The organism is Stenotrophomonas sp. GSD10, assembly GCF_056172695.1.
Window position 1 is genome coordinate 1,313,390 of sequence record NZ_JAOCMC010000002.1, and the last position, 57,010, is coordinate 1,370,399.

The following is a 57,010-nucleotide window of genomic DNA, read 5'->3' on the forward strand; positions in this document are numbered from 1 at the left end:
TCTGCAGGCCGATGGCCTGACCGTGCTGGCCCTGCTCAAGGACGGTCGTCCGGTGCAGTCGGCCGATGCCGGTGACGCGGTGATCGTGATTACCGACAAGACTCCGTTCTACGCCGAGTCGGGCGGCCAGGTCGGCGATACCGGCGTGCTGACCGGCAACGGCGTCCGCCTGGCGGTGGACGATACCCAGAAGTTCGCTGGTCAGTTCCATGGCCATGTCGGCACCCTGTCCGAAGGTGGCCTGAAGGTCGGCGACGTGCTGGCTGGCCAGGTCGATGGCGAGCGCCGTGGCGCCACCATCCTCAACCACTCGGCCACCCACCTGCTGCACGCGGCCCTGCGCGAAGTGCTGGGCACCCATGTGCAGCAGAAGGGCTCGCTGGTGGCGCCGGACCGCCTGCGCTTCGACTTCTCGCACTTCCAGCCGATCAGCGCCGAAGAACTGGCGGTGATCGAGCGCAAGGTCAACCAGCAGGTGCGTGCCAACAACGCTGCCGAAGTGCACACCATGGCCATGCAGGAGGCCCTGGACTTCGGTGCCATGGCCCTGTTCGGTGAAAAGTACGGCGAGCACGTGCGCGTGCTGAAGATGGGCGACTACTCCACCGAGCTGTGCGGTGGCACCCACGTCAACCGTACCGGCGACATCGGCCTGTTCAAGATCACCTCCGAGGGCGGTGTGTCCGCCGGCGTGCGCCGCATCGAGGCGGTCACCGGCCAGGGCGCCCTGGACTACGTGGACGCTGAAGAGGCCCGACTGGCCGAGGCCGCTGACCTGCTCGGCGGCAGCGCCGCCGACGTGGTCGAGAAGATCCGTGCCCTCGGCCAGCGCCAGAAGCAGCTGGAACGCGAACTGGAAGCCGTGAAGGCCAAGGTTGCCGCCGGCGCCACGGCCGACCTGTCCGGCCAGGCCGTCGAGGTTGCCGGTGTGAAGGTGCTGGCGGCCCGCCTGGAAGGCTTCGACGCCAAGGCCCTGCGCGACGCCGTGGACCGCCTCAAGCAGCAGCTGGGCAACGCGGTGATCGTGCTGGCCGGCGCGCAGGACGGCAAGGCCGCCCTGGTCGCCGGTGTGAACGGCAGCGCAATGGGCAAGGTCAAGGCCGGGGAACTGTTGTCCCATATCGCCGGTCAGATCGGGGGCAAGGGCGGCGGACGCCCGGACCTCGCCCAGGGTGGTGGCGAGGACGGGCCCGCCCTTGCCACTGCGCTGGCTGCAGTCGTCGAATGGGTCAGCCCCCGCCTGTGATGAACCCTGCCGTCCCCCTCCTTGTAGGAGCGGGACGGCTGACGGTACCATTGCGAATCTTTTCCCTTTGTCGTGGTAGCGCTTCTTGACGGAGCGTCAAGCCGGTGGGGGATACCCTTCCACACGGTTCCATGGAGACTTACAAAAATGTTGATCCTGACTCGCCGCGTCGGCGAAACCCTGATGATCGGTGACTCGGTGAGCGTCACCGTGCTTGGCGTCAAGGGTAACCAGGTGCGTATCGGCATCACCGCGCCGAAGGACGTCGCTGTGCATCGCGAAGAGATCTACCAGCGCATCCAGCGCGGTGACGAAGCCGGTGGCACCGGTAGCGAAAATTCTGCCGAATAACGCTTTACCTTCGCACTCGATTAACGTTATGATTCACGCCCCGCTGAGGTGCAACGCACCAGACGCGGAGAACACCCCGGAGTGATGCCCGAGTGGCCGAAGGGGCTCCCCTGCTAAGGGAGTATAGGGTCAAAAGCTCTATCGAGGGTTCGAATCCCTCTCACTCCGCCAGATACAAGAAGCGCCTGCAGATCGTCGATCTGCAGGCGTTTTTCTTGCGCGGATGCAGGAACCCGGCGTGCCATCCAACGGTCATTGATCACTGGATGGCGGCCGGATCAGGCTCTCCTCAGAGCTTCACCGTCACACCCACCTGGAAGCCGCGCCCCGGCAGCGGCGCGATGTACTTCAACGGCGAGTTGTGCGGGCGCGCTTCCTCGTTGAGCAGGTTGCTGCCGTTGACGAACACTTCCATGCCGGCGATGTAGGCGTTGCGTACCGGCAGTTCGCGGCTGACCTGCAGATCGACCAGGTTGAACGCATCCAGCGGAATCTCCTCGCTGACGTTGCGGCCGAGGTACTTCTGGGTGTCGTAGTAGGTGCTGGACAGCTGCGCCTTCCAGCCCTGCCGCTGCCATTGCAGGTTGGCGCCGTAACGGTTGGTCGGCATGTTTGGCAGGTACTGGCCATCATTGTGGGCGCGCAGCGAGTCGGGATGATCGGCCTTGTTCTTCACCAGGTCGGCGAAGGCGGACACGTTCAACGTGCCATAGCGTCCGAGGTCCAGCGCCTGCGAGGCATCGATCTCGAAGCCCTTCACCGTGGTGTCGGTCTGCTTCCAGTACTTCAGCGGCAGGCGGTTGGCCATCTGCGCGCCGGAATGGCCGAGGTAGAGGTAGTTCTCGTAGCGCATCCGGTAGGCGGTCGCCGACAGTTCGAATCCACCCAGGTGGAACAGGCCGGTCAGCTCCAGATTCTTCGCACGCTCCGGTTCGAGATTCTGGTTGCCTTCTTCCTGGGTCATCACCGAGTAGTGCGCGTTGCTGGCATACAGCTCGTTGATCTCAGGGGCGCGTTGCGATGATGAGTAGCGCAGCTTGGCCGCGAACAGGGGACCCAGCTCGACATACGAACCGAGGCTGTAGCTGTTGAGCCGGTAGGAACGGTCCTGCAGTTTCGTGTTGGCGGCATTGCGCGAGGTCTTGAAGCGGCTGGGCTGCAGTGCGTGGTCGACGCGCTCATGGCGCGCGCCGGCATCGAAGGTGGCCCAGCCGAGATCCAGCGTTTCCTTCAGGAATACCGCATTGCTGCGGCTGTCGACGTCGGGCAGGTAGCGCAGCGCGCCACTGCCGGTGACGTCGCGTGCCTGACGGCCCACACCCAGCAGGCCACTGAGCGGCCCGATCCGCTGATGGCTGAGCAGCAGTTCGGCCTGGGTACTCTGGAAGTCGTAGTCGTTGGCCCTGGAAGCACCGAGCCGTTCGCCCGAGGTGTTGTCCAGTCTTGAAACGCGCAGTTCGGCGCGTTCGAAGCCCGGCAGTGGATCGCGCAGCAGCGCCTCCAGTGCGTAGCGCTGCTGCTTGATCACCACGCCCACCGGCAGGCCGTCGGCGTAGTTGGAACCAAACGAGAGATTCTGCATCGAGAAGCCGGGCACGCCGTACTCGCTGTCCTTGGCATCGATGCTGACACCGACGTAGCCACGGTCGAAGAACAGGGTCGATCCGAGCGCCACCTGCGAGTTGCGCGCGTAGCTGTTGCCCAGCCGGTGGTGATAGTTGGGCGTCACGTCATTGTTGATCTGCTTCTGCACGTAGGACGGCGTGCCGGCGACGTAGGCAGGATTGACCGGATTGATATAGGTGCGGCGCTGCCACACCGAGGTCGGGCTGTTGGTGTAGAACGAGAAATCGCCGTCGGCCCAGTCCGGGTTCTCGGTCATGAACTGGTCGATATACGGCTGCGAGGCCTTGTTGTAGATCTGCTGCACACGCGCCTCCTTCTGGCAGCTGTCAGCCAGGGCGGAGTTGACGCCACCGGTGGCCGGGAACAGGCGGGTGTTGCAGACGCCGGCCTTGCTGTCACCGGGGATGTCGTAGTGCGAGATGCGCTGGCGCGAGACCTGCAGGTTGGTGGAGAAATTGCGCTGGTTGTTGAAGTTCATGCGGAAGCCCTGCGCATCGGCCGCGTTGAAGCCTTTGCGCAGGACCAGCTCCATCGACTGGTCCTTGTCTTCCATCGTGCGCGAGATCAGGCCGGAGTCGATCTCGACGCTGCCGCCGATCGCGTTGCCGCCATGGCGCACCGTATCGGAGGACTTGTTGACGGTGACACTGCGCACGAACAGCGGATCGAAGGGAATGTTGATGTCACCACTGATCGCATTCATGCCCAGGATGGACTGGCCGTCCTGCAGGATCTGCACGCGGTTGCCGCTGAGGCTGCGGATGACCGGCGCACCTGCATTGGGCCCGAAGGCGCTGCTCTGCACCCCGGAGACATGTTCGAGCAGGTTGCCCAGGGTACGGTTCTGCGCCTGTGGGTTGTCGACGGTGACCCGGTTGTCGATGCGCGAAGGCTGGGTGGCCTCGACGCGCAGGGTAGGGAGGGTAGGTTCGTCCGCCGCATGGGCGCTGTGGACGGCGAACAGGATGGCTGCAGCAAGCAGGTGGCGACGCATGACACGCTCCGTGAAAATGGCGTGAAATGTTATAACGTAACTATTTGCAGCGACAAGTGACAAAGCGGCCGCTGCAGGCGCCCGGGCCGGGTGCCCCCGTTCATCTGGACGGCTTGCCTGGCGCCCCGGCAGCGCGCACGATCCGGGTCACTGCGCAGCGCCACGCACGCGCAGGCCCTTCTTCACTCGAACGGAGCATCGTATGAAGCTGTTGTCTGTGCTGTTGCTGTCCGCGCTTTCGCTGCCTGCCGCGTCGCTGCAGGCGGTGGAGGCTGCGCCTTCGCCGCTGTTGGGCCGCTGGTCGCTGGATGTCTCCACCTCGGCGCTGCCCGTCGCGCAGCGCCCGAAGCAGGTGCTGCTGGAGTTCCGGGACGCCGGCGCCGGCCGCTGGAGTTCGCACGTGGATATCGTGCTGCACGACGGCAAGACGATGAAGTCCGATGGCACGCTGGCGCTGGATGGCACGCCGGGGGCCTTGTCCGGCACCTATGGCGCAGACAAGGCGAACCTGAAACTGCCGGCACCGAACACGCTGGTGATGCAGCTGGTGGACCATGGCACGCCGGCCTCCACACGCATCTATACGGTGGCGGCCGACCAGGCGACGATGACCGAGACCAAGGCATTCTACGGCCACGACGGCACGCCGATCCTGCAGACCAATCTGTTCAAGCGCATGCCGTAGGGCCGTAGCTACCTCGCCTGTGCAGCGTCGATGCGCAGGCGTGATGCGCCGAGTCAGGGCGCCGCAGGATCGGGCTTGCCGACATCGATGCCGTAGCGGTCGATCGCTTCCTGCATGCGCGCGCCTTCGATGCGGCCTTCGTCGGCCAACGCCTTCAGCGCGGCCAGCACGATGAAATGCCGGTCCACTTCGAAGAAGGTACGCAGCGATTCACGCGTATCGGAGCGACCGAAGCCATCGGTGCCGAGCGCGATGAAGCGGCGATCGTTGATGAAGGGACGGATCTGGTCGCCGACGAGCTTCATGTAGTCGGTGGCCACCACCACGGGGCCGTCATGGTCCTGCAGGCAGCGCTGCACGTAGGGCACGCGTGGGACTTCGGCCGGATGCAGCAGGTTCCAGCGCTCGGTGGCCAGGCCATCGCGGCGCAGTTCGGTCAGGCTGGTCGCGCTCCACACCTCGCTGGCAACGCCGAAATCCTGCCGTAGCAGCTCGGCCGCCGCTTCCACTTCGCGCAGGATCGCACCGCTGCCCATCAGCTGCACGCGTGGCTGCGAGGCGGTCCCGGCCGCGGCGGCGTGCAGCAGGTACAGGCCCTTGAGGATGCCGGTCTCGGCGCCCTCGGGCAATGCCGGTTGCGGGTAATTCTCGTTGAGCACGGTGATGTAGTAGTAGATGTCTTCCTGCTCGACATACATCCGGCGCAGGCCGTCGTGGATGATCACTGCCAGCTCGTAGTTGTAGGTCGGGTCGTAGGACACACAGCTCGGAATCACCGACGACAGCACGTGGCTGTGGCCATCGTCGTGCTGCAGGCCTTCGCCCATCAGCGTGGTGCGGCCGGAGGTGGCACCGAGCAGGAAACCGCGGGTGCGCGCATCGGCGGCGGCCCAGGCCAGGTCGCCGACCCGCTGCAGGCCGAACATCGAGTAGAAGATGTAGAACGGAATCGTGGCCAGGCCGTGGTTGCTGTACGCGGTGCCGGCAGCGATCCACGAACAGATCGCGCCGGATTCGTTGATGCCTTCCTGCAGGATCTGGCCGTCCTTGGCTTCCCTGTAGTAGCTCAACTGGCCCGCATCCTGCGGGGTGTACAGCTGGCCCAGGTAGGAATGGATACCGATCTGGCGGAACAGGCCTTCCATGCCGAAGGTGCGTGATTCATCGGGCACGATCGGAATCACCAGCCTGCCCAGTGCCGGTTCCTTCAACAGGCGGGTGAGGATGCGCACGAAGCCCATGGTGGTGGACTGGCCGCGATCGCCGCTGCCCTGCAGTTGGCTGTTGAAGATCGACAACGGCGGCAGCGGCAACGGGTCGACCTTGGCCAGGCGGGCCGGCAGCTGGCCACCCTGGAGGCGGCGGCGCTCGGCGAAGTAGATCGCTTCGGCACTGCCGGGTTCGGGGCGCAGGTAGGGCATTTCTTCCAGCTGGTCATCGCTGACCGGCAGGTCGAAGCGATCGCGGAACGCGCGTACCGCATCGGCGCTCATCTTTTTCAGCTGGTGGTTGATGTTCTGGCCTTCGCCGGCTTCGCCCATGCCGAAGCCCTTGACCGTCTTGGCCAGGATCACGCTTGGCCGGCCGCAGGTGTTCACCGCCTGTTGGTAGGCGGCAAATACCTTCTGCGGATCATGGCCGCCGCGGGTGAGCGCCCAGATCTGGTCGTCGCTCATGTGCGCGACCAGTTCCAGCAGTTGCGGGTAGCGGCCGAAGAAATGCTCGCGCACGTAGGCACCGCTCTGCGACTTGAACGTCTGGTAGTCGCCGTCCACGCATTCCATCATGCGCTTGCGCAGCAGGCCGCTGTGATCGCGTGCCAGAAGTTCGTCCCAGCCACTGCCCCAGATCACCTTGATCACGTTCCAGCCAGCGGCGCGGAAGGTGCCCTCCAGTTCCTGGATCACCTTGGCGTTGCCCCGTACCGGACCGTCCAGGCGCTGCAGATTGCAGTTGACCACGAACACCAGATTGTCCAGCCGCTCGCGGCCGGCCAGCGAGATCGCCGCCAGTGATTCGGGCTGGTCCATTTCGCCATCGCCAAGGAAGGCCCAGACCTTGCGGCCCTGGTGTTCCTTCAGGCCGCGGTATTCCAGGTAGCGCATGTAGCGCGCCTGGTAAGCGGCGGTCAGCGGGCCAAGGCCCATCGACACGGTGGGGAACTGCCAGAACCCCGGCATCAGGCGCGGGTGTGGGTAGGAGGATAGGCCCTCGCGACCGGCTTCGCGGCGGAAGTTGTCCATGCGCGCTGGATCGATGCGGCCTTCAACGTAGGCGCGGCCATAGATGCCGGGCGCGGAATGGCCCTGGATGTAGATCATGTCGCCGTCGAAGGTGTCGGTACGACCACGGAAGAAATGGTCGAAGCCCACGTCGTACAGCACCGCCGCCGACTGGTAGGTGGCGATGTGGCCGCCGACGTTGGAATGCTTGCCGGCACGCAGCACCATCACCATCGCGTTCCAGCGGATCATCGCGTTCAGGCGGCGCTCGATGGCCAGATCACCGGGGTAGGCCGGCTGCCGTTCGGGCGGAATGGTGTTGACGTAGGCGGTCCAGGCACGGGTATGCAGGTCGCCGTGCTGTTGTGCGTCGAGCTCGCTCAGCTGATCGATCAGGTAGTGCGCACGCGGCCGGCCACCGGACTGCAGCACCGCCTCCAGCGATTCACGCCACTCGCGCGTTTCCAGCGGATCGGTATCGAAGGGAGTGTGGGTTTGGTTCATGACGGTCTCCAGAGGGCGCCGGTGGGACCGCTGCCTGGGTGACCACCGAGGAGACAAGCGTAGGTGCGCGCCTGGATTGCAGGTAGACGGGCGCGGCTTGGGTCTGCGCCAATCCAGGGTTGCTGCGCTTCTGTAGAGTCGAGCGTTGCTCGACTGCTTTTCGATCATTGACCGGAACAAGCAGTCGAGCAACGCTCGACTCTACAAGGGCGCGATTGCCTAATCGTGCTCGAAGCGTAGCGGCTCGCTGCCCATCGCCGGGTCGCTGGTGCCGGGGCGTCCGTCCTCGGCGCGCCCGGCCAGGCGCAGCTGGCTCTCGCCCGCGCCGATGTTCAGGTCATACCACCCCGCCGTGGGCGCTGCATCCCATGCCAGCGTGGTTTCCGCACGGGCCGGCAATGTCAGCGTCTGCTCGGGCATATGCCCGGTGTAGGCGCCGGCCTGTACGCGCAGCGGCTGCGCAGCGTCCCCAGGTTGTGCAGGTGCAGGCGCAACTGGCCATCGGCGCGGTCGAGCACCGCCTGTACGGTCGGGCCCTTGGCCGCACCTTGGAAATGCCGGTGGAATCCGTTCGGGCCCAGCAGCCACAGATCGTAGCGACCCTGCGCATCAAGCGGCCAGCGCTCCCGCAGTGGGGTGCCCGGCACAAGTGTGTAGCGGCGGGGTATCGCATCGGGGCGCAGCCGGTCGTAGACATGCAGCACCGCCGCTGCGCCTTCGCAGGACAAGGACAGATCCAGGCCTGAGGCGTCGAGCGACGCAATCGATGCCTGCGGCCGGTAGGGCAGCGCCCGCGCCGGTCGCACGCCGCTTTCCTGCTTCGCCGGTTCCAGTCCTTCCGGCAACGTTGGCACGGTGCGCCCGGGCAGGGCGGCGGCACGGGCAGCCACCGCGCTCACATCGGGCAAGCCGCGTACGAACGGGCGGGTATCGCGTTGAGCGAAGTCGAAGGCGCCGGTCAGATCACCACAGACTGCGCGGCGCCACGGCGAAATGTCCGGGGCAGCCACACCGAAGCGGCGTTCGATCAGTCGTATCACCGAGGTGTGGTCGTACACCTGGGAATCGACCCAGCCACCCCGGCTCCACGGCGAGATCACATACAGCGGCACGCGCGGGCCCAGTCCGTAGGGGCGTCCGCGCAGCTCGGCGGCATCGTATTTTTCGTCGCCCGGTGCCGGGTGGCGGTGGTACTCGCCCTCAGTGCTGACCGACGAGGCACCGGCCCAGCCACCGTCCACCGCTGAGGGCGGGGCCGGTGGCGGCATATGGTCGAAGAAGCCGTCGTTCTCGTCGAACATCAGCAGCAGGGCAGTGCGGCTCCACACCTCCGGATCGGCGGTCAGTGCATCCAGCACACGCGCGGTATAGGCCGCGCCCTGGGCCGGGCTGGACGGGCCAGGATGCTCGCTGCCGGCGGCATCGGCGATGATGAAACTGACCTGCGGCAGGCGCCCGTCGAGCACGTCCTGGCGCAGTTGCGTCAGCCCGCGGGTGCTGACCCGCGCGCGCGCAGCTGCGGGTCATGCCCGGGTGCAGCGCTGTAGGCTCGACGGAACGCCTCGAAGCCGGCCAGCGGGTTGTCGGTGAAGTTGTCGGCCATGTCCTGGTAGATCTGCCAGGACACACCGGCCTTCTGCAGGCGCTCGACATGGCTGGTCCAGCGGTACGACGCCGGATGCCCGCCGTGTTCAGGGAAGTTGTCATGCGAGTTGGCGATCACCGGGCCACCGGCGCGGGCCTGTGCATCGTTGTGGCCGGTCCACAGGAACACCCGGTTCGGGTTGGTGCCGGCCTGCATCGCGCAGTGGTAGGCGTCGCAGATCGTGAACGCATCGGCCAGCGCGAACTGGAACGGCAGGTCACTGCGCTGGAAGTAGCCCATCGAGTGGTTCTGCTTGGCCTTCGGCCATTGCCCCATGCGGCCGTGGTCCCACGCGCGCTGTGCATCAGGCCAGGTATGCGGCGTGCCTTCCACGCGCATGTAGCCGAAGTGCGCGGCGGTATCCAGCGGGAAGGGCGCGATGGCCCGCTTGCCACTGGCGTCGGGCTGCAGCCACAGGCTGCGCATGCGCCCACCGGCTTCCAGTGCGGCGGCCGGGGCGACGAAACGGTCGCCGAAACCGCGCACCCCCGGCAGCGTGCCGAAGTAGTGGTCGAACGAACGGTTCTCCTGCATGAACACCACAATGTGCTGCAGGTCTTCCAGGCTGCGCGTCTGCGCGGCGGGGGCGATCGCTGCGGCCCGGGCGATGCTGGGCAGCAGCGGGGAAAGGCCGGCGGCAACGCCGGCCTGCAACAACCGGCGTCGGCCGATATCGGTCACGGGCTCACTCACAGGTCCACGCGGAAGGAGATGCCGACGGTGCGCGGGGCGCCGATGAAGGCGTTGTCGCGGCCGTCCACCCCTGCAAGATACCGCTTATCGGTGAGGTTGCTCACCACCAGGTTGGCACCCATGCCCTTCAGGCGCGGCGACAGGCCCTGCAGGTCGAAGCCGATGTTGGCGTTGAACACCGTGGCCGACGGCAGCTTGTTGACGTTGGCGGCATCGAGGTAGCGCGTGCCCAGGTAGCGGCCGGAGAGGCCGAAGTTCCAGTTGGCGCCCTGCCAGTCGGCCGACAGCACCAGGGTGTTCTCCGGCTGGCCGATCACCTTGGCGCCGTCGACGATGCCCAGCTGGGTATCGCGGGCGGCGTTGCCGCTGCCCAGGTACTTGGAGCGGTTGTAGGTGTAGGCGGCATTGATCCGCCAGCCGTTGTCCCAACCATAGCCGAACGCTGCTTCCAGGCCGTTGCTTTCCACGCCACCGAAGTTCTCGTAGACGCCGTCGGTTTCGCCCAGGTAATCGATGCCGCTGACGAAGCCGGCCGGCAGGTACACGATGCGGTTGTCGAACTTGATGTTGTACAGCGTGACCGAGGCGGTCAGCGGCCAGCGGCTGATGCGCATGCCCACTTCGATGTTGTCGGCGGTTTCGGGCTCTACGTTGCGGAAGCGCTGTGGGTCGGTTTCGCCAAGCACGCCGGACGGAATCGCGGCGAAGTTCTGCGAGAAGCCGGCGAACAGCTCCATGCCCTCCACGCCAGGCGCCCAGGTAAAGCCGGTCGACAGCAGCGGATCGGACTTGGAATCGGAGGTGACGTGCTCGCTGGCGCCGATCACGCGGCGGCGCGACTGGTCGACGAAGAACTGCTTCACGCCCAGTCGCGCACTGAACGGACCGAAGCGGGCCACGTCCTCGACGTAGTACATCTGCTCGTCGACCTTGTACTTGTCCTCGAACTGCACCCAGTACGGCTGGTGGTCGAAGTCGATGCTCTGGCCGACAGCGAGCAGGCGGTGCCAGTCGCGGCGCGCCGAACGGTCCAGCTTCTCCACCCACAGGCCACCACGGAGGGTGTTGTCGACCGCGCCGAAGGTCTGCCGCCACTCGACGTCGGCGGTCACGCCCATGCGGTCGTTGTCGTAGTGCGTGTGGCGATACGACTGCGCGCCCAGCACGTTGCCGGCGTAGCAGTTCGGGTCGTACTCGGCAGTGAAGCCCAGCCGCGGCGTGCAGCTGGCCAGGCGCTGCGCGGCGCTGCCATCGGGATTGACGAAGAAGATCTGGCCGCGGTTGCTGCCGCCGTACACCGTCTTGCCACCGATGTACTCCGCTTCGGGGCGGCCCGCGCCGTCGTCGCTGACCTGCGCCAGGTATGGTGGCAGCCAGTCGCCCCGGCCCTGCATGCGATGCCCATAGGCGGCCATCGAGGCCTTGAATCCATTGCCGCCATCGAACGCTGCGCGCAGGTAGCCGAAGGTATTCTCGCGCAGGGCGCGCGAACCGGAACGATAGTTCTGGTCCAGGTACGGGATGCCGGTCAGGGTGCCGACCAGGTTGTCGCGCTCAGGGTTGGTGGCAAACCCCTTTGGCGAAACGCTGGTGTATTCCGGCTCGTCGGCATCGTTGTAGGAGAGGTAGCCGGTCAGTGTCCAGCGGTCGAGTTCGGTGATGAACTTGCCGGCGATATGGTCGTTGCTGGCGTGGCCGGTGCCGTCGATCCAGTCATGCACCTTCGACGAAGACGCGCTGACCCACGCGCGGGTATGGCCGCCGAGCAGGCCGGTGTCGTAGCGCACGTAGTACTTGCGCGCATCGTTGTCACCGGCGCCCACCACGAAGCGCAGGCGGCTGTCCTGCAATGGATCGCTGGTGAGGAAGTTCAGCGTGCCGCCCAGCGCCTCGTTCGAACGCGAGGAAATATCGGCCGTCCCCTGGCTGACTTCCACCGTTTCCAGGTCCAGGGTGTCGATGTAACGGTTGGCCAGCGAGCCGCCGCCGTAGCCCGAACCGCCGTTGGGCAGGCCATCGATGGTGGTGCCGATCTGCTGCGTATCGCGGTTGGTGACGAAGCCGCGCATGCTGATCTGGGTGCCCCATACCGACGAACCGGTGGCATCGGCCTCGCTGACCACTACGCCTGGCACCTCGTTGAGCGCGTCGTTGACGCTGCTCATCACCGTCTGCCGGTTCAGCGTTTCCGCGCGCACCGAGGTCTTGGCGTAGCTGGTGGCCTGGCCGATCACCTGCACCTGGTCCAGGGTACGGGCATCAGGGCTGCGTGCCTCGGCCGCGTCGCCCTGCGGTGCTTCGGCCAGGGCGTCCAGTGCGGGGGCCATCAGCAGGGCAAGCAGCGAAATACGGGGAAAGCGCGCAATCGTTCGCATCGAAACCGGACCTGCAAGGGAGGGAAGCCCTGGAGTGTCGGCAGCGCCAATGACATCGGCATGACGTCGCCGCGCAACGACGATGGCACTGCGAGGCCGGTCACGGCCTTCGGGTATGCTCGGCACTTCAATGGACCTGAGGTGGTGGCGATGCAGAAGCGATCGAAGATCTGGCTGGGTGGTGCGGCGCTGGTGCTGCTGGCAGGGTGCAATCGCACGCCGCCCAACGAACAGGCGGCACCGGTTGCACCACCGACGGCGGGCGAGACTGTGGCACCGGCCGCCGCTCCCACCGCATCAACGGCACCTGCCGAGGGCGCGAGCCTGACCGATCGCGATGGCAAGCCGGTACCGCAGGTGCCGTTCGATAGCGCCAGCGTGCCGTTGAGCGATGCCACGCTGGGCGAGCTGCCGTTCTTCAGCCTGCCACAGGGCTACGCGCCACAGAACGCCCCACACCCACGCGCCTGGGCGCGTTTCCCGTTCCGCATGGGCGACGGCGTGCACTGGGTGGAGGGGCCGAGCTGGTCGGCACGCATCGTTGCCGACTCCCAGGGCGCTCCCGAAAAAACGTTCTCCGCACTGGAAGTGCAGCGCAACTTCGACGGCGTGATCATCGCCGCCGGTGGCCACAAGGTGTTCGAGGGCAGACTGCTGCGCGACATCTACTACGGTCCGCAGCTGGAAGGCGAGATCGGTGGTGGATTCATCGATGCGGTGAACGGTGAACAGGATGCGCCGACCACGGTCTATGTGCTGCGCCAGGCCAATCGCACTGTCTGGGTGCAGCTGGAAGTGGACAGCAACGGTGCCGGCCTGGTGGTGGTGGATGAAGTGCCATTCAAGGCCACCGCACAGTGGCTGGAGACCTTCCCGCACCTGTCCCTGCCTGCCGGTTATCGCGACCGCAACAAGGCCAAACAGCGTGACTTCGATGCCTTCCCGTTCTGGACCGGCGATCACTTCGAGCAGGTCGAGGGCCGTATCTTCGCTGCCGACTTCGACAAGGGCGAGCGTGAGTACTCGATGCACGAAGTACGTCGCAACCTCGAAGCGATGATGGAGCAGGCGAAGGGCACCAAGGTGTTCGAGGGCCGCATCCCGCGCGAGGCTGCCGAGGGCGTGCCGAAGCAGGTGCAGTCGGCCTACAGCGAATCCGCCAGCGACAGCTGGAACAACTACGACAGCGTGATCTATCGCGTGGACCTGGCCGATGGCCGCCAGGTGTGGGTGCACGCGCGGCTGGAATATCTCAGTGCCGGCTGGGTGGTGGCCGAGCGCAAGGGATTCACCCAGACGGCAGCATTGCTGCCGGCCGATGCGCTGAAGAAGAAGCTCGACAGTGATGGCCGGGTGGCGATCCAGGTCAACTTTGCAACCGACAAGGCACAGATCCTGCCAACCTCGGAACCGCAGCTGGCGCAGGTGCTGGACCTTCTGCGTGACGATCCTTCGTTGAAGCTGTCGATTGAAGGCCACACCGACAACAGCGGTGCAGCGGCACACAACCGCACTCTATCGGAGGATCGTGCGACGTCGGTGGTGGCTGCGCTCACCGCCAGGGGCATCGCCGCCGATCGCCTGCGCGCGGCGGGCTACGGCGCCGACAAACCGGTGGCCGACAACGGCAGCGAGGAAGGCAAGGCCCGCAACCGCCGGGTCGAGCTGGTCAAGCGCTGACCCGTGACGTTCCTCAGTACCGCGCGTCCCTGGGTTTCGGATCGCGCGGCCAGTCCTTGTCCTTGTTGGCGAAGTCCGGACGCGGTTGGTTGATGAAGTAGCTGGCGATGTCCACCGCGTCCTGGTCGGGCATCACCTGTTGTCCCAGCGGTGGCTCGCGGGTCACTGCCGGCGGCATGTTGTGCTTGATGAAGCCGGCGGCCTTGTACAGGCGCGCCATGCCAGCGCCGATGTTGAAGCTGTGGTCGCCCCACAGCGGTGGGAAGGCGACGTCGCCGCTGGCGTCGCGCCGGCCTTCGCCGTTGTCGCCATGGCAGGCCGCGCACTGAACCGCGTACAGCGCCTGGCCACGGATCGGATCCGGGGTCAGCGTGTTGTCGATCGGTCCTTCGCTGGGGGCGGCCACCTTCGCACCGTCTGGCACAGGGCTGCTCAACCACGCCATGTAGTCGAGCATCGCGCGCATCTGCGGCGAATCCTTCGGCAGCGGCTTGCCGTTCATCGAACGCTGCAGGCAGCCGTTGATGCGCTCGGCCAGTCCGATCACCTTGCCCGGACGCGGCATGTAGCGCGGATAGGCACCGCCACCGGTGTTGAAGTAGTGGTTGCCGAAGGGCCGTTTGCCCTCGGCCATGTGGCACGAGTTGCAGTTCAGATCGTTGCCGACGTTGTCCGGCAGCAGACGTGCGGTTTCATTGAGCAGGCGGCGGCCGAGCATCACCGGTTCGGCATTGCCCAGTGCGCTGATTTCCTCGGCGCTGGGCGGTTGGTAGTGCCCGATCACCTTGCCGCGTGCATCGAGGATGTCGAGCGTACTGGCCGCAGCGGCATCCAGATCCGGGTACAGATGGCGATGGGCGAGGGTGCCGGCAATGGCCAACAGCGCGGCGGCGATTGCAGCGCCGAGCAATCTGCGGGTACGTCTGCGCGAACGCTTCATCGTGCGGCCTCCTGCGGAACGTAGTGCACCGGTTTGTCGCGCACCACCCGGCGCATCCGTGCCACGTCGACCTCGCTTACCGCGCTGGCCTGGTTGCCCCAGCTGCTGCGGATGAAGGTCAGGATCTGCGCCAGCTGCGCGTTCGGCAGCTGCTCGAAGCCAGGCATGCTGAAGGCCATGCGGTCGTGTGCGGTATGCGGCGTGCGGCCGCCGATCAGGGTCACCTGTACCAGCGAACTGGGATCATCGGCGAACACGATCGAGTTGCCGGCCAATGCCGGATAGACGCGCGGCATGCCGCGGCCATCGGCACGATGGCAGGCCTGGCAGTGCTCGGCATAGGCCAGCGCACCGGCCACGCGGTAGTCGCCGCTGCGCAGTGCGGCGGTGGTCGTATCGCTGCCGGGCGACCACTGCGCGCTGCGTCCTTCGCGCGCGGGCAGCTGTTTCAGGTAGCGCGCCATCGCCAGCAGGTCGGCGTCGGACAGGTACTGCGTGCTGTGCTCGACCACATCGGCCATGCCGCCGAAGGCCGCCGAGCGATCGGTGCGGCCGGTGCGCAGGAAGTCGACGATCTCGCGTTCGCTCCAGCTGGCCAGCCCGGTCGATTCATTGCGCAGGTTCTTCGCATACCAGCCTTCCAGTACCGAACCGGACAGGAACCGGCGGCTGCCATCGTCGGCCATCGCCTTTTCCTGGAAGGCCAGGCCGCGCGGTGTGTGGCAGGCACCGCAGTGGGCCAGGCCTTCCACCAGTTCGGCACCGCGCTGCTGGCCGGCGTCCAGCGAGGGATCCGGGCTGAAGCTGCGCGGGCGTGCGAACAGCAGCTGCCACCATGCCAGCGGCCAGCGCATGTTGGCCGGCCAGGGAATCGTGCTGTCGGCGTTGCTCTGTTTCACCGGCTGCACCGAACCCATGAAGTAGGCGTACAGCGCCTTGATCTCGGCATCGCTGGCGATTACGTAGGAGGCATACGGCATCGCCGGGTACAGCGGTTGGCCGTCATGGCGGATGCCGCGGCGCACGGCGCGCTCGAAGTCGGCGTAGTCGTAACCGCCGATGCCGGTTTCGGGATCGGGCGTGATGTTGGTCGAGTAGAGCGTGCCCATCGGCGTCTGCATGCCGAGGCCACCGGCGAACGGCTTGCCGCCCGGTGCGGTATGGCAGGCCGCACAGTCGGCGGCGCGCGACAGGTACTGGCCCTGCGCGATCAGTGCCGGATCGTGGATGTCGACCTGTGCCGCCTGTCGCGGCGCGAACCAGTAGGGCGTGGTGCGGGCGATGCCGTAGGCCGCGGCCACGGTGGCGGCCAGGGCAAGGGCGAGCTTGAGCGAGGTGCGCATGGCGGCACTGTGGGCATTCCTGCGCGCACGTTCATTGATCCGGATCATTGCCTGAACGGAGACAGCCTGTGCACCAAGCTGAATCGTTCCTGCGCTGTCATCAAGCCGTCATCCGGCTGCGATAGATGGCCCGCGCCCGCGTCGCTAACCTGCCACGCTGTCGCACCTTTCCCCTGATTGCCCATGAAGCGCTTGCTGCTGTTGCTGCTGGCGTGCGCCGGCCTGTGGCTGGCCGCATGCTCCTCATCGATCAATGCCTCGTCCACCTCGCTCGCCGACCGGTTGATCGCGCCGGGTGGCGTGTCGACGCTGCTTGATCGCCCGCGCATCGCCGCGGCCATCGCTGAACTGCCCAACCGCCACGGCTTCGCACCGGGCCGCGACGGCGTGCAGATCTTCTGGCGCGTGTTCGATCCGGGCGACTACGGTGCGCGCTATCGCTATCTGCCGCAACGTCACGAGAACGGCCTGCCGCTGGACACCGGGCTGAGCCTGGCCGTGCCGCAGCCGTTCCGGGCGCAGGCGCCGCGCGGCACCGTGGTGCTGCTGCACGGCTGGATGATGAACGGTGATTCGATGCTGCCGTGGTCGCTGCAGCTGGCCGAATCCGGCTACCGCGTGGTGACTCTGGACCTGCGCAACCATGGCCAGTCCGGCGCCGGTCCCTCTGGCTATGGCACCTATGAATCGGATGACGTGGTCGATGTGATCGGCGAGCTGCGCGTGCGTGGTGAAGTGACCGGCCCGCTGTACCTGTTCGGCGTGTCCTATGGCGCCGCCACGGCGGTGTTCACCGCCGACAAGCTGGGCGACCAGGTGGCCGGCGTGGTGGCGATGGAATCGTTCGCCAATGCCGGCGTGGCCATCCGCACGATGATCCCGCACCTGATGGGCTTGCAGCCGGAAGGATTGAAGGCGCAGGCGGTGGCCTCCTACGCGCGCTGGCGCTATGGCGGCCAGGACATCAACCAGGTGATCGCCGCCGCCAGCCGCCGCATCGACGTCGATCTGGACCGCGTGGACGTGGCGCGCGCGCTGGCCGATACCCGCGCCTGCGTGCTGCTGCTGCATGGGCAGGGCGACCAGCACATCCCGGTCAGCCAGGGCCGCGAGCTGGCGCAGGCCAATCCGCGCGCGCACTACATCGAGATGCGCGGCGAGGACCACATCACCCTGCCGCTGCGGCTGGACCTGCTGGCTGGCGTGGTCGACGACTGGATGGCGCGCGACGAACACCACCCGAAGAGCGCCTGCCCGGCACCACAGCTGCCGGCCCAGGCCGAATGGCTGGCCCACCGCTGAAAAAGGGGACGGAGGGGATCAAGTCGTTTCTGCCGCGTGTGCGGGAAACGACTTGATCCCTTCCGTCCCCTTTTTCTGTCAGGGCAGGCGGCGTGCCAGTGACCGGGCGGACGCGGCCACGCCGAGCAGCAGCGCGGCCACGCACAGGAAGGCGAAGCCGAGGCTGGTGGCATGTGCCAGCGCGCCAATCGCGGCCGGGCCGGCGAGGATGCCGGCGTAGCCCAGGGTGGTGACCGCGGTGATCGCGATGCTCTCGGGCATCACCCGCTGCTGGCCGGCCATCGAGAACAGCGCCGGCACGATATTGGCGCAGCCCAGCCCGACCAGCACGTAGCCGGCCAAGGCCACCGGGAACGATGGCACCAGCGTGGCCAGGCCAAAACCGGCCGCCGCGGTGATGCCGCCGATGACGATCGTGCGGGTGCGGCCGAGGCGCTCGACGATGCCATCGCCGAACAGACGCATCGCGGTCATCGCCAGGGTGAACACCGCGAAGCCTGCGCCGGCCTGGTCGCGCGGCACCTGCCGTACCTCGGCAAGGAACACCGCGCTCCAGTCCAGCATCGAGCCTTCGCCGAGGAACACCACGAAGGCCAGCACGCCGATGAACAGCACCACGCCGTGCGGCAGCGCCAGCAGCGGGCCTTCATGCAGGATCCGTTGCGGGCGCCAGTGTGGCGCCGCGAGCACCGCCACCAGCAGCAGTGCCGTTACCGAGGCCAAGGCGGCCATCCACAGCGGCGTTCCCAGCACCAGCAGGCCGGTCATGCAGCCCGCACCGACGAAGCCGCCGATGCTGTAGAACGCATGGAAGCCGGACATCATCGGCCGCCCAGCATCGCGCTCGACCGCCACCGCCTGCATGTTCATCGCGCAGTCCAGTGCGCCCACACCGGCGCCGAACACGAACAGGGCCGCACCCAGCGCCAGTGGTGACGGTGCCAGCACCAGCAAGGGCAGGGCGCACAGCATCATCGCGCAGGTGATCACCATCACCCGGCGGCATCCCAGCCGACCGGTCAGTGCACCCGCCAGCGGCATCGCCAGCAGCGAGCCCAGGCCGAGGCACAGCAGCACGGCGCCGAGGCTGGCATCGGACAGCCCGGCCTTGGCCTTGGCGTAGGGCACCATCGGCGCCCAGGCGGCGGTGGCAAATCCGGGGATGAAGAAGGCGGCCCGGGTGGCGTGCTGCTGGGCGCGGGGGGATGAGGGCGTCATGCGTGATGCGAAGCTCCGGGAGACTTCATGAAATCGTTTTCAGGGCGGATCGGCAAGTGCCATGCATGACATTGAACGACGCATACGATTGCAGTGACCCGATCGCGTCACTGGCGATTAACGTCGCCCACGGACAGTGGCTGCACGGTCGGCATCCCGCCGGCCGCTGCCGGAGAACCGTACATGAGCACGACACCGACCATCCTCCTCGTCCACGGATTCTGGGGCGGGGCCGCACACTGGGCCAGGGTGATCCTGGAACTGCATCGCAACGGCCATGACCGCGTGCAGGCGGTGGAACTACCGCTCACCTCGCTGGCCGACGATGCCGGGCGCACCCAGAAAATGATCCGCCAGATTGAAGGGCCGGTGCTGCTGGTCGGGCATTCCTATGGTGGTGCGGTGATCAGCCAGGCCGGCAACGAGGCCAACGTGAAGGGGCTGGTCTACATTGCCGCCTTCGCACCGGATGCCGGCGAGAGCCCGGGCGGCATCACCCAGCAGCACCTGCCGGAAGCGGCGCCCAATCTGGCGCCGGACAGCGACGGCTATCTGTGGCTGCGCGCGGACAAGTTCCACGAGAGTTTCTGCCAGGACCTGAGCGAGGACGAAGGCCGGGTCATGGCGGTCACCCAGAAGGCGCCGCTGGCCAGCACCTTCGGCGATGCCGTCAGCGACCCGGCGTGGAAGCACAGGCCGAGCTGGTATCAGCTGTCGCGCCACGACCGCATGATCGCGCCGGAGAACCAGCGGGCCATGGCCGCGCGGATGCAGCCGAAGCGGTTGCTGGAACTGGATGCCAGCCATGCGTCGCTGGCGTCGAAGCCGGCCGAGGTGACGGCGCTGATCCTGGAAGCCTGCGCCGCCATCGGCGGTTGATCGCACGCCATCGCGACGCACGACAGCGTCTTGCACGACAGCCGGGGCGCGGGGAGTACACTCCTGCGCCTGCGGCCACCCGGCCGAATCCCCATTCCCTCCAGCCGTCGCCAGAGGATCCCACCCGATCGTGGAGGTCCCGTCGTGCTGTCCGTACCCGTTGCCCGTATCCCGTCCTTGTCGCTGCGTCGCCGCCTGCTGCCGCAGGCGCTCGCGCAGAGCCTGCTGATCGCTGCCCTGGCCAGCAGCGCCAGCGCGGCCGCGCAGTCCACTGCTGACCGCGACTCGGCCACCCAGGCACCGGCCTCGCAGACCTTGCAGACGGTACAGGTCACCGCCAACCAGCTGGGCACCATCACCGAAGGCAGCGGTGCCTACACGCCAGGCACCATCGCCACCGCCACCCGCCTGGTGCTGACCCCGCGGCAGACACCGCAGACCATCAGCGTGATTACCCGCGCCGAGATGGATGACTTTGGCCTGCACGGTATCGACGACGTGATGCGGGTGACCCCGGGCATCAGCATCGTCACCTACGACAGCGAGCGCACCGAATACTACGCACGCGGCTTCGCCGTGCAGAACTTCCAGTACGACGGCATCCCGATGTCGCGTGACTCGGCCTACTCGGCAGGCAACACGCTCAGCGACACCGCCATCTACGACCGCATCGAAGTGCTCAAGGGCGCCACCGGCCTGTTGACTGGCATGGGAGATCCCGGCGCGACCATCAACCTGGTGCGCAAGAAGCCCGGCAAGGACTTCGCCGGCAGCGCGACGCTGGGTGTGGGGCGCTGGGATGATTACCGCGCCGAGATCGATGTCGGCGGCCCGCTGACCGCCGATGGGCGCGTGCGCGGTCGTGCGGTGGGCGCCTGGCAGGACAAGCACTCCAATCTTGATTACTACCAGCGCACCAGCAAGGTCGGCTACGCAGTGCTGGAAGCCGATCTGGGCGAGCGCACGCTGCTGACCGTGGGCGGTGATGTGATGGACAGTGACCCGAAGGGCTCGACCTGGGGCGGCATTCCGCTGCTGGACAGTGCCGGCAACTTCAATGACATGCCGCGCTCGTTCAACAACGGCACCCGCTGGAGTGGCTGGCGCCAGTATGTGCGCACCGGCTTTGCCACGCTGGAGCACAGCTTCGCCAACGACTGGGTGGCCAAGCTGCAGCTCAACCACCAGGTCAACGGCTATGACGCGGCGCTGGCTGGTGCGGCCGGCGGCAATCCCGATCCGGTCACCGGCGAGGGCGTGTCGTTGTGGCTGGGCAAGTACGTTGGCAAGACGGTCAGCAACGCGGCCGACTTCTACCTGAGTGGTCACTTCGGCCTGTTCGGCCGCGAGCATGAACTGGTGGTCGGTGGCAGCGCCTCGCGCAAGCGCTGGACCAACACCGGCTACGCGCCGCAGCCGGGCTACCCGACCGAGGTGCCCGATTACCGCGCATGGCAGGGCGACATTGCCGAGCCGCAATGGCAGCGCAGCTACGACAACAATGAAGTGACCCGCGAGAATGGCCTGTACGTGGTCGGCCGTTTCGACGTGGCCGATCCGCTGAAGGTGATCGTGGGCAGCCGCCTGGCCAGCTACCGTTCGCCGGGCACGCGCGAGACCGGCGTGTTCGTGCCGTATGCCGGCGTGGTCTACGATCTTGGCGAGCACTATTCGGTGTATGCCAGCTACAGCACCATCTTCAAGCCGCACAGCGAACGCGACGAGCAGGGCAAGGCGCTGGATCCGCTGGAAGGCCGCAGCTATGAGATGGGCCTGAAGGCCGAGTTCCTCGATGGGCGCTTCAACGCCAGTGCGGCGCTGTTCCAGCTCGACCAGGACAACTTCGCCCAGCCCACCGGCGGCAAGACGCCGGACGGGCAGGATGCCTATCGCGCGCTGATGGGCGTGCGTACCAAGGGCTACGAGCTTGAGATGTCGGGCCAGCTGGCCGAGGGCTGGCAGGTGCAGGGTGGCTTCTCGCACAAGATCGCCCGCCAGGCCGGCGCCAAGGTCACCACGCTGGAACCGGAAAACCAGTTCAGCCTGCACAGCAGCTATCGCCTGCGTGGCGACTGGAAGGGGCTGACGCTGGGCGGTGGCGCACGCTGGCAGGATTCCACGTTCGGCGAGATCAGCAACCCGGCCACCGCTGCGCAGGTGGTGCAGCGCACCCAGCCGTACTGGCTGCTCGATGCGATGGCACGCTATGAATTCAACGATCGCCTGTCGGCCACGCTCAACGTCAACAACCTGCTGGACAAGCGGTATTACACGATCTTCAGCTGGTACAGCACCTACACCTGGGGCGAGCCGCGCAATGTGCGGTTGGCGATGACGTACAGGTTCTGACGCCGGTCCTGTAGAGCCGAGCCTACGCTCGGCTGCGGTTTGACAGCCAGCCGGGCGTGGGCTCGGCTCTACAAGTGCGCGGGCGCTGTCGTTACAGCGGCAGGTCGAACACCAGCACCTCGGCGTCGTTGCCGTTCTCCAGGGTCAGCTGCGCTTCGTCGCTGATCTGCAGCGCATCACCGGCTTCCAGGGTGATGCCGTTCACCTGCAGCTGGCCACGCGCCACCTGCACATAGGCGCCACGACCGTTGCCGAGGGCGTGATGCAGCTTCTGGCCGCCATCGAGAATGGTGGCGAAGATGCGGGCATCCTGGTGGATGCGCAGCGAACCGTCGGCGCCGTCCGGCGAGGCGATCAGGCGCAGCTGGCCGCGCTTGCTGTCTGGCGTGAAGTGGGTTTCCTCGTAGGACGGCGCGATGTTCTCCGCGTCCGGGAAGATCCAGATCTGCAGGAAGTGCACGGTCTCGTCGGCCGAGTGGTTGAACTCGCTGTGGCTGACGCCGCTGCCGGCGCTCATGCGCTGCACGTCGCCATAGCGCAGCACCGAGCCGGTGCCCATCGAGTCCTTGTGTTCCAGCGCGCCGCCCAGCACGTAGGAGATGATCTCCATGTTGCTGTGGCTGTGCGTGCCGAAGCCCTGACCGCCGATCACCTTGTCTTCGTTGATCACCCGCAGCGGGCCGAAGCTGACGTAGCGCGGGTCGTAGTAGTTGGCAAACGAGAAGGTATGGCGCGAGGACAGCCAGCCATGCTCGGCCAGGCCACGGGTAGCGCTCTTGCGGATCTGCAGCATGAGAGTATCTCCTTGTTCGATGGTTTCGATGGGGCGGGGTGGGCCGGTAGCCGGCGTGTTTCCCCGTTGGAGAGAAGTATCCGCTTGCGCCTTGGCTTTGAAAAACGGATAGTTTTGACAGCCATCATCGAAAAATTCGAATGCTCAAGCTCAGCCTCGATGCCCTGCAGATCCTGGATGCCATCGACCGCCGTGGCTCCTTTGCCGGCGCCGGCAAGGCGCTGCACAAGGTGCCCTCGACCATCTCCTACACCGTGGCCAAGCTGGAGGAGGATCTGGGTGTTCAGTTATTCGACCGGGTGGGGCCGCGCGCAGAGCCTACCGAGGCCGGACGCGCGCTGCTGGATGAAGGCCGGCACCTGCTGCGCGCGGCCCGCGAACTGGAGTTGCGGGTGCGCCGGGTGGCATCCGGCTGGGAGACCGAACTGACCCTGGCGGTGGACTCGGTGTTTCCGACCTGGTTGCTGGGGCCGGACATCGCCGCATTCCGTGAGGCCGAAGCACCGACCCGGCTGCGGCTCATCGGCGAGGCGCTGTCCGGTACCTGGGAGGCCTTGCTGGATCGCCGTGCCGACCTGCTGGTGGGTGCGCCGGGCGAGGGGCCCAGTGGCGGCGGCTACGTGGTCGAGCCGCTGGGCACGGTGGAGTTCGTGTTCGCGGTCGCACCCGATCATCCCTTGGCTGCAATACCGGGCGTGCTCGGGCGCGAGCAGCTGGTCGAGCACTGCGCGATCGCCGTCTCCGATTCGGCGCGGCGGCTGTTGCCACGCACGGTCGGCCTGTTGATGGGCCAGGAGATGCTGACGGTGCCGGACATGGCCAGCAAATTGAAGTTGCAGTGCGAAGGCGTGGGCTTCGGCTTCCTGCCCGAGCCGTGCGCGCGCGCTGCAGTGGCGCGCGGCCAGCTGGTGATCCGCGAGGTGGAGGAGCACAAGCCGGAAGAGACCTTCTGGCTGGCCTGGCGCACCGGTGAGGATGGCGCCGCATTGCGCTGGTGGCGCGAGCGCCTGCGCAGGCCGGAGCTGCTGTCGCAGTGGTGGCAGGCGATGGCCAGGGGTAGGTGTACGGCAGGGCTGCGCCCTGCACCCGCTACGATCCAGAGCAACAGCAACAGCAACAGCAACAGCAGAAGCTGGTTTGCTGAGGGATGGCGGGGTGGGTCCGGTTGCGGGAGACGCCGTAAACCCGTCCATGGGGGCTTGGCCGCGGCATCCATGCCGCGGACACTCCCGCAACCGAACCCACCCCGCCTTCGACACATTCCTGCGGCTGTTGGTAGGTGTCGACCTTGGTCGACACGGTAGATCCACGCCATGCGTGGATGCTTTTCGATCAATTGTCGAAATACTCAAACTCGATGGAGATTCATCCACACATGGCGTGGATCCACCAGATCGCTGAAATCTGTCAGAGGTGGGGCGGTGTCGGAGTGCGGGGTGTCAGCCGCATGGATGCGGCTGCCAAGCCTACAGGGGTGAGGGCGCTTTGCTTGCGAAGCACTGCTTCGCAAGCGCCCGAACGCACAGCCGCCAGCGGCTGGGCCGGGCCCCGGAGGGGTACTTGCGGCGTCCCCGCACTCCGACACCGCCCCGCCAACCTACGGAATGCCAGCTCTTGCCGTTGCAGTTGCCTTGGCTTGAAGCATCTGCAGGTGCAGGTGCAGGGCGCAGCCCTGCCGAAAAACACACATAAAAAAACAGCAGGCCGAGGCCTGCTGTTTCGGTGTAATGGTGCGCCCGGAGAGATTCGAACTCCCGACCGCCTGGTTCGTAGCCAGGTACTCTATCCAACTGAGCTACGGGCGCCAATTACATAAACTTGTTGTGCTGACTGTGTATGGTGCGCCCGGAGAGATTCGAACTCCCGACCGCCTGGTTCGTAGCCAGGTACTCTATCCAACTGAGCTACGGGCGCGCGGTACACAATCAAATTTTAAAACATTTCCAGCGGCGGATGCTGGAAACCTGTCGAGTGGTGCGCCCGGAGAGATTCGAACTCCCGACCGCCTGGTTCGTAGCCAGGTACTCTATCCAACTGAGCTACGGGCGCCCTGCGACAGGAGCGGAATTATGCGGATGTCGGCGCGCACCGTCAACAGTTTTGTGAAAATTTTCACCCAACTGAATGAAAAAGCTGTCAGCGACCGCCTCAGGGGTCTTCAGCCACGCGAAATGATCGGCGCGCGTGCCCAGTTCCTGTGCGAAGAGCACGCGCAGCTGTGCGGCGACATTCGGCAGCTTCGCCAGTAGCACCTGCATCGATCCGGAAGGCGCCAGCCAGTCGTGCTCCATCAGCACCGCCTGTGCGCTGCCGTGCACGCGCGCCATCTGCGCATCCAGATCTTCGTCCATGCCGGCGGCGGCATAGCGATTGTTCAGGCCCACCCGCGCCCAGTCGGCAATCAGCCCGCGCGCCTCGGTGCCACCGAAGCCGAGGCGACGGCCATGCAGTACGCCCTGGCGCTGCGCGATCCACGGCAGGAAGCGATAGACCAGCGGCAGCAGCCAGCCACGTGGTGGCGGGAAACCGCGCCAGAATGGTGAACCGCTGGCGGCCAGCCACAGCCGGTTGAAGTGCTGCGGGTTGCGGCCGGCATGCACGCAGGCCAGCTGCCCGCCGAGACTGTGGCCGCCGATGATCCAGGGCAGGGCGCCGGCGGCATCGTCCGCGGCGGCCAGTACCGCCTGGCTGGTGGGTAGATCCTGTTCCAGTACTTCGCGATAGCCCCAGTCCTGTGTACGCGATGGCCGCAGTGAACTGCTGCCGTTGCCGCGCCACTCATGCAGGTACACCGCCACCCCTTTCGCTGCCAGTGCCTGTGCCAATGGCAGGTAATGGCGCGCGGCCACGCCCAGTGCCGGCAGCCACAGCAGGCGCGCAACGGGCTGTGCAGGCACGCAGGCGATCACTTCATAGCGGTGGCCATCGTCGCACTGCACGGCAACGGTGTCTGGTGTCAGCGTCATGCGTGCGGTGCCGCGCCGAAATGGTCGAGTACCAGTACTTCGCTGCGGCCCGGCGCATAGCCCTGCTGCAGGCCGCGCGCAACGTAGTCGATGCCGGCTTCGCAGGCGTTGGCCAGGCTCAGGCCGTTGCACAGCTGCGCGGCGATGGCCGAGGCCAGCGTGCAGCCGGTGCCATGCGCATCCAGTGGCAGGCGGGTGTGGATGAATTCTTCGCTGCTGACGCCGTCGAAGTAGCGATCGATCACCCGGCTGCCTTCCTGCAGGTGGCCACCCTTGAGCAGCACGGCGCCGGCACCGAGGTCGAGCAGGGTAGCGGCGGCCCGTTCGGCGTCATCACCGTTGCTGATCGTCCGGCCCACCAGCAGTTCTGCCTCCGGCGTGTTCGGGGTGATCAGTGTGGCCAGCGGAATCAGGCGTTCACGCAGGGCCTGCAATGCGGAGTCTTCCAGCAGGCGCGCGCCGCTGGTGGCAACCATTACCGGATCGAGCACCACGTGCGCCGGGCGATGGCGCTCGAGTACTTCGGCCACCGTGTTGATGACCTCGGCGTTGGCCAGCATGCCGAGCTTCACCGCGTGGATGTCGAAGTCGTCAAAGCACGCCTTCAGCTGTGCGCGCAGGAAATCGATCGGCGGCACATGCACGGCGATCACGCCGCGGGTGTTCTGCGCGGTCAGTGCGGCAATCGCCGAAAGGCCGTGCACGCGATGCGCAGCGAACGCCTTCAGGTCGGCCTGGATGCCTGCGCCACCGCCGGAGTCGGAACCGGCGATGGTGAGGGCGGAGACGGGGGTGGTTGGGCTCATCCGTCGATTGTGCCGTGGTCCCGCATGCGCGGGTAGAGTCGAGCTTGCTCGACTGCGCGGCAGACGGGGTCAGAGTACGGCCCTCAACGCCGCCAGCGCGCCCACTGCTGGTACAGCACGTAGCCCAGCCCGGTCAGGCCGGTCAGCAGGGCAGGCGCGAGCAGGGCGTCGTACTGCCAGCGCACGAACAGCCAGGCGCCGATGACACCGCCGGCGAGGAAGCCGCTGATGATCAGCCCGCTCAGGGTCAGCCGCCGCACCTGCAGCGGCAGCCCTCGCAGCAGGTGGCCCAGACCGATGCCGAGGTCGGTGAACATGCCGCTCAGATGCGTGGTGCGCACCACCGCGCCGCTGAAGGTGGTGGCCATGGCATTCTGCAGGCCGCAGGCCATGGCGGCGGCCAGCGCGCCCCAGATCTGCTGCTGTTCGAACAGCGGAATGGCGACCAGCAGCAGGGCCGATTCCAACGCCAGTGCCACGCCGTAGCGACGCCCCAGTTGCAGGGTGTTGTCCTGGATCAGCAGGCCGCTGAGCATCGCGCCCAGCGAAAACGCGATCAGCAGGCCCCACAGATGGCCGACGGCACGCCAGTCACCCTGCGCCAGCGCCATACCCAGCTGGCTGGTGCTGCCGGTCATGTGGCTGACGGCCTGATGCTCGAAGCCGAGAAAACCGACCACGTTGACCATGCCGGCCACGCACGACAACGCGACCGCGCCGATCCAGACCCAGGTCGGCAGGCGTATTCCCATGGCGGGCCCTCAGGGCCCGCCGAGGCCGCCGTTGAACTGCAGCTCGCTGAAGGTGCCGGTGGACGGATCGAACACGGCGCCCCAGAACTGCGCGCCGCCATCGCAGACACGGATTGCTTCCCGCGCCGGATTGATGCCGCTGTCGTCGGGCAGGTGGAAGGCGTTGATGTAGATCAGCCGTTTGCCGGTGCTTTCAATGCCGACGTACTGGCGGTCGAAGTCCAGCACCTTCGGCACCTGCGCCTCCAGCGACGACAGCTTCGCCTCCAGCTGGTCGACCTGCTGCCGGCTGGGCGCCCAGTACCCCGACACCCGCCCGGCCTCGCGGCCGGGGCTGGTGCGCGAGCAGGTGTCGAGCACCTGCGCGGCGATGATCGGGCGGGTGACCACCCACGACTGGCCAGTGCGCTCGGCGGTCGGCACGCTGGCCGGGCCGCGCGTGGTGGTGCAGGCGCCCAGAGCGGCGGCGAGGGTGATCGCCGCCGTGGGCAGCAGCAGGCGGGTGCAGCGGTTCACAACACCTCCGAGGCGTAGTCGGCCAGGCGCGAACGCTCACCACGGCGCAGGGTGATGTGCGCACTGTGCGGCCAGTTCTTGAAGCGGTCCACCGCGTAGGTCAGGCCCGAGGTGGTCTCGGTCAGGTACGGGGTGTCGATCTGCTCGACATTGCCCAGGCAGACGATCTTAGTGCCGGGGCCGGCACGGGTGATCAGCGTCTTCATCTGCTTGGGGGTGAGGTTCTGCGCTTCGTCCAGGATCAGATAGCGCGACAGGAAGGTGCGGCCGCGCATGAAGTTCATCGAACGGATCTTGATGCGGCTGGCCAGCAGGTCGTTGGTGGCCTGGCGGCCCCAGGTACCGCCTTCCTGGTTGTGGGTGAGTACTTCCAGGTTGTCGGTCAGCGCGCCCATCCACGGCGTCATCTTTTCTTCTTCGGTACCCGGCAGGAAGCCGATGTCCTCGCCCACGCTCACCGTGGCGCGGGTCATGATGATCTCGCGGTAGCGCTGCTGGTCCATCGTCTGCGCCAGGCCCGCGGCCAGCGCCAGCAGGGTCTTGCCGGTACCGGCGGTGCCGAGCAGGGTGACGAAGTCGATCTCCGGGTCCATCAGCGCGTTGAGCGCGAAGTTCTGCTCGCGGTTGCGCGCGCTGATGCCCCACACGGCGTGGCTGCCGTGGCGGAAGTCATCGACCAGCGACAGCACCACCTTGCCATCGCCGACCACGCGGCTGACCCGCAGCTCGACTTCGTCTTCGCCGGGCAGGTAGACGTACTGGTTCGGGTACCACTCCTCGCCGTCCTGCCCCTGGATTTCGTAATGGGTGCGACCCTTGTCGCTCCAGCTGCGCAGGTCGTCGCCGTGGCGCTTCCAGAAGTCTTCCGGCAGCTCGGTGGCGCCGGTGTAGAGCAGGCTGAAATCGTCCAGCGCACGGTCGTTCTCGTAGTCCTCGGACACGATGCCGGCAATGGCGGCCTTGATGCGCAGGTTGATGTCCTTGGAAACGAACACCACCGGCAGGTCCGGCGTTTCTTCCTTCAGGGCCAGGATCGCGCCGAGGATGGCGTTGTCCGGAATGACCTTGCCGAAGCTCTTGCCGGCGTCGAAATGGCTGGTCTGGAAACGCAGCTTGCCGGCGCTCTGCTTGCCACGCAGCTGCAGCCCGTTCGGGCGCTGCAGCGGAATGCCGTCGGCCAGGTTGTCCAGGCCCGATTCCTGCACCAGCTCGTTGAGGAAGCGGCTTACCTGGCGCGCGTTGCGGCTCGCTTCGGAGGTGCCCTTCTTGCCGTTGTCCAGCTCCTCGATCACCTGCATGGGCAGGTAGACGTCGTGCTCCTCGAATTTGAACAGCGCGGTGGGATCGTGCATCAGCACGTTGGTATCCAGCACGTAGATGCGCTTGCCTCGGGTCATCGTCGGTTCCTGGTTACGGACAGGGAAAACCATCACGTCCTGCTGCAGGGCAGGGTGATGGCGGACACGGTGGGCAATGGGACTCACTTGGACTGGGAGGCCTTCAGTTCGTCGAGAACGGCATCGGCATGGCCGGCAACCTTGACCTTGCGCCAGGACTGCACGATGCGGCTGTCGGGGAAATCAGGAAGGTGCTGCGCTCGATGCCACGTACCTGCTTGCCGTACATGTTCTTCATCTTGATCACGTCGAAGGCGGTGCACAGCGCTTCGTCGCCATCGCTGACCAGCGGGAAGCCGAACCCCTGCTTGGCACAGAAATTGTCGTGCGACTTCACCGAGTCGCGCGAGACCCCGAGCACGACCGCGCCGGCCTTCTTGAACTTCGGCAGCAGCGCGTTGAAGTCGATGCCTTCGGTGGTGCAGCCCGGCGTGCTGTCCTTGGGGTAGAAGTACAGCACCAGCCACTGGCCGGCGTAGTCGCCGAGGGTGGCGTGGGCGCCGCCGGACAAGGCCAGCGGCAGGGAGAGGGTGGTGCTGTCCAGGGTGTCGCCGTTGTTCATGAGGTCCTTCTGTCGAGCCTGGGTTCTTTCTACGACAATTGCATGAAACGCCACGCGCCTGTGAGAGGCGCGCGAAAAAATCAGGAATTCATTCAGAACTTCATCGGGTCCATGATCGCGTCCAGGTTCAGGTGGTCGCAGAACTCGAGGAAATCGTCGCGCAGCGCGGCAATGTGCATGTTGGCCGGCACGCCGATGGTGACCTGCGCGCTGAACATCTCCGCACCGGTCTGCATGGCGCGGTAGCGCGTGCTCTGCAGGTTCTCGATGGTGATGCCCTGGCGGTCGAAGAAATCGGCCAGCTGGAACAGGATGCCCGGCTTGTCGGCGGCGATCACCTCGACGATGTATGGCAGCAGGTTGGACTGCGCCTGCTTGGCGGCGGTGCGGTACCAGACCAGCTTCAGGCCTTCCTCGCGCTCGAGCCGGGTCAGCATCGCTTCGAGCTTGGCGACCGAGTCCCACGAGCCGGTGGCCAGGGCGGTGACCGAGACATCGCGGCCGACCGTGGCCAGCCGTGCGTCCACCAGATTGCAGCCGCTGTCGGCAATGCGGCGGGTGACGGACAGCAGGGGGACTCCGGATGCGTCGTATAGGCGTTGATCAGGAGGTGGTTTTCGCTCGGCGCGGGGCGCGGGGTGGTGTCGGTCAAGGCGATTCCGGGTAATGCATGCGTGAGTCTGAATGCCCGCCAGAGGCGGGGATCCACCGGTGTCCAGCATACTTGCCCGTGCTTTCGCGCCGCAAGTAACATTCAGGTCGCCCCCGGCCTTTCGTGGCGGGCGTTTCCCTTCCCAGCCAAGAGCAGCACGTCCTTGTCCCTTTCCGGCCTCATCACCGCGCTGGCGACCCCTTTCCGGGCCGACGGCGCCCTCGATCCCGACGGTTGGCAGCGCCTGCTGCATCTGCAACTGGAAGGTGGCGTCCATGGCGTTGTCGTTGCCGGCTCGACCGGTGAAGCAGCAACCCTCACCGATGCCGAGTACGACCTGCTGCTGGCCAGCACGGTCGAGCGCATCGGCGGCCGCATTCCGGTCATGGCCGGCACCGGCCTGTCCGGTACCGCCAAGACCATCGAACAGACCCGCCGCGCCGCCGCGCTCGGGGCCAGCCACGCGCTGGTGGTCACGCCGCCCTACGTGCGCCCCACCCAGGCCGGCCTGATCGCGCATTACCGTGCGGTGGCCGACCAGGGCGGGCTGCCGGTGGTGCTGTACAACGTGCCCGGCCGTACCGGCTGCGACATGCAGCCGGAGACTGTGGCCGAGCTGGCCAGCCATCCCAACATCGTCGGCATCAAGGAAGCGGTGGGCGACACCGGTCGCGTGCAGGCGCTGCTGGCCCTGCGCAGCCCGCAGTTCGCCGTGCTCAGTGGCGATGACGGCACCGCCGCGCGTTCGATCCAGGCCGGTGTCGATGGTTTGATCTCGGTCGGCTCCAACGTGCTGCCGGGCGCCTATCGCCGGATGTGCGAGCTGGCCGCGGCCCACGACCACGAAGCCACCGCGTCGTGGGATGCGCGCCTGCAGCCGTTCCATGATTTCTGCGGCGTTGAGCCGAACCCGATCCCGGTCAAGGCGCTGCTGCGCCGCCTCGGCATCGGTCACGACCTGCGACTGCCGCTGCTGCCGCTGTCGGCATCGCACCATGCAGCGGCCGATCATCTTGCCGGCGACATCGCCGCCCTCGAAGCCCTTTCCAGCCACTGACCTCCCGTCTTGGTCTGATCCAGGAGATTCACATGCGTCAATCCGTTTCCACCGTCCGCGTCCTGTCCTACGCCCTGCTTGCCGTGGCCGTCGCCGCCGGCACCACCGGCTGCTTCAAGCGTGGCGTCAAGGGCGACTATGCCCTGGCCCCGGAAATGCGTCCGCTGGAAGTGCCGCCGGACCTGAACCTGCCGGCCACCACCGGTGACAACAAGGTGCCGACCCTGGCCTCGGCGACCAAGCCGGCGGCCCCGGCTGCTGCGGCCCCGGCCGTGGGCAACACCGGCTTCACCATTGCCGGTGGCAAGGATGAAGCCTTCGCCAAGGTCGGTACCGCGCTGGAAGGCGTGGAAGGCGTGACCATCGCCAGCCGCGCGCAGCTGCTGGGTTCGTACGATGTGGCCTATGAAGGCAGCAACTTCCTGGTCCGCGTGGTCGCCGTCGATGCCGGCGCCTACATCTCCGCAGTCGACCCGCGTGGCCTGCCGGCTACTGCAGAAGCGCCGGTGAAGCTGATCGCCGCGCTGAAGGCGAAGCTGGCCCAGTAAGGGCCGGCCGGGTGGGGCGGGCCCCGGTCCGCGCCCGCTTTGGTAGAGGCCGACCTTGGTTGGCACCTACCGGGTCTTGCGGTTGGCACCTGCCGACAACAGAAAAGGGCGCCGATGGCGCCCTTTTCTGTTGTCGCGGCGGGCGCTTCTCAGCGCTCCAGCAGCTTCAGCTTGTCCGGTTTGCCATCCCACTCGCCGGCGTCGGCAGGCGGGTCCTTGCGAACGGTCAGCACCGGCCACTCGCGTGACAGCTCGGCGTTGAGCGCGACGAACCCTTCCTGGCCGGCGGGGACATCGTCCTCCGGGAAGATCGCATTGACCGGGCACTCCGGCTCGCACAGGGTGCAGTCGATGCACTCATCCGGGTCGATCACCAGGAAGTTCGGGCCTTCGTGGAAGCAATCCACGGGGCACACTTCCACGCAATCGGTGTGTTTGCACTTGATGCAGTTTTCGGTGACGACAAAGGGCATGGGCTGGGGGTGGATCGATTCCTGAACCCGACAATTCTAGAACAGGTTGGGCCCCGGTGTCGGCGCGGGGCGGAAAACGGGCGTCTGGCAGGCTCGGCAGCGCCCCCGTTGGCGACAGGGTGGGGCCTGTGCGACGCTGCGGGCGCCCGGTCGCCGCAGGTGGCCGCCTTCCCTTCCCAGCAGGATCGTCCATGTCCCAAGCCCAGCCCGGCACCGCCTCCCAGGGCGGCGAGAACACTGCGTTCATCGTCCTCATCAGCTGTGTGGCCACCCTCGGTGGATTCCTGTTCGGTTTCGATAGTGGTGTCATCAACGGCACGGTCGACGGCCTGCGCCAGGCGTTCAATTCCAGTGAGGCGGCGCTCGGCTTCGAAGTCGCCTCGATGCTGCTGGGCTGTGCGATCGGCGCGTTCCTGGCCGGTTGGCTGGGTGACCGGCTGGGCCGCCGTGGCGTGCTCATCGTGTCGGCGCTGCTGTTCCTGGTGTCGGCGCTGGGTGCCGGCGCCGCCCATGCCTCCTGGTTGTTCATCGCCGCGCGCGTGCTGGGTGGCTTTGCGGTGGGTGCGGCCAGCGTGATGTCGCCGGCCTACATTGCCGAAGTCGCCTCGGCACGCTATCGGGGACGGCTGGCCACGGTGCAGCAGATGGCCATCATCTGTGGCTTGTTCGCCGCCTTCCTCAGCAATTATCTGCTGGCGCGTGCCGCCGGTGCGTCCACCGAGCCGTTGTGGCTGGGTCATGAAGCCTGGCGTTGGATGTTCTGGATGCAGGCGCTGCCCTCGGCGCTGTTCCTGCTGTTGCTGCTGGTGATTCCGGAAAGCCCGCGTTTCCTGGTGCTGAAGGGCCGGCAGGCGCAGGCGAGGGCGGTGCTGTCGCGCCTGTATGGCGAGGTGGCAGCGGCGGCCAAGCAGGCCGAGATCGAAGCCAGCCTGGCCCAGGACCAGCACAAGCCACGCTTCGCCGACCTGCGCGACAAGGTCACCGGCAAGCTGCGTCCGATCCTGTGGGTGGGTATCGGCCTGGCGATGTTCCAGCAGCTGGTCGGCATCAACGTGGTGTTCTATTACGGTGCGGTGCTGTGGCAGGCGGTTGGATTCTCCGAAGGCGACGCGCTGCTGATCAACGTGCTGTCCGGTGCACTGAGCATTGGCGCGTGCCTGTTGACGGTGGTGCTGATCGACCGCATCGGCCGCAAGCCGCTGTTGTGGGTCGGCTCGGTCGGCATGTCGGTGGCGCTGGTGCTGATGGTGGTGGCATTTGCCAGCGGCAGCCTGGTGGATGGCCGCCTGCAGCTGTCCGAGGGCATGGGGCGGCTGGCGCTGGTGGCGGCCAATGTGTACGTGGTGTTCTTCAACATGTCCTGGGGCCCGGTGATGTGGGTGATGCTGGGCGAGATGTTCCCCAACCAGATCCGCGGCCCGGCGCTGGCGGTGGCCGGCGCGGCGCAGTGGACCTCGAACTTCGCGATCACCGTGACCTTCCCGATGCTGCTGGCCGGCATCGGCCTGGCCGGCGCCTATGGCATCTACGCGGTTGCGGCCATCCTTTCGGTCTTCTTCGTGGTCCGCTACGTGCGTGAGACCAAGGGCAAGGAGCTGGAGCAGATGGAAGGCTGACGTTGCTCACCTTTATCAGCGCCTCCCTGTTCTGCGGGGAGGCGGCAGGCCCGCCGATCCAGGACACGCCGTAAACCCATCCATGGGGGCTTGATGGCGCCTTGCTCGGTGCGCTGTCCTGCGCACTCGGCAAGACCAGGGTTGGGCTCCTGCCCAACCCGTCGGGCGCATGCGCCCAACCCATGGCGCCAACGGTCCTGGATCGGCTGGCCTGCCGCCTCTCGATACATTGCGGGTGGCGGACGCAGGTGTGCGCGTCGGGATTGAATTGGCTGCGGAAGAGCGAGGCTGTTTGTGCCGCCGTCGCGGGAAACTGTCAGGAGGGGGCGGGTCACCCTTGACTGGACCGTTGGCGCCATGGATGGCGCCATCGAGCACCATGGATGGGCTTTTGCGTGTCCAGGCAAGGGTGACCCGCCCTCCCGCGCAGGGACAGGGAGGCGCTACTGCGACCAAGCCGATCGATGCCATTGCAAACCCTGGAAAACAGAAAAGCCCGCGCGAGGCGGGCTTTTTCGGTTCCTGCTGCGGCGACTGGCGCTCCCTAGGGGACTCGAACCCCTGTTTTAGCCTTGAGAGGGCCACGTCCTAACCACTAGACGAAGGGAGCGTAACTGGTGTCGCTGCCGAGGCAGGAGCGCTAGTATATGCACCTCGATGCCATTGGGCAATCCCGAAACTTCAACCGGAAGCGCCAACATCATTTCCCCTGCTACATCACCGTTCAGCCTGCGCGTCATCCCGCGCGACCAGCACACCATCTCCCGCAAGGAGATCAGCCCGAATGCCCTGCGCGTGCTCTACCGCCTGCGCGATGCCGGCTTCGGTGCCTACCTTGTCGGCGGCGCGGTGCGCGATTTGCTGGTCAATGGCCAACCCAAGGATTTCGACGTGGCCACCGACGCCACGCCCGAACAGGTCAAGCAGCTGTTCCGCAACTGCCGCCTGATCGGCCGACGCTTCCGCCTGGCCCATGTGGTGTTCGGCCGCGAAATCATCGAAGTCGCCACCTTCCGTGCCAACAGCGATGACGGCAGCGGCGACCGCGAGATGGAAAACGGCATGCTGGTGCGCGACAACGTGTACGGCACCATCGAAGACGACGCCGTACGCCGCGACTTCACCTGCAATGCCCTGTACTACGCCATCGAAGACTTCTCGGTGCGCGACTACACCGGCGGTTTCGAAGACGTGCAGGCGCGCCTGATGAAGCTGATCGGCGACCCCGAGCAGCGTTACCGCGAAGATCCGGTTCGCATGCTGCGCGCAGTGCGCCTGGCGGCCAAGCTTGGCTTCCAGATCGAGGAGGGCACCGCTGCGCCGATCCCGCATCTGGCCGGCCTGCTCAACGAAGCGGCCCCGGCGCGCCTGTTCGAGGAAGTGCTCAAGCTGTTCCTGTCCGGTCACGGCGTGGCCAGCTTCGAGGGCCTGGAGCGTTATGGCCTGCTCGACGTGCTGTTCCCGGAAAGCGCCAAGGCATTGAAATCGAACCGGACCGGCGCACTGCGGCGCATGCTGGTGGAAGGCCTGGCCAACACCGATGCGCGCGTGGCCAATGATGAGCCGGTGTCGCCGGCGTTCCTGTTCGCCCTGCTGCTGTGGCCGGCGTTCTGCCGTGCGCAGGCGACCCTGCTCAAGCAGGGGTGGCACCGGAAGAGGCGCAGCGTCGTGCTGCCGACCGCGTCACCGTGCAGCAGCTGAGCACCATCGCACTGCCACGCCGCTTCTCGCTGCCGATGCAGGAAATCTGGCTGCTGCAGTCGCGCTTCGGCTCGCGCCAGCGCAAGCGCGTGTTCCGCACCCTGACCCACCCGCGTTTCCGTGCCGCGTTCGATTTCCTGGCCCTGCGCCAGGTGGCCTCGGCCGAGCACGAAGCCGATGTCGCGTTCTGGCGCGAGGCGCAGGCGCAATCGGGCCATGAGCTGGAATCGTCGCTCGATGCCATGCACAGCGAAGGCGGCGATGAGGACGGTGGGGCGCCGCGCAAGCGTCGCCGTCGCCGTCGCCGCCCGGGCGGTCCGGCCGGCAGTGCCGCCGAGTAAGCCATGACCCGTGCCTGGATCGGGCTGGGCGCCAATCTTGGCGACGCCGCCCACACCGTCCGCGCGGCCATCGCCGCGCTGGACGAGCTGCCTGCAACGCGGCTGCTGCAGGCGTCACGCCTGTATGCCACCCCGGCCTGGGGCAATGAGGACCAGCCGCCGTTCGTCAACGCCGTGGCGGCGGTGCTCACCGATCTGCCTGCACTCGAGTTGTTGCAGGCCATGCTCGGGCTGGAGCGGCAGTTCGGCCGCGTCCGCGATCCAGCGGTGCATTGGGGGCCGCGAGCGCTGGACCTGGATCTGCTGCTGTACGGCGAGCAGGTGGTGGATCTGCCCGATCTGAAGGTGCCGCATCCGTACCTGCACGAGCGTGCTTTCGTGCTGGTGCCGTTGGCCGAAATTGCCGCCGATCTGGCCATTCCCGGCCATGGCCGCGTGCAGGATGCAGTGATGCGGGTGGATGCCTGCGGGATCGCGCCGATAGGGTGATAATGCCCGGGTTATCCCCCCGGTTATCAGCACATGAGCACCCACGCAGACAGCAAGCCCTGGACCGTTCCCGCCCTGGCCGAGGCCAAGCGCAATGGCCAGAAGCTGGTCATGTTGACCGCCTACGACGCCGGCTTCGCCCGCACTTTCGACGCCAACGGTGTCGACCTGATCCTGATCGGCGATTCGCTGGGCATGGTCGTGCAGGGCCATGATTCGACCCTGCCGGTGACCGTGGCCGACATGGTCTACCACACCCGCGCCGTAGCCCGTGTGCTGCAGCGTGCGCTGCTGGTGGCCGACCTGCCGTTCGGTGCCGATGCCACCCCGGAGCGCGCGCTGGATGCTTCGCTGCAGCTGCTGCAGGCCGGCGCCGAGATGGTCAAGATCGAAGGTGCCGGCTTCAAGGTCGACATCATCCGCTACCTGGTCGAACGCGAGATTCCGGTCTGCGCGCACCTGGGCCTGACTCCGCAGTCGGTGCTGCGCCTGGGCGGCTTCAAGATTCAGGGCCGTGGCGAAGCCGCGCGCCAGCTGGTGGAGGATGCCAAGGCCGTGGCTGCCGCGGGCGCCAGCATCATGGTGCTCGAATGCGTGCCGACGCCGGTGGCGGCTGAAGTTACCGCCGCGGTGGACGTGCCGACCATTGGCATCGGTGCTGGCCCGCAGTGCGACGGCCAGGTGCTGGTGCTGCACGATTTCCTCGGCCTGGACAGTGGCCATCGCCGTCCCAAGTTCGTCAAGGATTTCCTGGCCGAAGGCGGTTCGGTGGCCGGTGCCACCCGCGCCTATGCCGACGCCGTGCGCGACGGCAGCTTCCCCGACGAACAGCACGCCTACGCCCAATGATCCAGACCTTCAACGAGCTCGGCGCACTGCGCGAGCAGATTGCGCAGTGGAAGCAGCAGGGCCTGCGCGTGGCGCTGGTGCCGACCATGGGCAACCTGCATGGTGGCCACCATTCGCTGGTGACCCTGGCCCGCCAGTACGCCGACAGGGTGGTGGCGAGCATCTTCGTCAACCCGACCCAGTTCGGGCCGAACGAGGATTTCAGTCGCTACCCGCGCACGCCCGAGGCCGACGTGGCCGGGCTGGAGCAGGTCGGCTGCGATGCGGTGTGGCTGCCCAGCGTCGAGGCCATGTATCCGCTGGGCGTGGACAAGACCACGCAGATGCACGCGCCGGGTGTCAGCGAAGTGCTGGAGGGTGCCAGTCGCCCAGGCCATTTCGATGGCGTGTGCACGGTGGTGGCGCGTCTGTTCCTGCAGGTGCAGCCGGACGTGGCCGTGTTTGGGCGCAAGGATTACCAGCAGCTGGCCGTCATCAAGCAGATGGTGGCCGAGCTGTCGTTCCCGATCCAGATCGTCGGTGCCGAGATCGTGCGCGACGAGGATGGCCTGGCCAAGAGTTCGCGCAACCAGTATCTCAACGCCGAACAGCGACCGGTTGCGACCACCATTCACCGCACCCTGCTGGGCATGCGCGAAGGCTACGTGGCCGGGCACACGCGGGCGCAGATCGAAGCGGACGCCACGGCGGCGCTGCAGGCCGCCGGTTTCCAGGTCGACTACGCGGTACTGCGCACGCCGGAGCTGGCCGAGCCGAGCTTTGACGGCGGTGGCCGCGTGGCCCTGATCGCCGCACGGCTGGGCACGACCCGGCTGATCGACAACCTGGAGTTCTGATGTCTGCGTGGGGTCAGATCCCTCTCCGCAGGGGAGGGATCTGACCCCAGCTCCCCTTTCGGCCTGTTACCTGAACAGGTTGCCGGCCGTGATGCCGATGGCCGGACGGGTGCTAGAATCCGCTCTTTCCTTTGCCGTTGCAGCGCCCCCATGCACCTGTCCCTGCTCAAGACCAAGATCCACCGCGCCACCGTCACCCATTCCGAGCTGAACTACGAAGGCTCGATCGCCATCGATGACAACCTGCTGGCTGCCACCGGCATCCGCGAGTTCGAGCAGGTGCACATCTGGGACGTGACCAACGGTGCGCGCTTCTCGACCTATGCCATCCGCGCCGAAGCCGGCAGCGGCGTGGTCTCGCTCAACGGTGGCGCCGCGCGCCACGTGCAGGTCGGTGACATCATCATCATCGCCGCGTTCGCCAGCATGACCGAGCAGGAAGCCGACAGCTTCAAGCCGAAGCTGGTGTACGTTGATGGCAGCAACCAGATCACCCACACCAACGACACGATCCCGACACAGGCCGCATGACAACGAACAACGGATTCGACTCGCTGCATTCCCACGCCCAGCGCCTGAAGGGCGCCAGCATTCCCAGTCTGCTCGCCGCCGAACCCGGCCGCGTCCAGGACCTGGCGCTGCGGGTCGGTCCGTTGTACGTCAACTTCGCGCGGCAGAAATACGATGCCGCAGCGCTGCAGGCGCTGCTGGCATTGGCGGCCGACCGTGATGTCGGCGGCGCCATCACCCGGCTGTTCCGTGGTGAGCAGGTCAACCTGACCGAAGGTCGTGCCGCACTGCACACCGCGCTGCGTGGCGACGTGGTGGATGCGCCGGTGGCGGCCGAGGCCTATGCCACCGCCCGCGAAATCCGCCAGCGCATGGGCGTGCTGGTGCGCGCGCTGGAAGACAGTGGCGTGACCGATGTGGTCAGCGTCGGCATCGGTGGTTCCGATCTCGGTCCGCGTCTGGTCGCCGATGCGCTGCGCCCGGTTACCGGTGCGCGCCTGCGCGTGCATTTCGTATCGAACGTGGATGGCGCTGCCATGCAGCGCACGCTGGCCACGCTGGATCCGGCCAAGACCGCCGGCATCCTGATCTCCAAGACCTTCGGCACCCAGGAAACCCTGCTCAACGGCCAGATCCTGCACGACTGGCTGGGCGGCAGCGAGCGCCTGTACGCAGTCAGCGCCAATCCGGAGCGTGCCGCCAAGGCCTTCGCCATTGCCGCCGAGCGCGTGCTGCCGATGTGGGACTGGGTGGGCGGCCGTTACTCGTTGTGGTCGGCGGTCGGCTTCCCGATCGCGCTGGCCATTGGTTTCGAGCGTTTCGAACAGCTGCTGGAAGGCGCGGCGCAGATGGATGCGCATGCGCTGGACGCACCGCTGGAGCGCAACCTGCCGGTGCTGCATGCGCTGACCGACATCTGGAACCGCAACCTGCTGGGCTGCGCCACGCATGCGGTGATGACCTACGACCAGCGCCTGGCGCTGCTGCCGGCCTACCTGCAGCAGCTGGTGATGGAGAGCCTGGGCAAGCGCGTGCAGCGCGATGGCCAGCCGGTCACCACCGATACCGTGCCGGTGTGGTGGGGCGGGGCGGGCACCGACGTGCAGCACAGCTTCTTCCAGGCGCTGCACCAGGGCACCAGCATCGTTCCGGCCGATTTCATCGGTTGCGTGCACAACGACGATCCCTACACGATCAATCACCAGGCGCTGCTGGCCAACCTGCTGGCGCAGACCGAAGCGCTGGCCAACGGCCAGGGCAGTGACGATCCGCACCGCGATTATCCCGGTGGCCGCCCGAGCACGCTGATCCTGCTTGATGCGCTGACGCCGCAGGCGCTGGGTGCGCTGATCGCGATGTACGAGCACGCCGTGTACGTGCAGTCGGTGATCTGGAACATCAACGCCTTCGACCAGTTCGGTGTCGAACTGGGCAAGCAGCTGGCCAGCGGCCTTCTGCCGGCGCTACAGGGCGAGGACGTGGCGGTTGCCGATCCGATGACCCGCGAGATCCTGGCGCAGTTGAAGCGCTGAGGTTCTGGTGCCGGCCAGCGGCCGGCACTACCGGCTCGGGTCGCGTTCCGGGCTCGGCCGCTTGGCCAGCTTGCGCTGCAGCGAGCGCCGGTGCATGCCCAATAGCCGCGCCGCCGCCGACACGTTGCCGCCGGTCTCGTGCATCGCCTGCTGGATGTGTTCCCACTGCAGCCGGCTGATCGGCGTCATCGCGTCGGGCACTTCCATTTCGCCATCGTCGGCCGGGCCGTCATCCTCTTCGCCGAGGGCGCGCAGGATCATCGGTACCGTGGCCGGCTTGGGCAGGTAATCGTCGGCACCGAGCTTGATCGCTTCCACCGCCGTGGCGATGCTGGCATAGCCGGTCACCAGCAGGATCCGCATGTCGGCACGCAGGGCGCGCAACGGCTGGATCAGTGCCAGGCCCGAATCGCTGCCCAGCTTCAGGTCGATCAGCGCGAACGCCGGTGGCTGCTGGCGCGCCAGGGCCAGCGCGCTGGCGGCATCCTGCGCCGTCTGGGTCTCCAGCCCCTTGCGGGCCAGGCTGCGCTGCAGGGTCCTCAGGTACAGCTCGTCGTCGTCGACCAGCAGGCCCAGGGTGGAGTGGTGAAGGCTCATGGGGTGTCCTCGCGTGGGGCCAGCGGCAGGCGGAAGCCGACGCGGCTGCCGGCCCCTGGGCCGGGCGCATCCACATCTCGCCGTCGAGGCGTTCAATGGTGGCATGGGACAGGGCCAGGCCGACGCCCATGCCCTCGCTCTTGCTGCTGCCGAACAGGGTGCCCGGCAGCACGGCGGCGCGGGCATCGAAGCCGTGGCCGTAGTCGCGGACTTCGCCGATCAGGTCGTCGCCTTCGATGCGCAGGTCCAGGTCCACGCGCGGTCGGCCGGCCTGCTCTCCGGCATCGGCGGCGTTGTTGAGCAGGACCATCAGCAGGTGGCCCACGCCGGGGTCCAGTGGCAGCCGCAGCGGGGCGTCGTCGTTGCGGTGCAGGTCGATGGTCGGCCGCACCAGGCGCCATTGCTCCAGCACCTGCTGGGCGTTGGAATGGCGGCGGCCGGGGGCGTCGGCCGAGGCCGGTGCGGCCAGCGCCAGCACGCGTTCACGGCATTGCACCAGCAACTCGCGCAGGGTTTCCATGTCCTCGCGCACTTCCGGTTCTTCGCTGCGCTCGGCCACGTCGTCGGCCAGCAGGGTCATGGTCGCCAGCGGCGTGTTCAGTTCGTGCGCCACCGAGGCGGCATGGGTGGCCAGGGCGACGATGCCCTCGTTGCGGGCGAAGCGTTCGCGCAGCGCCGACAGCTCCAGTTCGCGCTGGCGCAGGGCCAGCGCCAGGCGGGTGGAGAAGGCCAGCACCACGGCCGCGGAGATCAGGAAGTTGGCGACCACGCCCCAGCGGTTGAGGTCCTGGGCGCGGAAATAGCCGTCCGGCAGGGGCTGGCCGAAGATGCCACTGCTGGCGTAACCGAGCAGGCAGGCCAGCGCCACCGCCAGCGCCCAGCGCAGGGGCAGGGCGAACGCAGCCAGTGCGATCAGGATCAGGAACAGCGAGCTGAACGGATTGGCCATGCCGCCGCTCCAGCCAACCATCCAGGTCAGGATGATCACATCCACCAGGATGTGCCCGAACGCGGTCAGTGGTGCGGTATCGGCGGCTTCCGGGCGCAGCTGGGTGTAGATGTTGAACAGCGCCAGCACCGCCACGCCGGCCCACAGCGGCAGCTGCGGCAATGGCAGGCCCAGGACCCAGGTGGCCACCAGGATGGTGGCCGCCTGGCCGCCCACGGCAAGCCAGCGCAGGCTGCACAGGGTTCGCAGGAACGGGGCGTCGGGACCGGTCATTCGCGCTCATCGTATGCGTTCCCGGGCAACGGCGCCTGCGACAATCGGCCGCAGACGCACCATCGGCTGAATGCGACTCACCCGGAACGTGGGGCCGGGCGGTAGAATGCGCCCATGCACGACGCCGTTACCCGCCCGACGCCCCCTCCGATGCCACTGCCTGGCCCCGTCGCCAGACCCATGCCGTCCAGATCGGCGGGGTCACCGTCGGTGGAGGCAAGCCGGTGGTGGTGCAGTCGATGACCAACACCGATACCTCCGATGTGGCCTCCAGCGTGAAGCAGGTGGCCGAGTTGTGGCGCGCCGGTTCGGAAATGGTGCGCCTGACCGTCAACACCGTTGAGGCTGCCGCTGCGATTCCGCGCATCGTCGACAAGCTGGCGATGATGGGCATCGAGGTGCCGTTGATCGGCGACTTCCACTACAACGGCCACCAGCTGCTGAGCGCCGAACCGGCCTGTGCCGAAGCGCTGGCCAAGTACCGCATCAACCCGGGCAACGTCGGCTTCGGCAAGAAGAAGGACCTGCAGTTCGCACAGCTGATCGAGTTCGCCATCCGCTTCAACAAGCCGGTGCGCATCGGCGCCAACTGGGGCTCGCTGGACCAGGCCTTGGCCGCGAAGCTGATGGACGAGAACAACCACCGCGAACAGCCGTGGGACGCTGGCCGCGTGCTGCGCGAGGCGCTGATCCGCTCGGCGCTGGATTCGGCCGAGCAGGCAGTGGAACTAGGCCTGCCGCGCGATCGCATCGTGCTGTCGGCCAAGGTCAGTGGCGTGCAGGAACTGATCGCGGTGTACCGCGACCTGGCCCAGCGCTCGGATTTCGCGTTGCATCTGGGCCTGACCGAAGCCGGCATCGGCAGCAAGGGCATCGTCGCCTCGGCGGCGGCGCTGAGCGTGCTGCTGCAGGAAGGCATCGGCGACACCATCCGCATCTCGCTGACCCCGGAACCGGGCCAGTCGCGCACGCAGGAAGTGATCGTCGCCCAGGAACTGCTGCAGACCACCGGCCAGCGCGCTTTCACCCCGCTGGTCACCGCCTGCCCGGGCTGTGGGCGCACCACCTCCGAGTTCTTCCAGGAACTGGCCAAGGTGGTGCAGAACCACGTGCGCGAGAAGATGCCGTTGTGGAAGATCCAGCATCCCGGCGCGGAAAACATGACGCTGGCGGTGATGGGCTGCGTGGTCAACGGGCCCGGTGAATCGCGCCATGCCAACATCGGCATTTCGCTGCCGGGTACCGGTGAGGCGCCGTCGGCGCCGGTGTTCGTCGATGGCGAAAAGAAGGTGACCCTGCGTGGCGAGAACATCGCCCAGGACTTCGTCGCCCTGATCGACGACTACGTCGAACGTACCTATGTCCGAAGCGCCGGATAAGCCCGCGATTCTCGCTGCGCCGGAGTCCGCCTCCGGTTTCCGCCACTGGATGGCGCGCAATGCCTGGCGCCTGGTCCTGCTGTTTGGTGGCGTGCTGCTGCCGCTGGCGGGCTTCGTCGCGCTGGCCGATGAAGTGCACGAATTTGAATCGTTCCATTTCGATGCGCCCCTGCTGTGGCAGATGCACGGTCTGCATTCGCCGCTGTTGGACCGCTTCTTCGTGCTCATCTCGAAACTGGGCTACGAGTGGTTCCTGATCCCGGCCGACGTGCTGATCATCGGCGCGCTGCTGGGCTACCGGCGCTGGCGTGAAGCCACCTTCGTGGCGGTCAGCTTCGTCGGCTCGGCGTTGCTGAACATGGGCAGCAAGCACTTCTTCCAGCGCGAGCGGCCCAGCCTGTGGGAGTCGATCGCGCCGGAATCGACGTTCAGCTTCCCCAGCGGCCATGCGATGGGCTCGATGACCCTGGCGGTGACCCTGGTCCTGCTGGCCTGGAACACCCGCTGGCGCTGGCCGGTGCTGCTGCTGGCCCCGTCGTTCAGCCTGCTGGTCAGCCTGTCCCGGGTCTACCTGGGGGTGCATTACCCCTCCGATATCCTGGCCGGATGGTGTGCCGCGCTGGTTTGGGTGGTAGGGTGCTATCTGGTCATGTTCAGTCGCCGGCACCCATGGCGACGTCACGGCTCGCCGCCAGCGAAGGCCAGCGAAGCATCATCACAGGGGGAATGACGTGGATGGCCCCCGGTGGGCGTCTACGTGATAGATCAGTTGTTTCGAAACAGCAGGTTCTGCAAGACAGGGGGCAAGCTCAACGCGTGGTTATGTGATGCGCAAGGCAGAATGCCCGCGCCGCATTCCGAGCGCGCTTGCGGGGTATCGGCACCCTGCCTAGCTTGACCTGCAATGGCCGCATTCGAAGAGGTACGTGAATGACGATTCGAGTCTACCTGGTGGATGACCACGCGCTGGTCCGCACCGGGATGAAGATGATTCTGTCGGGGAAGCCGACATCGAGGTGGTGGGCGAAGCCGAGACCGGCGAAGACGCGCTGCGCGATGTCCGCCAGTTGTTGCCGGACGTGGTGCTGTGCGATCTGCACCTGCCGGGCGTCAGCGGCATGGAAGTGACCGAGCGCATCGTCCGCAGCCACCGCAATACCCGCGTGGTGATCGTGTCGGTGCTGGAAGACGGTCCGCTGCCAAAGCGCCTGCTTGAAGCCGGCGCGGCCGGCTACATCGGCAAGGGCTGCGATGCGCAGGAACTGTTGCGCGCGGTGCGCGATGTCGCGGCCGGCCGCCGCTACCTGGGCACCAGCATCGCGCAGAACCTGGCGCTGTCGACGGTGGAAGGCAATGGTTCGCCGTTCGACAGCCTGTCGCCGCGTGAACTGGAAGTGGCGCTGCTGCTGACCCAGGGCCTGCGCCAGGAAGACATCGCACGGCGCCTGAGCCTGAGCGCGAAGACGGTGAACACGCACAAGGCGCGGTTGTTCGAGAAGATGGGAATCCACGACAACATCGCGCTGGCACGCATGGCCAGCCAGTACGGGCTGGTGGACCCGGCACGGCCGTTGTAACGATTTCGGCCTTCTGTAGAGCCGAGCCCATGCTCGGCTGCTTTCCTTCCGCTGGCGCGGAGCCGAGCATGGGCTCGGCTCTACACCCGAGTCGGACTCAGTGACCGCGTACCCGCTTGATGATCTTCGCGGCGTCGGCGGCGCTGGCGCGCACCTTGTCCCATTCGCCGTTGGCGATCCAGTTGCCCGGCACCATCCACGAACCACCGATGCAGACCACGTTCTTCTGCTCGAGGTATTCGGCGGCGGTGTTCTCGGTGATGCCACCGGTCGGGCAAAGCTTGAGGTCGGCGACCGGGCCGGCCAGGCCCTTGATCATCGCCAGCCCGCCCACGGCCGTGGCCGGGAACAGCTTGCACACACGGAAGCCGCGCGCGTAGAGGGACAGCAGCTCGGTCGGCGTGGCTGCACCCGGCACCACCGGCAGTGGCGCCGCCGCCAGCGCATCGGCCAGCGCCGGCGGCGTACCCGGGGTCACCAGGAAGTCCGCACCTGCGTCGATCGACTGCTGCATCTGCGCCACGGTCAGCACCGTGCCCGCACCCACCACCACATCCGGCAGCTCGCGCTTGAGCATCGCCAGCGCTTCCATCGCCACCGGCGTACGCAGCGTCAGCTCGATTGCCGGCAAGCCGCCTTCCAGCAGCGCCGCACTGACCGCCCGCGCCTGGTCCAGCGTATGAATCGTCACCACCGGCAAGATGCCGGCCGCATGCAACAGCTCCGCCGCACGCACCTGATGTTGTTCGATACCCATGCTTTTGCCCTTGCTCTTGTTTGTGCTTTTCAGTGATTACTTCGCGGCATTGATGCGCCGGAGAGCGTCAGGAGGGCGCGGTCAGCCCCAGCCGGGACCGTTCGCGCCATGGATGGCGCGACCGAGCCCCCATGGATGGGTTTACGGCGTGTCCCGGCTGGGGCTGACCGCGCCCTCAACCAGGAACCTCACCGCCGCGACAAACCCGCAACGCCCTTCAACCCTCAGGCGTCCTTCGCCTCATGCGGCGCCGCCGCTGCCGCCGCATCGTGCCCCAGCTCGTATTCCGCGTCGTAATCCCACGGCCCACCATCGGCCGCCGCCGGCCCGCACGAAATCGAAATCGCACCCTGGTCGGCCGGACCCACCACGCGACGGTTGATCGCGAACAGATTGCGGCCCAGATCCTGCGCCGCCGGCGCGGTGTTCGGCGCCAGCGAGCGTGCTGCCCATTCGGCCGCATCCACCAGCACTTCCAGCGTGCCGGCCTCGCCATCGAGGCGGATCATGTCGCCCTCGCGCACCTTGGCCAGCGGGCCGCCACGTGCCGCTTCCGGGGTCACGTGGATCGCTGCCGGAATCTTGCCGGAAGCGCCGGACAGGCGACCGTCGGTGACCAGCGCCACGCGTCGGCCCTGGTTCTGCAGCAACCCCAGCAGCGGTGCCAGCGAATGCAGTTCCGGCATGCCGTTCGCACGCGGGCCCTGGTAACGCACCACCGCCACGAAATCCTGCGGCAGCAGGCCGCCGGCATGCAGCTTGTTCAACACCTGTGGCGCATCGACCACCACCGCCGGCGCTTCAATCGTGCGGTACTGCGGCTTCACTGCCGACAGCTTGATCAGCGACTTGCCCAGGTTGCCGCGCAGCAGGCGCAGGCCGCCCTGGTGTTCGAACGGGTTGTCGACGCCGCGCACCACCTCGTCATCGGCACTGTGTTCCAGACCGGGCAGATAGACCAGCTGGCCGTCACGCAGCTGCGGTTCGCGCGCATAGTCGGCCATGCCGCCGCGCGCCACGCTGACCAGATCGCCGTGCATCAGCCCGGCCTTGATCAGCTCGCCGAACACGAACGCCGGGCCGCCCGCCGCAGCGAAGCGGTTCACGTCGGCGTCGCCGTTCGGATAGACGCGCGCCAGCAACGGGATCAGCTGCGACAGCTCGTCGAAGTCGTCCCAGGTCAGCACGATGCCGGCGGCGCGCGCTACGGCGATCCAGTGGATGGTGTGGTTGGTCGAGCCACCGGTGGCCATCAGCGCGATGACCGCGTTGATGATGGCGCGCTCGTCGATGATCCGGCCCAACGGGCGGAAATCGTTGCCGAGTGCGGTGATGTCCAGCGCACGTTCGGTGGCTTCGCGGGTCAGCGCGTCGCGCAGCGGCGTGCCCGGGTTGACGAACGACGCCCCCGGCAGCTGCACGCCCATCGCTTCCAGCAGCACCTGGTTCGAGTTGGCGGTGCCGTAGAAGGTGCAGGTGCCGGCGCCGTGGTACGAGGCCGACTCGGCTTCCAGCAGCTCTTCGCGGGTGGCTTCGCCGGCGGCATAACGCTCGCGCACCTCGGCCTTCTGCTTGTTCGGAATGCCCGGGGTCATCGGGCCGGCCGGCACGAACACCGCCGGCAGGTGGCCGAAGGCCAGCGCGCCGATCAGCAGGCCGGGCACGATCTTGTCGCACACACCGAGGTAGACGGTGGTGTCGAACATGTCGTGGCTGAGGCCGATGGCGGTGGCCTGCGCAATCACATCGCGCGAGAACAGCGACAGCTCCATGCCGCCACGGCCCTGGGTGACGCCGTCGCACATCGCTGGCACCGCGCCGGCGACCTGTGCGGTGGCGCCGAGTTCGCGGGCGATCCCGCGGATCTGCTCGGGATAGGTCTCGAACGGCTGGTGCGCCGACAGCATGTCGTTGTAGGCGGTGATGATGCCCAGGTTCGGCGTCACCCCACCGCGCAGGCGGCTCTTGTCGGTACCGCCGCAGGCAGCGAAGCCGTGGGCGAGGTTGCCGCAGCTCAGGCGGCTGCGGAACGGGCCGTCACGCAGGGAGGCGTCGATCGCGGCCAGGTAGGCGGCGCGCGAGGCGGCGCTGCGGCGGATGACGCGCTCGGTGATGGCGTGCAGTTGCGGATGGAGGCTCATTGGCTACCGGCGTTCGTGGTGGCGAGAGGCAAGCGGCGGCAAGGCGCCGCCGCCGACGTCAATCAGCCCAGTGGACGCGCAGGCGCGCGCCGTCCAGGTTGATCGCATTGAGGATCGGGTACTGCTGGGCGTCGTTGCTGTCCAGCGCCTGGCGCAGCACCTGCAGCTTCTGCTTGCCGCGCAGCAGCAGCAGACGCTGGCGGCACTGCCGCAGGCCATGCGGGGTCAGCGTGATGCGCAGCGGCCACTGGTTGGCACCCGGGCAGCCGGTGGCATCCAGCGCGGCGTAGGGCAGGGTGCTTTCCAGAGCGCGGGCGAGATCCTTCGAGCCCGGGAACAGCGAGGCGGTGTGGCCATCGTTGCCCATGCCCAGTGCCACCAGGCTCGGCGGCTGGCTGTGCTGGGCCTGCAGATTGGCGGTGTAGACGCATTCCGGCAGGGGCTTGCCGATCCGCACCAGCGGATCGAAGTGGGCACCCTCGGCGCGCTTGAGCAGGTGCTCGCGCACCAGCCAGGCGTTGCTGTCGCGATCCTGTGGCGACAGCCAGCGCTCGTCGGCCAGGCTCACTTCAACCCGGTCCCAATGCACGTCCAGTTCGGCCAGGGCCTGGTAGACCGGCGCCGGCGTGGTGCCACCCGACAGCAGGATGCGGGCGCGGCCCACTTCATTGATGTCGTGGTTGAGGGTCTGCGCCATCTCGGCGGCTACCGCCTCGATCCAGCCATCGGCATCGCCATGGTGGATGAAGTCGATGCGGTCGTCGTGGAAAGCGGGGGTCATGCGGCAACTCCTGGTGCGTCACGTTCGGCGTCGGCGGCGTAGGCAGCGGCACCCAGCAGCCCGGCGTGGGGATGCATCACCGCCAGCGACGGTACCCGCGCCATGATCGAAGAGAACCGGCCCTTGTGTTCGAAGCGCTGGCGGAAGCCGGAGTGCTGCAGCGAGTCGAGCATCTTCGGGGTCAATCCACCGGTCAGGAACACGCCGTCCCAGGCGCCCTGGGTCAGTACCAGATCGCCGGCAATGGCGCCGAACACCGCGCAGAACACGTCCACGGTGCGCATCGCCTGCGGGTCGCCATGCAGGGCGCGCGCGGTCACGTCCACCGGTTGCAGCTGGCCCGGGTCGATGCCGGCCATCTCGCACACGGCGCGATGGATGTTGACCAGGCCGGGGCCGCAGATCAGCCGTTCGTTTGAGACGCGCCCGAACTGCTCGGAGAGGATCTCCAGGATGCGGATCTCTTCCGGCGTCCCCGGCGGGAAGCTGACATGGCCACCTTCGGTTTCCAGTGGATAGCAGCGGCCATGGCGCAGGATCAGGCCGCCGACGCCGAGCCCGGTGCCCGGCCCGATCACCGCATAGTTGCGCGGCTGGCCCGGCTTGCCCGGCACCCACGCCGCACCGCCCACCTGCACCACATCATCGGGTTGCAGCAGCGAGATTGCCATCGCCTGCGCGGCGAAATCATTGATCAGGTGCAGCTCGTCGAAGCCGAGCATCGCCGCGGTGCGGCTGCGCGAGATCACCCAGGGATGGTTGGTGATGCGTGCTTCGTCACCGTCGACGCGGCCAGCCACGGCGAACACGCCGCGGCCGGCCGTGGCGCCGATCTGTTCCAGATGGTGGCGCGCGGCATCACCGAGCGAGGGGAACTCGGCCACCGCGTACTCGCGGATGCTGTCTTTCAGCAGTGGCGCGTCCAGCGAGGTGTCGGCCAGCGCGAAGCGGGCGTTGGTGCCGCCGATGTCGGCAACCAGCACGGGCTGCGAGCCGGCACTCATGCCGAGGCTCCGCTGTCGGGTGCGTCCACGCCCTGCGGCAGGAATTCCGTGGCGTTGTTCGGGCCCCACTGGCCGGCGGGGTAGGGTTCCAGCGGCAGCTTGGCCTCCTTCCAGGCGTCGGCCACGCTGTCGATCCAGGCCCACGCCGCCCGCACTTCGTCGTCACGCACGAACAGCGTGTGGTTGCCATTGAAGGCATCCAGGAACAGGCGTTCGTAGGCGATGCGGCGGTGCAGGCCGGTCGGCACCGACAGTTCCAGTTCCAGCGGGTGCAGTTCCAGCGCGCCCCATTCCGGGCCGGCCAGGCTGCTCATCAGGCCCAGTTCGATGTTCTCCTGCGGCTGCAGCTGGAACACCAGGCGGTTCGGCGCGGCCTGCGCGCGCTGCGGGCGCTCGAACAGCCAATGGGTGACCGGCTTCAGCGTGACCACCACGCGGGTGGTGCGTTCGGGCAGGCGTTTGCCGGTGACCAGGTGGAACGGCACGCCGCTCCAGCGCCAGTTGTCGATGTGCGCGGTCACGCCGGCGAAGGTTTCCACGTCGCTGCCTTCCGGCGGCTGGTAGGCCTGGGCCGGCTGGCCGTTGATGGTGCCGGCGGTGTAGCGGCCACGGATGCTGTCACGCGCGGCGTGCCGGGCATCGAGCGGGCGCAGTGCGCGCAGCACCTTGACCTTCTCGTCGCGGATGCGGTCGGCTTCCAGCGAGGCCGGTGGCTCCATCGCCACCATGCACAGCAGCTGCAGGATATGGCTCTGCACCATGTCGCGCAGCGCGCCGGACCGGGCGTAGTAGGCGTCGCGGCCATCCACGCCTTCGCTTTCGGCGACCAGGATGTGCACCGATTCGATGTAGTTGCGGTTCCACACCGCTTCCAGCAGCGTGTTGCCGAAGCGCAGTGCAATCAGGTTCTGCACCGCCGCCTTGCCCAGGTAGTGGTCGAGGCGGAACACACGGTCCTCGTCGATCCACTGGCCGATGGTGGAGATGATCTCCTCGGCGCTTTCGCTGTCGCTGCCGATCGGCTTCTCCAGCATCAGGCGTGCCGGCGCAGCCAGGGCACCGCCCTTGGCCAGGCCTTCGCAGGTGGAGATGTACAGGCCCGGCGGGATGGCCAGGTAGCTGACGCACTTGCGGTGCACCAGGTCGGAGACCGCGGCGGCCACCGAGTCGACATCGCGCAGGTCGACCGAGCGGTAGTCGATGCGACGCAGCAGCGCAGCGATGTCGTCCTGGGTGGCCATCGGCATGGCCTGCTGCAGGCGCGGGCGCAGGATGTCATGGAAGGCTTCGGTGTCATGCCCGGACAGGGCCAGCGCACGGATGCGGAAGTCCTCCGGCAGCAGGCCGTCGCCGAGGAGGCGAAGCAGCGAAGGGAACAGGTAGCGCTGGGCCAGATCACCTGTGGCACCGAACAGGAAGAGGGTGTCGTGCATCGCTCGAGTTTCAGATCCGGGTGACATCGTTGTCAATCGCTTCATGGCTGGGTTCGGGGGACATCCGCGCAACTGCCTGTCCGAGGCTCGTCAGGGGCGTTTTCCGGGGCTCCGGAAGACCGTTCCATTCGAAACCACTGCCTCGTCGGAAGCTTCGTTCTTCCGGCGACGCAGATCGGTGCGCACCGATCATCGGATAGTGCCACGTGAAAACGTTTACATGGCAGAATGGGCAACTGTATTCGATTGCAGTGCTCGCCGCCATGCGGCAGGCGCGCAATCATCACTGCCATCGGGAGGGCCGAGGCAGTCCCAAAAGACAGCCCGGCTTCGGGCGGACCGGATAGGTGATATGGCAAAAGTGCAGTTGCAGGGTGTGCGCAAGGTCTATGACAACGGCCAGGTCGCGGTGAAGGACGCCACCTTCGAGGTCGCCGACGGCGAGCTGATGGTGCTGGTCGGCCCGTCCGGCTGTGGCAAGTCGACCCTGCTGCGGATGGTGGCCGGCCTGGAGGAGATCAGCGGCGGCACGCTGACCATCGGCGACCGTGTGGTCAACGACGTGGCGCCGAAGGACCGCGACATCGCCATGGTGTTCCAGAGCTACGCGCTGTACCCGCATATGACCGTGGCCGAGAACCTGGCCTTCGGCCTGAAGCTGCGCGGCCATGACAAGGCCACCATCGACAAGCGCATCGCCGAGGCGGCGCAGACGCTGGGCCTGACCGAGATGATGGACAAGTTGCCCAAGGCGATGTCCGGTGGCCAGCGCCAGCGCGTGGCACTGGGCCGTGCGCTGGTGCGCGAGCCGGCGGTGTTCCTGCTCGACGAGCCGTTGTCCAACCTCGATGCCAAGCTGCGCCACAGCGTGCGCACCGAGATCGCGCAGCTGCACCGCAAGCTGGGCACCACCATGATCTACGTGACCCATGACCAGGTCGAAGCGATGACCCTGGGCCAGCGCATCGTGGTGCTGAAGGACGGCGTCATCCAGCAGATCGACACACCGATGGCGCTGTACGACCGTCCGGCCAACCTGTTCGTGGCCGGCTTCCTCGGCAGCCCGGCGATGAACGTGCTGCGCGGCACGCTGCAGGGCGACGCCGGCGGCGTGACCGTGGTCGACGGCGACTGGCGTGCACCGCTGGGCCAGGCCACGATCGATCCGGCCTGGCTGCAGAAGCCGATCGCGGTGGGTGTGCGCCCGGAACACCTGCAGCCGGCCAGCGCCGATGATGCGCATGCGTTCACCGCACGCATCGAAGGCATCGAGCCGGTCGGCAACGAAATCTTCGTCAACCTCAGCAGCGGCCAGCATGCGCTGACCATGCGCGTGGCGCCGCAGGCGTTGCCGGCGGTGGGCGAGGACATCCGTGTAGCGATCCACCCGCAGGGCCTGCACTTCTTCAATGCGGAAAGCGGCGAGCGGCTGTAAGGGTAGTGCCGGCCGCTGGCCGGCAACCTCAACCCTGCGTTGCTGCCGGCCAGCGGCCGGCACTACCACTCCTTCAGAGCAAGCGTGCGGACCAAGGTCCGCACCCACCCGATGTGGTTTCCCACCGGATTCAGCGTGCCAGGCCATCCAGCAACGGCACGCGCTGCGCAATGGCATCACCCACCTGCAGGTCAGCATCACCGGCCTCCAGCGGCAGCACCGCCAGCGCCAGCTCACCGGCCACGCTGGCGATCGTGCCCAGCGCCGCGCTGTCCTGCTGAACGCCATCACCGGCCTGTGCCGGTGCCGCGGTCTGCAGCAGCTGCACCGCGCGCTTGGCTTTGCCGAGGAAGTGGGTACGGGCGACGATTTCCTGGCCGGGATAACAGCCCTTCTTCACGCTGTAGCCGTTCAGGCGGTCCAGGCCCAGCTGCTGCGGGGTCCACACTTCGCGCTGGCTGTCTTCCAGGCGCGGCAATCCGTAGCGCAGGTCGGCCTGGCGCCAGGCCAGGGCGAAAGCGGCCTCATCGGTTCCGCTACCGACGGCAAAGGCATCAGAAGCGCCGATGCGCAGGGTGCGCGGGAGGGCATCACTGCCCAGGTCCAGCTCCCAGCTGTCACCGGGCGCGTGCGCAATCGCCGCGCCGCTGGCGGCCTCTGGCGCAGTGAAGGCGCCGGCCACGGCCAGATCGTTGCGCACCTGCACCTTCACCTTGCGACGGAACACGAAGCGCTGCAGTTGCGACGCAATCGCATCGGCATCGCCGTCGGCCAGCACCAGCATCACATGGTCATCGGCCAGCCGCAGCAGCTGGAACACCGCCAGGGTGCGGCCCTTGGCGCTCAGCCAGGCGCTCCACTGCCAGTGCCACAGGGGCAGGGCGGTGACGTCGCTGCTGAACTGGGCGTGGGCGAACACGGCCGCATCCACGCCCTGCAGGCTCAGCAACTGGTGGCCGGGCAGGCGCGGATATCCGACGAAAGCAGGGGGCAGGTTGTCAGGCACGTGAACGAGGTCTAAAATTTGTGCGTTGCGAGACCGAACATGATAGGCCAAACAACCCCCACTCCCGACGACGAATCTGAAGCCCCGCTGGTCCCCGCGGCACCCGTGCCCGTGGAACAGGAAAAAGCAGAGGAATTCGGCGGCCGCGGCGGACTTGATCCGGTGCGGTATGGCGATTGGGAGAAAAACGGACGCTGCATCGATTTCTGATCAGCATTGAGCCAACGCGGCCGCGTGCCGCCCAGCCGAGACAACGAGCCCAGCGAATGGCGACCAGACAACGCCCACTTTCCCCGCACCTTCAGGTGTATCGCTGGCAGATTCAGATGGCCACCTCGATCCTGCATCGAGCCACTGGCGTCTTTCTGTCTGTTGGTGCCCTCATCATCGCCGCCGGCCTGCTGGCCCTGATGATGGGGCCCGAGTCCTGGAACTGCTTCACCGGCCATGCCGGGGCCTGGTATGGCCGCGTGTTCCTGTTCGCGTGGACATGGTCGTTCGCCTATCACCTGTGCAATGGCATCCGCCATGTGGTGCAGGACTTCGCCATCGGCTTCAGCATCCCCGCCTTCATCCGCAGCAGCTGGCTGTCGGTCACCGGCAGCCTGGTGATCACCCTGCTGGTGTGGGCCTATGTGATGTTCGGAGGTGCCGCGTGAGCAAGTTCCGTACCCCGTTGAAGAGCGTGCGCGGCCTGGGTTCGGCCAAGACCGGCACCGAGCACTTCGTGCACCAGCGCCTGACTGCTGCCGCCCTGGTGGTGCTGGGCATCTGGTTCCTGGTCTTCGTGCTGGGCCTGCTCGGCTCGGATTACGCGACCGCCGCCGCTGCCGTGGCCAAGCCGTGGAACGCGGTGCCGCTGATCGGCCTGCTGATCGCCATGTTCTGGCACGCGCAGCTCGGCATGCAGGTCGTGCTGGAAGACTACATCCACGAATCGCTGCTGGCCCTGGTGCTGCAGACCGCGGTGAAGTTCGTCGCCGTGCTCGGCATGATCGTCAGTGTGTTTGCGGTGGGCCGCATCGCCCTCGGCGTTGCCTGAGCCCAGGCGCCAAGACAGGAATCCAGACTAGATGTCCGCTTACAAGATTACCGAACACAAGTACGACATGGTCGTGGTCGGCGCCGGCGGCGCCGGCCTGCGCGCCACGTTCGGCCTGGCCGCCAAGGGCCTGCAGACCGTGTGCCTGACCAAGGTCTTCCCGACCCGTTCGCACACCGTTGCCGCCCAGGGCGGTATCTCGGCCGCACTCGCCAACATGGGCGAGGACGACTGGCGCTACCACTTCTTCGACACCATCAAGGGGTCGGACTGGCTGGGCGACCAGGACGCCATCGAATACATGTGCCGTGAGGCCATCCCGGCCATCATCGAGCTTGAACACTACGGCGTGCCGTTCTCGCGCACCGCCGAAGGCAAGATCTACCAGCGTCCGTTCGGTGGCATGACCACCAAGTACGGCGAAGGCCCGGCAGCGCAGCGTACCTGCGCGGCGGCCGACCGTACCGGCCACGCGATGCTGCACACCCTGTACCAGCAGTCGCTGAAGCACGATGCGCGCTTCATGATCGAGTACTTCGCCCTCGACCTGATCTTCGACGACGAAGGCGCCTGCCGCGGCGTGCTGGCCCTGGACATGTCCGATGGCACGCTGCACCTGTTCCGCGCCCAGGGCGTGGTGCTGGCCACCGGCGGCTACGGCCGTGCCTACTTCAGCGCCACCTCGGCGCACACCTGCACCGGCGACGGTGGCGGCCTGGCCATGCGTGCCGGCATCGCCATGCAGGACATGGAGTTCGTGCAGTTCCACCCGACCGGCATCTATGGTGCCGGCTGCCTGATCACCGAGGGTGTCCGCGGTGAAGGCGGCATCCTGCGCAACAGCAGCGGCGAGCGCTTCATGGAGCGCTACGCACCGCACTACAAGGACCTGGCCTCGCGCGACGTGGTCAGCCGTTCGATGACCATCGAGATCCGCGAAGGCCGCGGCGTCGGCGAGCACAAGGATCACATCCTGCTCGACCTGACCCACCTCGGCCCGGGCGTGATCGACGACAAGCTGCCGGGCATCGCCGAGAGCGCGCGCATCTTCGCCGGCGTCGACGTGCACAAGCAGCCGATCCCGGTCATTCCGACCGTGCACTACAACATGGGCGGCATCCCGACCAACTACCACGGTGAAGTGGTGCGCAAGGTCGGCGACAACCCCGATGCGGTCGTGCCGGGCCTGTATGCCATCGGCGAAGCGGCCTGCGTGTCCGTGCACGGCGCCAACCGCCTGGGCTCGAACTCGCTGCTGGACCTGGTGGTGTTCGGTCGCGCGGTGGCCAACCGCTGCGCCGAGACCATCAAGCCGGGCGCATCGCACAAGCCGCTGCCGGCCGATGCCTGCGACAAGGCGCTGGGCCTGCTGGACAAGCTGCGCCACGCCAACGGCGATACCCCGACCTCGGTCATCCGCGATCGCATGCAGCGCACCATGCAGGCCGACGCGGCGGTCTTCCGCACCAGCCAGACGCTGAAGGAAGGCTGCGAGAAGATGGACAAGATCTTCGACTCGTTCCAGGACGTGAAGGTCTCCGACCGTTCGCTGGTCTGGAACTCGGACCTGATCGAGACCTACGAGCTGAACAACCTGCTGCTCAACGCGGTGGCGACGATCAACTCGGCCGAACAGCGCAAGGAAAGCCGCGGCGCGCATGCGCACGAGGACTATCCGGACCGCGACGACGTCAACTGGCAGAAGCACACCCTGGTCAGCGTCGACGAGAAGGGCAAGTGCAGCTTCGACTACCGTCCGGTGCACATGTACACGTTGACCGACGACGTGTCCGTGGTGCCGCCGAAGCCGCGCGTGTACTGATCCGACCCCGCCTACCATGCAATCCGCGCCCAAGGGCGCGGGCCGCCTGAGCCAACGAGAGCAGCCATGGCCGAGTTTTCACTCCCCAAGAATTCCAAGATCACGAAGGGCAAGCACTTCCCCGTCAAGAACGGCGGCAAGAACGTGCGCACCTTCAAGATCTACCGCTGGAGTCCGGACGACGACAGCAACCCGCGCACCGATACCTATGAAGTCGATCTGGACGCCTGTGGCCCGATGGTCCTGGACGCCCTGATCAAGATCAAGAACGAGATCGACCCGACCCTGACCTTCCGCCGCTCCTGCCGCGAAGGCATCTGTGGTTCGTGCGCGATGAACATCGACGGCACCAACACCCTGGCCTGC

Annotated in this window: 42 protein-coding genes, 5 tRNA genes and 8 pseudogenes (2 of these 55 cut by a window edge); 27 read left to right on the top strand and 28 right to left on the bottom strand. The window is 66.9% G+C overall.

What is annotated here, in order from left to right; all coding sequences use genetic code 11:
• The 3 genes from alaS to N4G47_RS06400 form a co-directional block, all read left to right on the top strand.
• Positions 1-1,246, top strand: partial view of an alanine--tRNA ligase gene (gene alaS, locus N4G47_RS06390; RefSeq protein WP_475285944.1) — the end only. Its footprint begins 1,403 nt before the window's first position; 1,246 of the gene's 2,649 nt are visible here — the last part of the coding sequence; its start codon lies off the left edge, out of view; its stop codon occupies positions 1,244-1,246.
• 147 nt (positions 1,247-1,393) lie between these two features.
• Positions 1,394-1,597, top strand: a complete 204-nt coding sequence (gene csrA / locus N4G47_RS06395; protein WP_004152909.1) for a carbon storage regulator CsrA — start codon at positions 1,394-1,396, stop codon at positions 1,595-1,597.
• 78 nt (positions 1,598-1,675) lie between these two features.
• Positions 1,676-1,768, top strand: a tRNA-Ser gene (locus N4G47_RS06400).
• Between the two features lie 118 nt (positions 1,769-1,886).
• Here the strand turns inward: N4G47_RS06400 and N4G47_RS06405 are convergent.
• Entirely contained in the window at positions 1,887-4,217 is a 2,331-nt protein-coding gene (locus tag N4G47_RS06405) for a TonB-dependent receptor domain-containing protein (protein ID WP_475285946.1), read from the bottom strand.
• 202 nt (positions 4,218-4,419) lie between these two features.
• Between N4G47_RS06405 and N4G47_RS06410 the strand changes: the two genes are divergently transcribed.
• A complete protein-coding gene (locus N4G47_RS06410) occupies positions 4,420-4,902 on the top strand; it encodes a LuxR family transcriptional regulator (RefSeq protein WP_475285948.1) in 483 nt (160 codons plus the stop codon).
• Positions 4,903-4,955: 53 nt separating this feature from the next.
• Here N4G47_RS06410 and aceE read toward each other — a convergent pair whose 3' ends face one another.
• The 3 genes and pseudogenes from aceE to N4G47_RS06425 form a co-directional block, all read right to left on the bottom strand.
• The gene (gene aceE / locus N4G47_RS06415; RefSeq protein ID WP_475285950.1) at positions 4,956-7,628 is read right to left on the bottom strand and encodes a pyruvate dehydrogenase (acetyl-transferring), homodimeric type; all 2,673 of its coding nucleotides are present in this window, start codon (positions 7,626-7,628) and stop codon (positions 4,956-4,958) included.
• A 219-nt stretch (positions 7,629-7,847) separates the two neighbouring features.
• Positions 7,848-9,954, bottom strand: a pseudogene (locus N4G47_RS06420) (phosphocholine-specific phospholipase C).
• An 8-nt stretch (positions 9,955-9,962) separates the two neighbouring features.
• Positions 9,963-12,341 (bottom strand): TonB-dependent receptor, encoded by a 2,379-nt coding sequence (locus N4G47_RS06425; RefSeq protein ID WP_475285952.1) that lies wholly within the window; start codon positions 12,339-12,341, stop codon positions 9,963-9,965.
• A gap of 150 nt (positions 12,342-12,491) precedes the next feature.
• On the opposite strand from N4G47_RS06425, the gene N4G47_RS06430 reads away from it, so the two are divergent.
• The gene (locus tag N4G47_RS06430) at positions 12,492-14,021 is read left to right on the top strand and encodes an OmpA family protein (RefSeq protein ID WP_475285954.1); all 1,530 of its coding nucleotides are present in this window, start codon (positions 12,492-12,494) and stop codon (positions 14,019-14,021) included.
• Positions 14,022-14,034: 13 nt separating this feature from the next.
• On the opposite strand, the gene N4G47_RS06435 is transcribed toward N4G47_RS06430, so the two are convergent.
• Together N4G47_RS06435 and N4G47_RS06440 are read right to left on the bottom strand one after the other, a co-directional pair.
• Positions 14,035-14,961, bottom strand: coding sequence for a c-type cytochrome (locus tag N4G47_RS06435; RefSeq protein WP_475285956.1), 927 nt, complete (start codon positions 14,959-14,961; stop codon positions 14,035-14,037).
• Complete coding sequence (locus N4G47_RS06440) at positions 14,958-16,304, bottom strand: c-type cytochrome (protein ID WP_475289900.1); 1,347 nt, start codon at positions 16,302-16,304, stop codon at positions 14,958-14,960. The genes N4G47_RS06435 and N4G47_RS06440 overlap by 4 nt, the downstream gene beginning before the upstream one ends.
• 183 nt (positions 16,305-16,487) lie before the next feature.
• Between N4G47_RS06440 and N4G47_RS06445 the strand changes: the two genes are divergently transcribed.
• A complete protein-coding gene (locus N4G47_RS06445) occupies positions 16,488-17,606 on the top strand; it encodes an alpha/beta fold hydrolase (RefSeq protein ID WP_475285958.1) in 1,119 nt (372 codons plus the stop codon).
• Positions 17,607-17,684: 78 nt separating this feature from the next.
• Here N4G47_RS06445 and N4G47_RS06450 read toward each other — a convergent pair whose 3' ends face one another.
• Positions 17,685-18,824: an MFS transporter gene (locus N4G47_RS06450; RefSeq protein ID WP_475285959.1), complete on the bottom strand. Its 1,140-nt coding sequence runs from the start codon at positions 18,822-18,824 to the stop codon at positions 17,685-17,687.
• Positions 18,825-19,007: 183 nt separating this feature from the next.
• Here N4G47_RS06450 and N4G47_RS06455 point away from each other — a divergent pair, with 183 nt between their 5' ends.
• A complete protein-coding gene (locus tag N4G47_RS06455) occupies positions 19,008-19,703 on the top strand; it encodes an alpha/beta hydrolase (protein ID WP_475285961.1) in 696 nt (231 codons plus the stop codon).
• 144 nt (positions 19,704-19,847) lie between these two features.
• Positions 19,848-22,052, top strand: coding sequence for a TonB-dependent siderophore receptor (locus N4G47_RS06460; protein WP_475285963.1), 2,205 nt, complete (start codon positions 19,848-19,850; stop codon positions 22,050-22,052).
• Between the two features lie 91 nt (positions 22,053-22,143).
• On the opposite strand, the gene N4G47_RS06465 is transcribed toward N4G47_RS06460, so the two are convergent.
• Entirely contained in the window at positions 22,144-22,845 is a 702-nt protein-coding gene (locus N4G47_RS06465; protein ID WP_475285965.1) for a pirin family protein, read from the bottom strand.
• A 140-nt stretch (positions 22,846-22,985) separates the two neighbouring features.
• Between N4G47_RS06465 and N4G47_RS06470 the strand changes: the two are divergent.
• Positions 22,986-23,903, top strand: a pseudogene (locus tag N4G47_RS06470) (LysR family transcriptional regulator); the annotation flags it as partial.
• Between the two features lie 670 nt (positions 23,904-24,573).
• Here N4G47_RS06470 and N4G47_RS06475 read toward each other — a convergent pair.
• From N4G47_RS06475 to N4G47_RS06520, 10 genes and pseudogenes are all read right to left on the bottom strand, one after another.
• A tRNA-Arg gene (locus N4G47_RS06475) sits at positions 24,574-24,650 on the bottom strand.
• A gap of 32 nt (positions 24,651-24,682) precedes the next feature.
• Positions 24,683-24,759 (bottom strand) — tRNA-Arg (locus N4G47_RS06480).
• A 58-nt stretch (positions 24,760-24,817) separates the two neighbouring features.
• A tRNA-Arg gene (locus tag N4G47_RS06485) sits at positions 24,818-24,894 on the bottom strand.
• Positions 24,885-25,811: an alpha/beta hydrolase family protein gene (locus N4G47_RS06490; RefSeq protein ID WP_475285967.1), complete on the bottom strand. Its 927-nt coding sequence runs from the start codon at positions 25,809-25,811 to the stop codon at positions 24,885-24,887. The genes N4G47_RS06485 and N4G47_RS06490 overlap by 10 nt, the downstream gene beginning before the upstream one ends.
• A complete protein-coding gene (gene thiD / locus N4G47_RS06495; RefSeq protein ID WP_475285969.1) occupies positions 25,808-26,617 on the bottom strand; it encodes a bifunctional hydroxymethylpyrimidine kinase/phosphomethylpyrimidine kinase in 810 nt (269 codons plus the stop codon). Before thiD ends, N4G47_RS06490 begins: the two co-directional genes overlap by 4 nt.
• Before the next feature lie 83 nt (positions 26,618-26,700).
• The gene (locus tag N4G47_RS06500; RefSeq protein ID WP_107232798.1) at positions 26,701-27,369 is read right to left on the bottom strand and encodes a YoaK family protein; all 669 of its coding nucleotides are present in this window, start codon (positions 27,367-27,369) and stop codon (positions 26,701-26,703) included.
• 9 nt (positions 27,370-27,378) lie between these two features.
• A complete protein-coding gene (locus N4G47_RS06505) occupies positions 27,379-27,885 on the bottom strand; it encodes a hypothetical protein (protein WP_475285972.1) in 507 nt (168 codons plus the stop codon).
• Entirely contained in the window at positions 27,882-29,282 is a 1,401-nt protein-coding gene (locus N4G47_RS06510) for a PhoH family protein (protein WP_475285974.1), read from the bottom strand. The genes N4G47_RS06505 and N4G47_RS06510 overlap by 4 nt, the downstream gene beginning before the upstream one ends.
• A gap of 83 nt (positions 29,283-29,365) precedes the next feature.
• Positions 29,366-29,844, bottom strand: a pseudogene (locus tag N4G47_RS06515) (peroxiredoxin).
• Positions 29,845-29,936: 92 nt separating this feature from the next.
• Positions 29,937-30,496, bottom strand: a pseudogene (locus tag N4G47_RS06520) (glycine cleavage system transcriptional repressor).
• A gap of 163 nt (positions 30,497-30,659) precedes the next feature.
• On the opposite strand from N4G47_RS06520, the gene dapA reads away from it, so the two are divergent.
• Both dapA and N4G47_RS06530 read left to right on the top strand, forming a co-directional pair.
• Positions 30,660-31,553 carry a 4-hydroxy-tetrahydrodipicolinate synthase gene (gene dapA, locus N4G47_RS06525; RefSeq protein ID WP_475285976.1) on the top strand — a complete coding sequence of 298 codons (894 nt, stop codon included), beginning with the start codon at positions 30,660-30,662 and terminating at the stop codon, positions 31,551-31,553.
• 32 nt (positions 31,554-31,585) lie between these two features.
• Positions 31,586-32,101, top strand: coding sequence for a hypothetical protein (locus N4G47_RS06530; protein ID WP_305098759.1), 516 nt, complete (start codon positions 31,586-31,588; stop codon positions 32,099-32,101).
• A 149-nt stretch (positions 32,102-32,250) separates the two neighbouring features.
• On the opposite strand, the gene fdxA is transcribed toward N4G47_RS06530, so the two are convergent.
• Positions 32,251-32,574 carry a ferredoxin FdxA gene (gene fdxA, locus N4G47_RS06535; protein WP_057496885.1) on the bottom strand — a complete coding sequence of 108 codons (324 nt, stop codon included), beginning with the start codon at positions 32,572-32,574 and terminating at the stop codon, positions 32,251-32,253.
• Positions 32,575-32,765: 191 nt separating this feature from the next.
• On the opposite strand from fdxA, the gene N4G47_RS06540 reads away from it, so the two are divergent.
• Positions 32,766-34,190: a sugar porter family MFS transporter gene (locus N4G47_RS06540; protein WP_475285978.1), complete on the top strand. Its 1,425-nt coding sequence runs from the start codon at positions 32,766-32,768 to the stop codon at positions 34,188-34,190.
• 535 nt (positions 34,191-34,725) lie between these two features.
• Here N4G47_RS06540 and N4G47_RS06545 read toward each other — a convergent pair.
• Positions 34,726-34,800 (bottom strand) — tRNA-Glu (locus tag N4G47_RS06545).
• A gap of 53 nt (positions 34,801-34,853) precedes the next feature.
• Here N4G47_RS06545 and pcnB point away from each other — a divergent pair.
• From pcnB to pgi, 6 genes and pseudogenes are all read left to right on the top strand, one after another.
• Positions 34,854-36,232: pseudogene (gene pcnB, locus N4G47_RS06550) on the top strand (polynucleotide adenylyltransferase PcnB).
• A gap of 3 nt (positions 36,233-36,235) precedes the next feature.
• Positions 36,236-36,721 (top strand): 2-amino-4-hydroxy-6-hydroxymethyldihydropteridine diphosphokinase, encoded by a 486-nt coding sequence (folK, locus tag N4G47_RS06555; protein WP_475285980.1) that lies wholly within the window; start codon positions 36,236-36,238, stop codon positions 36,719-36,721.
• Positions 36,722-36,754: 33 nt separating this feature from the next.
• Complete coding sequence (panB, locus tag N4G47_RS06560) at positions 36,755-37,570, top strand: 3-methyl-2-oxobutanoate hydroxymethyltransferase (RefSeq protein ID WP_475285982.1); 816 nt, start codon at positions 36,755-36,757, stop codon at positions 37,568-37,570.
• Positions 37,567-38,406: a pantoate--beta-alanine ligase gene (gene panC, locus N4G47_RS06565; protein ID WP_475285984.1), complete on the top strand. Its 840-nt coding sequence runs from the start codon at positions 37,567-37,569 to the stop codon at positions 38,404-38,406. The genes panB and panC overlap by 4 nt, the downstream gene beginning before the upstream one ends.
• Before the next feature lie 150 nt (positions 38,407-38,556).
• Positions 38,557-38,937 (top strand): aspartate 1-decarboxylase, encoded by a 381-nt coding sequence (panD, locus tag N4G47_RS06570; protein ID WP_008268179.1) that lies wholly within the window; start codon positions 38,557-38,559, stop codon positions 38,935-38,937.
• Positions 38,934-40,448 (top strand): glucose-6-phosphate isomerase, encoded by a 1,515-nt coding sequence (pgi, locus tag N4G47_RS06575; RefSeq protein WP_475285986.1) that lies wholly within the window; start codon positions 38,934-38,936, stop codon positions 40,446-40,448. The genes panD and pgi overlap by 4 nt, the downstream gene beginning before the upstream one ends.
• A 27-nt stretch (positions 40,449-40,475) precedes the next feature.
• Here pgi and N4G47_RS06580 read toward each other — a convergent pair whose 3' ends face one another.
• Both N4G47_RS06580 and N4G47_RS06585 read right to left on the bottom strand, forming a co-directional pair.
• On the bottom strand, positions 40,476-41,045 hold the full coding sequence (locus tag N4G47_RS06580; RefSeq protein ID WP_057496879.1) for a response regulator transcription factor: 570 nt from the start codon (positions 41,043-41,045) through the stop codon (positions 40,476-40,478).
• A pseudogene (locus N4G47_RS06585) lies at positions 41,042-42,267 on the bottom strand (ATP-binding protein). Before N4G47_RS06585 ends, N4G47_RS06580 begins: the two are co-directional and overlap by 4 nt.
• A 114-nt stretch (positions 42,268-42,381) precedes the next feature.
• Between N4G47_RS06585 and ispG the strand changes: the two are divergent.
• From ispG to N4G47_RS06600, 3 genes and pseudogenes are all read left to right on the top strand, one after another.
• Positions 42,382-43,646 (top strand): annotated as a pseudogene (ispG, locus tag N4G47_RS06590) (flavodoxin-dependent (E)-4-hydroxy-3-methylbut-2-enyl-diphosphate synthase).
• Positions 43,627-44,376 carry a phosphatase PAP2 family protein gene (locus N4G47_RS06595; RefSeq protein WP_107232784.1) on the top strand — a complete coding sequence of 250 codons (750 nt, stop codon included), beginning with the start codon at positions 43,627-43,629 and terminating at the stop codon, positions 44,374-44,376. The pseudogene ispG and the gene N4G47_RS06595 overlap by 20 nt, the downstream one beginning before the upstream one ends.
• 200 nt (positions 44,377-44,576) lie before the next feature.
• Positions 44,577-45,223: pseudogene (locus N4G47_RS06600) on the top strand (response regulator).
• Between the two features lie 97 nt (positions 45,224-45,320).
• On the opposite strand, the gene eda reads toward N4G47_RS06600, so the two are convergent.
• From eda to zwf, 5 genes are all read right to left on the bottom strand, one after another.
• On the bottom strand, positions 45,321-45,980 hold the full coding sequence (gene eda, locus N4G47_RS06605) for a bifunctional 4-hydroxy-2-oxoglutarate aldolase/2-dehydro-3-deoxy-phosphogluconate aldolase (protein ID WP_475285987.1): 660 nt from the start codon (positions 45,978-45,980) through the stop codon (positions 45,321-45,323).
• Between the two features lie 224 nt (positions 45,981-46,204).
• Complete coding sequence (gene edd / locus N4G47_RS06610) at positions 46,205-48,121, bottom strand: phosphogluconate dehydratase (RefSeq protein WP_475285989.1); 1,917 nt, start codon at positions 48,119-48,121, stop codon at positions 46,205-46,207.
• A 58-nt stretch (positions 48,122-48,179) separates the two neighbouring features.
• The gene (pgl, locus tag N4G47_RS06615) at positions 48,180-48,902 is read right to left on the bottom strand and encodes a 6-phosphogluconolactonase (RefSeq protein ID WP_249844346.1); all 723 of its coding nucleotides are present in this window, start codon (positions 48,900-48,902) and stop codon (positions 48,180-48,182) included.
• Positions 48,899-49,906, bottom strand: a complete 1,008-nt coding sequence (gene glk / locus N4G47_RS06620; protein WP_107232780.1) for a glucokinase — start codon at positions 49,904-49,906, stop codon at positions 48,899-48,901. Before glk ends, pgl begins: the two co-directional genes overlap by 4 nt.
• The gene (gene zwf / locus N4G47_RS06625; RefSeq protein WP_475285992.1) at positions 49,903-51,339 is read right to left on the bottom strand and encodes a glucose-6-phosphate dehydrogenase; all 1,437 of its coding nucleotides are present in this window, start codon (positions 51,337-51,339) and stop codon (positions 49,903-49,905) included. Before zwf ends, glk begins: the two co-directional genes overlap by 4 nt.
• A gap of 352 nt (positions 51,340-51,691) precedes the next feature.
• Between zwf and N4G47_RS06630 the strand changes: the two genes are divergently transcribed.
• Positions 51,692-52,774, top strand: coding sequence for an ABC transporter ATP-binding protein (locus N4G47_RS06630; protein WP_249844343.1), 1,083 nt, complete (start codon positions 51,692-51,694; stop codon positions 52,772-52,774).
• 130 nt (positions 52,775-52,904) lie between these two features.
• Here the strand turns inward: N4G47_RS06630 and ygfZ are convergent, their stop codons facing one another.
• Positions 52,905-53,780 (bottom strand): CAF17-like 4Fe-4S cluster assembly/insertion protein YgfZ, encoded by an 876-nt coding sequence (ygfZ, locus tag N4G47_RS06635; RefSeq protein WP_475285994.1) that lies wholly within the window; start codon positions 53,778-53,780, stop codon positions 52,905-52,907.
• A 39-nt stretch (positions 53,781-53,819) separates the two neighbouring features.
• Between ygfZ and N4G47_RS06640 the strand changes: the two genes are divergently transcribed.
• From N4G47_RS06640 to N4G47_RS06660, 5 genes are all read left to right on the top strand, one after another.
• Positions 53,820-53,990, top strand: a complete 171-nt coding sequence (locus tag N4G47_RS06640; protein WP_005409075.1) for a DUF1674 domain-containing protein — start codon at positions 53,820-53,822, stop codon at positions 53,988-53,990.
• Positions 53,991-54,046: 56 nt separating this feature from the next.
• Positions 54,047-54,439 (top strand): succinate dehydrogenase, cytochrome b556 subunit, encoded by a 393-nt coding sequence (sdhC, locus tag N4G47_RS06645; protein WP_005409076.1) that lies wholly within the window; start codon positions 54,047-54,049, stop codon positions 54,437-54,439.
• Positions 54,436-54,822, top strand: coding sequence for a succinate dehydrogenase, hydrophobic membrane anchor protein (sdhD, locus tag N4G47_RS06650; protein ID WP_049434183.1), 387 nt, complete (start codon positions 54,436-54,438; stop codon positions 54,820-54,822). The genes sdhC and sdhD overlap by 4 nt, the downstream gene beginning before the upstream one ends.
• A 31-nt stretch (positions 54,823-54,853) precedes the next feature.
• On the top strand, positions 54,854-56,644 hold the full coding sequence (gene sdhA / locus N4G47_RS06655; protein WP_249844341.1) for a succinate dehydrogenase flavoprotein subunit: 1,791 nt from the start codon (positions 54,854-54,856) through the stop codon (positions 56,642-56,644).
• 66 nt (positions 56,645-56,710) lie between these two features.
• Positions 56,711-57,010: the beginning of a succinate dehydrogenase iron-sulfur subunit gene (locus tag N4G47_RS06660; protein ID WP_005409079.1), read on the top strand. It continues 486 nt past the right edge of the window; only the first 300 of its 786 coding nucleotides appear in the window; the start codon lies at positions 56,711-56,713; its stop codon lies off the right edge, out of view.

What these genes read in the sequence shown, in the direction of transcription:
- N4G47_RS06430 (WP_475285954.1), top strand. Translation starts at nt 12,492, where the DNA reads ATGCAGAAGCGATCGAAGATCTGGCTGGGTGGTGCGGCGCTGGTGCTG.
- N4G47_RS06530 (WP_305098759.1), top strand. Translation starts at nt 31,586, where the DNA reads ATGCGTCAATCCGTTTCCACCGTCCGCGTCCTGTCCTACGCCCTGCTT.
- N4G47_RS06580 (WP_057496879.1), bottom strand. Translation starts at nt 41,045, where the DNA reads ATGAGCCTTCACCACTCCACCCTGGGCCTGCTGGTCGACGACGACGAG.
- N4G47_RS06465 (WP_475285965.1), bottom strand. Translation starts at nt 22,845, where the DNA reads ATGCTGCAGATCCGCAAGAGCGCTACCCGTGGCCTGGCCGAGCATGGC.
- zwf (WP_475285992.1), bottom strand. Translation starts at nt 51,339, where the DNA reads ATGCACGACACCCTCTTCCTGTTCGGTGCCACAGGTGATCTGGCCCAG.
- N4G47_RS06595 (WP_107232784.1), top strand. Translation starts at nt 43,627, where the DNA reads ATGTCCGAAGCGCCGGATAAGCCCGCGATTCTCGCTGCGCCGGAGTCC.
- N4G47_RS06405 (WP_475285946.1), bottom strand. Translation starts at nt 4,217, where the DNA reads ATGCGTCGCCACCTGCTTGCTGCAGCCATCCTGTTCGCCGTCCACAGC.
- N4G47_RS06435 (WP_475285956.1), bottom strand. Translation starts at nt 14,961, where the DNA reads ATGAAGCGTTCGCGCAGACGTACCCGCAGATTGCTCGGCGCTGCAATC.
- panB (WP_475285982.1), top strand. Translation starts at nt 36,755, where the DNA reads ATGAGCACCCACGCAGACAGCAAGCCCTGGACCGTTCCCGCCCTGGCC.
- eda (WP_475285987.1), bottom strand. Translation starts at nt 45,980, where the DNA reads ATGGGTATCGAACAACATCAGGTGCGTGCGGCGGAGCTGTTGCATGCG.
- N4G47_RS06425 (WP_475285952.1), bottom strand. Translation starts at nt 12,341, where the DNA reads ATGCGAACGATTGCGCGCTTTCCCCGTATTTCGCTGCTTGCCCTGCTG.
- panD (WP_008268179.1), top strand. Translation starts at nt 38,557, where the DNA reads ATGCACCTGTCCCTGCTCAAGACCAAGATCCACCGCGCCACCGTCACC.
- N4G47_RS06540 (WP_475285978.1), top strand. Translation starts at nt 32,766, where the DNA reads ATGTCCCAAGCCCAGCCCGGCACCGCCTCCCAGGGCGGCGAGAACACT.
- N4G47_RS06455 (WP_475285961.1), top strand. Translation starts at nt 19,008, where the DNA reads ATGAGCACGACACCGACCATCCTCCTCGTCCACGGATTCTGGGGCGGG.
- sdhA (WP_249844341.1), top strand. Translation starts at nt 54,854, where the DNA reads ATGTCCGCTTACAAGATTACCGAACACAAGTACGACATGGTCGTGGTC.
- N4G47_RS06640 (WP_005409075.1), top strand. Translation starts at nt 53,820, where the DNA reads ATGATAGGCCAAACAACCCCCACTCCCGACGACGAATCTGAAGCCCCG.
- N4G47_RS06450 (WP_475285959.1), bottom strand. Translation starts at nt 18,824, where the DNA reads ATGACGCCCTCATCCCCCCGCGCCCAGCAGCACGCCACCCGGGCCGCC.
- N4G47_RS06410 (WP_475285948.1), top strand. Translation starts at nt 4,420, where the DNA reads ATGAAGCTGTTGTCTGTGCTGTTGCTGTCCGCGCTTTCGCTGCCTGCC.
- sdhC (WP_005409076.1), top strand. Translation starts at nt 54,047, where the DNA reads ATGGCGACCAGACAACGCCCACTTTCCCCGCACCTTCAGGTGTATCGC.
- csrA (WP_004152909.1), top strand. Translation starts at nt 1,394, where the DNA reads ATGTTGATCCTGACTCGCCGCGTCGGCGAAACCCTGATGATCGGTGAC.
- aceE (WP_475285950.1), bottom strand. Translation starts at nt 7,628, where the DNA reads ATGAACCAAACCCACACTCCCTTCGATACCGATCCGCTGGAAACGCGC.
- glk (WP_107232780.1), bottom strand. Translation starts at nt 49,906, where the DNA reads ATGAGTGCCGGCTCGCAGCCCGTGCTGGTTGCCGACATCGGCGGCACC.
- N4G47_RS06500 (WP_107232798.1), bottom strand. Translation starts at nt 27,369, where the DNA reads ATGGGAATACGCCTGCCGACCTGGGTCTGGATCGGCGCGGTCGCGTTG.
- folK (WP_475285980.1), top strand. Translation starts at nt 36,236, where the DNA reads ATGACCCGTGCCTGGATCGGGCTGGGCGCCAATCTTGGCGACGCCGCC.
- panC (WP_475285984.1), top strand. Translation starts at nt 37,567, where the DNA reads ATGATCCAGACCTTCAACGAGCTCGGCGCACTGCGCGAGCAGATTGCG.
- fdxA (WP_057496885.1), bottom strand. Translation starts at nt 32,574, where the DNA reads ATGCCCTTTGTCGTCACCGAAAACTGCATCAAGTGCAAACACACCGAT.
- N4G47_RS06510 (WP_475285974.1), bottom strand. Translation starts at nt 29,282, where the DNA reads ATGACCCGAGGCAAGCGCATCTACGTGCTGGATACCAACGTGCTGATG.
- N4G47_RS06490 (WP_475285967.1), bottom strand. Translation starts at nt 25,811, where the DNA reads ATGACGCTGACACCAGACACCGTTGCCGTGCAGTGCGACGATGGCCAC.
- N4G47_RS06445 (WP_475285958.1), top strand. Translation starts at nt 16,488, where the DNA reads ATGAAGCGCTTGCTGCTGTTGCTGCTGGCGTGCGCCGGCCTGTGGCTG.
- N4G47_RS06630 (WP_249844343.1), top strand. Translation starts at nt 51,692, where the DNA reads ATGGCAAAAGTGCAGTTGCAGGGTGTGCGCAAGGTCTATGACAACGGC.
- N4G47_RS06440 (WP_475289900.1), bottom strand. Translation starts at nt 16,304, where the DNA reads ATGCGCACCTCGCTCAAGCTCGCCCTTGCCCTGGCCGCCACCGTGGCC.
- pgi (WP_475285986.1), top strand. Translation starts at nt 38,934, where the DNA reads ATGACAACGAACAACGGATTCGACTCGCTGCATTCCCACGCCCAGCGC.
- pgl (WP_249844346.1), bottom strand. Translation starts at nt 48,902, where the DNA reads ATGACCCCCGCTTTCCACGACGACCGCATCGACTTCATCCACCATGGC.
- edd (WP_475285989.1), bottom strand. Translation starts at nt 48,121, where the DNA reads ATGAGCCTCCATCCGCAACTGCACGCCATCACCGAGCGCGTCATCCGC.
- thiD (WP_475285969.1), bottom strand. Translation starts at nt 26,617, where the DNA reads ATGAGCCCAACCACCCCCGTCTCCGCCCTCACCATCGCCGGTTCCGAC.